Origin of the sequence: Eubacterium sp. BIOML-A2, from assembly GCF_009680135.1 — a bacterium.
Classification (GTDB): domain Bacteria; phylum Bacillota; class Clostridia; order Lachnospirales; family Lachnospiraceae; genus Faecalicatena; species Faecalicatena contortus_B.
Window position 1 is genome coordinate 1 of sequence record NZ_WKZK01000020.1, and the last position, 57671, is coordinate 57671.

The 57671-nt window shown below is 44.6% G+C and carries 56 protein-coding genes and 2 tRNA genes (1 of these 58 running past the window's edge); 15 read left to right on the plus strand and 43 right to left on the minus strand.

The features are described from left to right. Nucleotides 1-164 precede the first annotated feature (164 nt). Together GKG43_RS09060 and GKG43_RS09070 are read right to left on the minus strand one after the other, a co-directional pair. On the minus strand, nucleotides 165-893 hold the full coding sequence (locus GKG43_RS09060; RefSeq protein ID WP_154266202.1) for a FoF1 ATP synthase subunit a: 729 nt from the start codon (nucleotides 891-893) through the stop codon (nucleotides 165-167). Between the two features lie 181 nt (nucleotides 894-1074). Then, nucleotides 1075-1431, minus strand: a complete 357-nt coding sequence (locus tag GKG43_RS09070; protein ID WP_117440578.1) for a hypothetical protein — start codon at nucleotides 1429-1431, stop codon at nucleotides 1075-1077. Between the two features lie 1014 nt (nucleotides 1432-2445). Between GKG43_RS09070 and GKG43_RS09075 the strand changes: the two genes are divergently transcribed. Further along, on the plus strand, nucleotides 2446-3351 hold the full coding sequence (locus tag GKG43_RS09075) for a LysR family transcriptional regulator (protein ID WP_025653598.1): 906 nt from the start codon (nucleotides 2446-2448) through the stop codon (nucleotides 3349-3351). 244 nt (nucleotides 3352-3595) lie between these two features. Here the strand turns inward: GKG43_RS09075 and GKG43_RS09080 are convergent, their stop codons facing one another. The 4 genes from GKG43_RS09080 to GKG43_RS09095 all read right to left on the minus strand — a co-directional run bounded on the left by GKG43_RS09080 (nucleotide 3596) and on the right by GKG43_RS09095 (nucleotide 7347). Continuing rightward, nucleotides 3596-3961 (minus strand): hypothetical protein, encoded by a 366-nt coding sequence (locus GKG43_RS09080; RefSeq protein WP_044925896.1) that lies wholly within the window; start codon nucleotides 3959-3961, stop codon nucleotides 3596-3598. Then, nucleotides 3955-4527, minus strand: a complete 573-nt coding sequence (locus GKG43_RS09085; RefSeq protein ID WP_117440576.1) for a UbiX family flavin prenyltransferase — start codon at nucleotides 4525-4527, stop codon at nucleotides 3955-3957. Before GKG43_RS09085 ends, GKG43_RS09080 begins: the two co-directional genes overlap by 7 nt. Beyond that, nucleotides 4524-5753 (minus strand): benzoate/H(+) symporter BenE family transporter, encoded by a 1230-nt coding sequence (locus GKG43_RS09090; protein WP_025653600.1) that lies wholly within the window; start codon nucleotides 5751-5753, stop codon nucleotides 4524-4526. Before GKG43_RS09090 ends, GKG43_RS09085 begins: the two co-directional genes overlap by 4 nt. Nucleotides 5754-5877: 124 nt before the next feature. Further along, nucleotides 5878-7347, minus strand: a complete 1470-nt coding sequence (locus tag GKG43_RS09095; RefSeq protein WP_055153995.1) for a UbiD family decarboxylase — start codon at nucleotides 7345-7347, stop codon at nucleotides 5878-5880. A gap of 443 nt (nucleotides 7348-7790) precedes the next feature. Between GKG43_RS09095 and GKG43_RS09100 the strand changes: the two genes are divergently transcribed. Continuing rightward, the gene (locus GKG43_RS09100; RefSeq protein WP_025653602.1) at nucleotides 7791-8705 is read left to right on the plus strand and encodes a LysR family transcriptional regulator; all 915 of its coding nucleotides are present in this window, start codon (nucleotides 7791-7793) and stop codon (nucleotides 8703-8705) included. Nucleotides 8706-8738: 33 nt separating this feature from the next. Further along, entirely contained in the window at nucleotides 8739-10289 is a 1551-nt protein-coding gene (locus GKG43_RS09105; RefSeq protein ID WP_025653603.1) for a CoA-transferase, read from the plus strand. A gap of 2 nt (nucleotides 10290-10291) precedes the next feature. On the opposite strand, the gene GKG43_RS09110 is transcribed toward GKG43_RS09105, so the two are convergent. The 5 genes from GKG43_RS09110 to GKG43_RS09130 all read right to left on the minus strand — a co-directional run bounded on the left by GKG43_RS09110 (nucleotide 10292) and on the right by GKG43_RS09130 (nucleotide 13652). Continuing rightward, nucleotides 10292-10906 carry a TetR/AcrR family transcriptional regulator gene (locus tag GKG43_RS09110; RefSeq protein WP_025653604.1) on the minus strand — a complete coding sequence of 205 codons (615 nt, stop codon included), beginning with the start codon at nucleotides 10904-10906 and terminating at the stop codon, nucleotides 10292-10294. A gap of 114 nt (nucleotides 10907-11020) precedes the next feature. After that, a complete protein-coding gene (locus GKG43_RS09115; protein WP_129879028.1) occupies nucleotides 11021-11485 on the minus strand; it encodes a 2-keto-3-deoxygluconate permease in 465 nt (154 codons plus the stop codon). Next, nucleotides 11461-12009: a 2-keto-3-deoxygluconate permease gene (locus GKG43_RS09120; RefSeq protein WP_173020093.1), complete on the minus strand. Its 549-nt coding sequence runs from the start codon at nucleotides 12007-12009 to the stop codon at nucleotides 11461-11463. The genes GKG43_RS09115 and GKG43_RS09120 overlap by 25 nt, the downstream gene beginning before the upstream one ends. A 97-nt stretch (nucleotides 12010-12106) precedes the next feature. Continuing rightward, entirely contained in the window at nucleotides 12107-13159 is a 1053-nt protein-coding gene (locus GKG43_RS09125; protein WP_240285560.1) for an amidohydrolase family protein, read from the minus strand. A gap of 340 nt (nucleotides 13160-13499) precedes the next feature. Then, nucleotides 13500-13652, minus strand: a complete 153-nt coding sequence (locus GKG43_RS09130; RefSeq protein WP_153920760.1) for a hypothetical protein — start codon at nucleotides 13650-13652, stop codon at nucleotides 13500-13502. 187 nt (nucleotides 13653-13839) lie between these two features. Here GKG43_RS09130 and GKG43_RS09135 point away from each other — a divergent pair, with 187 nt between their 5' ends. Further along, complete coding sequence (locus tag GKG43_RS09135; protein WP_025653607.1) at nucleotides 13840-14730, plus strand: AraC family transcriptional regulator; 891 nt, start codon at nucleotides 13840-13842, stop codon at nucleotides 14728-14730. A gap of 63 nt (nucleotides 14731-14793) precedes the next feature. Here the strand turns inward: GKG43_RS09135 and GKG43_RS09140 are convergent, their stop codons facing one another. The 8 genes from GKG43_RS09140 to GKG43_RS09175 all read right to left on the minus strand — a co-directional run bounded on the left by GKG43_RS09140 (nucleotide 14794) and on the right by GKG43_RS09175 (nucleotide 22848). After that, nucleotides 14794-15927, minus strand: coding sequence for a glycerol dehydrogenase (locus GKG43_RS09140; protein WP_055153997.1), 1134 nt, complete (start codon nucleotides 15925-15927; stop codon nucleotides 14794-14796). Between the two features lie 35 nt (nucleotides 15928-15962). Continuing rightward, nucleotides 15963-16658: a transaldolase family protein gene (locus GKG43_RS09145; protein WP_050638977.1), complete on the minus strand. Its 696-nt coding sequence runs from the start codon at nucleotides 16656-16658 to the stop codon at nucleotides 15963-15965. Nucleotides 16659-16682: 24 nt separating this feature from the next. After that, a complete protein-coding gene (locus tag GKG43_RS09150; protein WP_081732957.1) occupies nucleotides 16683-17504 on the minus strand; it encodes a PTS system mannose/fructose/sorbose family transporter subunit IID in 822 nt (273 codons plus the stop codon). Then, complete coding sequence (locus tag GKG43_RS09155; RefSeq protein ID WP_025653611.1) at nucleotides 17485-18261, minus strand: PTS sugar transporter subunit IIC; 777 nt, start codon at nucleotides 18259-18261, stop codon at nucleotides 17485-17487. The genes GKG43_RS09150 and GKG43_RS09155 overlap by 20 nt, the downstream gene beginning before the upstream one ends. A gap of 17 nt (nucleotides 18262-18278) precedes the next feature. Further along, the gene (locus tag GKG43_RS09160) at nucleotides 18279-18755 is read right to left on the minus strand and encodes a PTS sugar transporter subunit IIB (RefSeq protein ID WP_050638978.1); all 477 of its coding nucleotides are present in this window, start codon (nucleotides 18753-18755) and stop codon (nucleotides 18279-18281) included. Then, complete coding sequence (locus GKG43_RS09165) at nucleotides 18748-19602, minus strand: sugar phosphate isomerase/epimerase family protein (protein WP_129879030.1); 855 nt, start codon at nucleotides 19600-19602, stop codon at nucleotides 18748-18750. The genes GKG43_RS09160 and GKG43_RS09165 overlap by 8 nt, the downstream gene beginning before the upstream one ends. 4 nt (nucleotides 19603-19606) lie before the next feature. Next, nucleotides 19607-20026 (minus strand): hypothetical protein, encoded by a 420-nt coding sequence (locus tag GKG43_RS09170; RefSeq protein ID WP_050638980.1) that lies wholly within the window; start codon nucleotides 20024-20026, stop codon nucleotides 19607-19609. Nucleotides 20027-20109: 83 nt separating this feature from the next. Continuing rightward, nucleotides 20110-22848, minus strand: coding sequence for a sigma 54-interacting transcriptional regulator (locus tag GKG43_RS09175; protein ID WP_055153999.1), 2739 nt, complete (start codon nucleotides 22846-22848; stop codon nucleotides 20110-20112). Between the two features lie 312 nt (nucleotides 22849-23160). On the opposite strand from GKG43_RS09175, the gene moaC reads away from it, so the two are divergent. The 4 genes from moaC to GKG43_RS09195 all read left to right on the plus strand — a co-directional run bounded on the left by moaC (nucleotide 23161) and on the right by GKG43_RS09195 (nucleotide 25054). After that, a complete protein-coding gene (gene moaC / locus GKG43_RS09180) occupies nucleotides 23161-23649 on the plus strand; it encodes a cyclic pyranopterin monophosphate synthase MoaC (protein WP_055154001.1) in 489 nt (162 codons plus the stop codon). Nucleotide 23650: 1 nt separating this feature from the next. Further along, the gene (locus tag GKG43_RS09185; protein ID WP_055154003.1) at nucleotides 23651-24700 is read left to right on the plus strand and encodes an ATP-binding cassette domain-containing protein; all 1050 of its coding nucleotides are present in this window, start codon (nucleotides 23651-23653) and stop codon (nucleotides 24698-24700) included. A 166-nt stretch (nucleotides 24701-24866) separates the two neighbouring features. Further along, a tRNA-Ala gene (locus GKG43_RS09190) sits at nucleotides 24867-24939 on the plus strand. Between the two features lie 43 nt (nucleotides 24940-24982). Next, nucleotides 24983-25054 (plus strand) — tRNA-Asn (locus GKG43_RS09195). Nucleotides 25055-25137: 83 nt separating this feature from the next. Here GKG43_RS09195 and GKG43_RS09200 read toward each other — a convergent pair. Genes GKG43_RS09200 through GKG43_RS09210 form a run of 3 tightly spaced genes read right to left on the minus strand, consistent with a single transcriptional unit; the run spans nucleotide 25138 to nucleotide 29549 of the window. Continuing rightward, nucleotides 25138-27141 (minus strand): hypothetical protein, encoded by a 2004-nt coding sequence (locus tag GKG43_RS09200; RefSeq protein ID WP_055154005.1) that lies wholly within the window; start codon nucleotides 27139-27141, stop codon nucleotides 25138-25140. A gap of 24 nt (nucleotides 27142-27165) precedes the next feature. Beyond that, entirely contained in the window at nucleotides 27166-29238 is a 2073-nt protein-coding gene (locus GKG43_RS09205; RefSeq protein WP_055154007.1) for an efflux RND transporter permease subunit, read from the minus strand. Then, entirely contained in the window at nucleotides 29235-29549 is a 315-nt protein-coding gene (locus tag GKG43_RS09210; protein WP_055154009.1) for a hypothetical protein, read from the minus strand. Before GKG43_RS09210 ends, GKG43_RS09205 begins: the two co-directional genes overlap by 4 nt. Nucleotides 29550-29751: 202 nt before the next feature. Between GKG43_RS09210 and GKG43_RS09215 the strand changes: the two genes are divergently transcribed. After that, on the plus strand, nucleotides 29752-30324 hold the full coding sequence (locus tag GKG43_RS09215; protein ID WP_055154011.1) for a TetR/AcrR family transcriptional regulator C-terminal domain-containing protein: 573 nt from the start codon (nucleotides 29752-29754) through the stop codon (nucleotides 30322-30324). Between the two features lie 6 nt (nucleotides 30325-30330). Here the strand turns inward: GKG43_RS09215 and GKG43_RS09220 are convergent, their stop codons facing one another. Then, on the minus strand, nucleotides 30331-30924 hold the full coding sequence (locus GKG43_RS09220) for a TetR/AcrR family transcriptional regulator C-terminal domain-containing protein (protein WP_055154013.1): 594 nt from the start codon (nucleotides 30922-30924) through the stop codon (nucleotides 30331-30333). A 279-nt stretch (nucleotides 30925-31203) separates the two neighbouring features. On the opposite strand from GKG43_RS09220, the gene GKG43_RS09225 reads away from it, so the two are divergent. The 3 genes from GKG43_RS09225 to GKG43_RS09235 all read left to right on the plus strand — a co-directional run bounded on the left by GKG43_RS09225 (nucleotide 31204) and on the right by GKG43_RS09235 (nucleotide 34081). Then, nucleotides 31204-32193 (plus strand): 2-keto-3-deoxygluconate permease, encoded by a 990-nt coding sequence (locus GKG43_RS09225; RefSeq protein ID WP_055154015.1) that lies wholly within the window; start codon nucleotides 31204-31206, stop codon nucleotides 32191-32193. Nucleotides 32194-32250: 57 nt separating this feature from the next. Continuing rightward, a complete protein-coding gene (locus GKG43_RS09230) occupies nucleotides 32251-33231 on the plus strand; it encodes an amidohydrolase family protein (RefSeq protein ID WP_055154017.1) in 981 nt (326 codons plus the stop codon). Between the two features lie 370 nt (nucleotides 33232-33601). Continuing rightward, entirely contained in the window at nucleotides 33602-34081 is a 480-nt protein-coding gene (locus tag GKG43_RS09235; protein WP_050638984.1) for a GNAT family N-acetyltransferase, read from the plus strand. A 59-nt stretch (nucleotides 34082-34140) separates the two neighbouring features. Here the strand turns inward: GKG43_RS09235 and GKG43_RS09240 are convergent, their stop codons facing one another. From GKG43_RS09240 to GKG43_RS09260, 5 genes are all read right to left on the minus strand, one after another. Beyond that, complete coding sequence (locus GKG43_RS09240; protein ID WP_055154019.1) at nucleotides 34141-34758, minus strand: class I SAM-dependent methyltransferase; 618 nt, start codon at nucleotides 34756-34758, stop codon at nucleotides 34141-34143. A 294-nt stretch (nucleotides 34759-35052) separates the two neighbouring features. Continuing rightward, nucleotides 35053-35871, minus strand: coding sequence for a CvpA family protein (locus tag GKG43_RS09245; RefSeq protein WP_050638986.1), 819 nt, complete (start codon nucleotides 35869-35871; stop codon nucleotides 35053-35055). Between the two features lie 8 nt (nucleotides 35872-35879). After that, entirely contained in the window at nucleotides 35880-37073 is a 1194-nt protein-coding gene (locus GKG43_RS09250; protein ID WP_050638987.1) for a DUF5711 family protein, read from the minus strand. Between the two features lie 52 nt (nucleotides 37074-37125). Then, nucleotides 37126-38283 carry a LysM peptidoglycan-binding domain-containing protein gene (locus GKG43_RS09255; protein WP_050638988.1) on the minus strand — a complete coding sequence of 386 codons (1158 nt, stop codon included), beginning with the start codon at nucleotides 38281-38283 and terminating at the stop codon, nucleotides 37126-37128. A gap of 69 nt (nucleotides 38284-38352) precedes the next feature. Then, nucleotides 38353-39144 carry a transposase gene (locus tag GKG43_RS09260; RefSeq protein ID WP_050638989.1) on the minus strand — a complete coding sequence of 264 codons (792 nt, stop codon included), beginning with the start codon at nucleotides 39142-39144 and terminating at the stop codon, nucleotides 38353-38355. Between the two features lie 315 nt (nucleotides 39145-39459). Between GKG43_RS09260 and GKG43_RS09265 the strand changes: the two genes are divergently transcribed. After that, entirely contained in the window at nucleotides 39460-39972 is a 513-nt protein-coding gene (locus GKG43_RS09265) for a hypothetical protein (protein ID WP_055154021.1), read from the plus strand. A gap of 66 nt (nucleotides 39973-40038) precedes the next feature. Here the strand turns inward: GKG43_RS09265 and GKG43_RS09270 are convergent, their stop codons facing one another. The 8 genes from GKG43_RS09270 to GKG43_RS09305 all read right to left on the minus strand — a co-directional run bounded on the left by GKG43_RS09270 (nucleotide 40039) and on the right by GKG43_RS09305 (nucleotide 47690). Beyond that, a complete protein-coding gene (locus GKG43_RS09270) occupies nucleotides 40039-40977 on the minus strand; it encodes a transketolase family protein (protein WP_055154023.1) in 939 nt (312 codons plus the stop codon). Continuing rightward, nucleotides 40965-41801, minus strand: coding sequence for a transketolase (locus tag GKG43_RS09275; RefSeq protein WP_055154025.1), 837 nt, complete (start codon nucleotides 41799-41801; stop codon nucleotides 40965-40967). Before GKG43_RS09275 ends, GKG43_RS09270 begins: the two co-directional genes overlap by 13 nt. A 54-nt stretch (nucleotides 41802-41855) precedes the next feature. Beyond that, nucleotides 41856-42509 (minus strand): fructose-6-phosphate aldolase, encoded by a 654-nt coding sequence (gene fsa, locus GKG43_RS09280; RefSeq protein ID WP_055154028.1) that lies wholly within the window; start codon nucleotides 42507-42509, stop codon nucleotides 41856-41858. 264 nt (nucleotides 42510-42773) lie between these two features. After that, nucleotides 42774-43874 (minus strand): LacI family DNA-binding transcriptional regulator, encoded by a 1101-nt coding sequence (locus tag GKG43_RS09285; RefSeq protein WP_050638994.1) that lies wholly within the window; start codon nucleotides 43872-43874, stop codon nucleotides 42774-42776. Between the two features lie 32 nt (nucleotides 43875-43906). Then, nucleotides 43907-44503, minus strand: a complete 597-nt coding sequence (gene recR, locus GKG43_RS09290) for a recombination mediator RecR (protein ID WP_055154030.1) — start codon at nucleotides 44501-44503, stop codon at nucleotides 43907-43909. Nucleotides 44504-44609: 106 nt separating this feature from the next. Then, complete coding sequence (locus GKG43_RS09295; RefSeq protein WP_050638996.1) at nucleotides 44610-44963, minus strand: YbaB/EbfC family nucleoid-associated protein; 354 nt, start codon at nucleotides 44961-44963, stop codon at nucleotides 44610-44612. A 2-nt stretch (nucleotides 44964-44965) separates the two neighbouring features. Beyond that, nucleotides 44966-46543, minus strand: coding sequence for a DNA polymerase III subunit gamma/tau (dnaX, locus tag GKG43_RS09300; RefSeq protein WP_050638997.1), 1578 nt, complete (start codon nucleotides 46541-46543; stop codon nucleotides 44966-44968). 61 nt (nucleotides 46544-46604) lie between these two features. Next, complete coding sequence (locus GKG43_RS09305; RefSeq protein ID WP_050638998.1) at nucleotides 46605-47690, minus strand: ATP-dependent 6-phosphofructokinase; 1086 nt, start codon at nucleotides 47688-47690, stop codon at nucleotides 46605-46607. Between the two features lie 378 nt (nucleotides 47691-48068). Between GKG43_RS09305 and GKG43_RS09310 the strand changes: the two genes are divergently transcribed. Next, entirely contained in the window at nucleotides 48069-49208 is a 1140-nt protein-coding gene (locus GKG43_RS09310; RefSeq protein ID WP_129879031.1) for a glucose-1-phosphate adenylyltransferase, read from the plus strand. A 1-nt stretch (nucleotide 49209) separates the two neighbouring features. Beyond that, nucleotides 49210-50325: a glucose-1-phosphate adenylyltransferase subunit GlgD gene (gene glgD, locus GKG43_RS09315; RefSeq protein ID WP_055154032.1), complete on the plus strand. Its 1116-nt coding sequence runs from the start codon at nucleotides 49210-49212 to the stop codon at nucleotides 50323-50325. Between the two features lie 166 nt (nucleotides 50326-50491). On the opposite strand, the gene GKG43_RS09320 is transcribed toward glgD, so the two are convergent. The 7 genes from GKG43_RS09320 to GKG43_RS09350 all read right to left on the minus strand — a co-directional run. After that, nucleotides 50492-51847 carry an SPFH domain-containing protein gene (locus GKG43_RS09320; protein WP_055154034.1) on the minus strand — a complete coding sequence of 452 codons (1356 nt, stop codon included), beginning with the start codon at nucleotides 51845-51847 and terminating at the stop codon, nucleotides 50492-50494. Between the two features lie 55 nt (nucleotides 51848-51902). After that, a complete protein-coding gene (locus GKG43_RS09325) occupies nucleotides 51903-52910 on the minus strand; it encodes a TPM domain-containing protein (protein WP_050639002.1) in 1008 nt (335 codons plus the stop codon). Nucleotides 52911-52971: 61 nt separating this feature from the next. After that, nucleotides 52972-54069, minus strand: a complete 1098-nt coding sequence (locus GKG43_RS09330; protein ID WP_050639003.1) for a hypothetical protein — start codon at nucleotides 54067-54069, stop codon at nucleotides 52972-52974. A gap of 99 nt (nucleotides 54070-54168) precedes the next feature. Next, nucleotides 54169-54963, minus strand: a complete 795-nt coding sequence (locus tag GKG43_RS09335) for a TPM domain-containing protein (RefSeq protein WP_055154036.1) — start codon at nucleotides 54961-54963, stop codon at nucleotides 54169-54171. 62 nt (nucleotides 54964-55025) lie between these two features. Further along, nucleotides 55026-56126 carry a hypothetical protein gene (locus GKG43_RS09340; RefSeq protein WP_055154038.1) on the minus strand — a complete coding sequence of 367 codons (1101 nt, stop codon included), beginning with the start codon at nucleotides 56124-56126 and terminating at the stop codon, nucleotides 55026-55028. Nucleotides 56127-56338: 212 nt separating this feature from the next. Beyond that, on the minus strand, nucleotides 56339-57256 hold the full coding sequence (locus GKG43_RS09345; protein WP_129879032.1) for an ABC transporter permease: 918 nt from the start codon (nucleotides 57254-57256) through the stop codon (nucleotides 56339-56341). 113 nt (nucleotides 57257-57369) lie between these two features. Next, nucleotides 57370-57671, minus strand: the final stretch of a protein-coding gene (locus GKG43_RS09350) for a hypothetical protein (protein WP_050639007.1). It continues 1138 nt past the right edge of the window; only the last 302 of its 1440 coding nucleotides appear in the window; the start codon falls outside the window, past its right edge; it ends in the stop codon at nucleotides 57370-57372.

The window sequence follows — 57671 nt, forward strand, 5'->3', positions numbered from 1 at the left end:
AGTGCTGCTAATCCCATACACATCCCGATTCCCAGTGCAACCATTCCCATATCTATTTCCTCCTGTAATCAATTCCTATTATTTTTTTCTTTCTCTGCTCCCTGCCCTTTTCTTCCGCAGGTGCCCTGTATGCCCTTCTATGCCGCACTCTGCAGCCGGGCCTGTTACTCGCTGTGTCCCACAGACATTATTTTGACTGCTGCACCGAGGTTTATCACGGTCAGCGTGGTAAATATGTACGTTTGGATTAACGGTTCCCCGATATCAAAGATCGCATTCAGCGGCAGTACTGTAACCGCACGCAGAAATGGCACCGTCGTGATCATGTTGCTCAAAAACGTCATCAGGTGCATCCACAGTTCGATGACAATATACCCGCCCAGAATATTTCCGAAAAGCCGGAGCCCCAGGGAGATCGGTAATGTACACTCCTCCAGGATCTTCAGCGGGAACATGAACGGATACGGGTCACACATTTCTTTGAGTTTCCCCTTTACTCCATGCACCCGGATGGAGTTACACAGGATCATCAGGAACGTCAGTCCTGACAGTGCAAACGCCACATTTAAGTCCGCCGTAATCGGGCGGATTCCGAACATCCCAAGGCAGCTCGCACAGAATACGAACCCAAGGATACTCCCCACATAGGGCGCATAGGACTTGTTCTCCTTCCCCATGTTGTTCTCCGTAAACTTATACACCCAGCCCACGATGAATTCCGCCAATATCTGTTTCCCTTTCGGCACCGTCTTCAGCCCGCTTCCGAGCCAGATCCCCAGCACCGCCAGTATCACGGCGATCACGAGTCCAAACAATGTACTCTCTGTGATAAACAGCTTTCCCTCTCCGAAGCCCAATATAATCCGGGCGCCGAGTTCTTCCACGTTTATCATTGTTTTTTTACTCCTCCTATTCCATATACGATGAAAATAGCCAGCGATAAGCCTAAGATTCCTGCTGCATACATCAGCACCGCCGNGGCGATCACGAGTCCAAACAATGTACTCTCTGTGATAAACAGCTTTCCCTCTCCGAAGCCCAATATAATCCGGGCGCCGAGTTCTTCCACGTTTATCATTGTTTTTTTACTCCTCCTATTCCATATACGATGAAAATAGCCAGCGATAAGCCTAAGATTCCTGCTGCATACATCAGCACTGCCGCCCTCCCGGCCCTCATGGACACGTACGCGGCTGCGATATAAAGCAGGTAACGGAAAAGAAATATCTGGACAACAAAAATATTCCTGACACCCAGCAGCCGGCCTACCGCCAATTTTAATAAGAAGTAATTAGCGAAGGCGGCTGCGGATCCCAGAAGCAGCCCAATCATGGCCTTGTATCCGGTTCCACATAGGATACCGATCATTCCGGCCACTATAATATAAAGAATATAGATAGCTGCTAACTTCCCGCTCTTATTGTCTTTCATTTTTCTCGTCCCTTTCTAAAGCCTATATGCAGTTATCTTTCAAATATAAGATTCCTCACCCTCTCCCATTTTATACTTTTTAGACGTCTATATTAATATGATCATATTCTAACATTTTCAATATGCAGTAAATAGTAAATTATGCTCACTTCATATCGAAGAAATTTGTTTAAAATTAGGACATCACGCCTTTTCGAGTGTGATATTCTTGTTAAAATGTAACAACGCTCGCAAAGTATAACTTCTTATTATATAGTAAACATTATATAATACTCTGCTTACTTCGGTCACCTTGTTGGTAATTTTATTTTAGTACATTTTATCTGATAGATCAATTCAATTTATAATAAAAATCATTCCATAATAGAATGATTGTTACTGTTCAGACCGTGCCATGCACCCCGCTGCACGACATCGGAGCCGATGATGTGATGGTCTCAGGGTAGGTGCCGTTACTGTGCAAGCCCACAGGGTGTGAACAGTAACGTATGATTTATAAGGAGTATTCCATACCACGCCCTATCTGATCCACAGGCAAAACAGCCCAATCCTCACTCACTGCTTAGGCAGGCATGTTTCATACTTCCAAGTTAAATATATGGCTTGATAGAAATAGGTCGGAGACTTTACTTTAAGTTCCGGCCTATTACATATTCTATAATAATCTATCCTGTATGAACCTGCCGGTTTATCTAAAAATAGGCACGGTTCAAGACCCTGCGCATATATAACGGCCCGTCCACATTTCATTGTGCATTTTGTTTAATAAACAGCAAGAGCTCTATTAATTATTATATATTTTTCCATGCATTCGGCGCAATTCTCATTTGTACATAGTATTATTCCATAATCGAATTGCATGCATAATGGCACTTTTATATAATACTTAATATATGAAGAACTTTCTACTGTCTGATTTTATTCTATTTGCTTAAGTATTATTTAGGAATATCACATCATATAATTTAGTATACACAGGAAACTTATCACGCATGAATCACGGAGGTACGGTCTATGACCCTTTCGCAGATAATGTATTTTTTAGCGGTTGTAAAATACAAAACCTTTACACAGGCAAGTGATGAACTGTACATATCTCAATCTTCTTTATCCAAACAAATTAAAGCACTAGAACTTGAACTTGGACATACTCTTTTTAACAGAGAAGCGAAAGAAAATACTTTAACTGCTGAAGGTGAGCGTTTTTTAGTCTATGCAAACAAGTTTTCCAAAGATTATGCCGCTATGATGTCCGACTTAAACCAAATGAATGGTGATTCCTACAAAAGCCCATTGGTTTTAGGTGTGCTGCCCATTATCAATGAGTATAATCTAAACGATGATATTGTTTTATTTCAAAAGTTAATTGCTTCTTCCAACAGCTATGTGAACCTGCTCGAAAGAGAGCAGGAAGAACTGGTAAATATGCTCCAGTTCAGACAGATCGATGCCGCTATCATCCGCATGGATTCACTGGATTTGTCCAAATATGAATATATTACATACATGGAGGAACCGTTGGTGATTATATATCCCGACCAGATGGAAGAACTGAATAAAGAATATGTCACGCTGGAGGAACTCGCCGATTATCCAATTATATGCTTTGACAAATCCTCCTCACTTCACAGAACCATTAAACATCTTTTCCACGAAAGAGGACTGTATCCAAAGTTCTCTTATATTTTTAAACATCATGAGCAGATTCTGTCCATGGTAAATGCAAATTTTGGCGTTGCTGTTATTCCCGGCAATTTAGTATCCACCTCAATGTTTCCCAATATCAGGGTTACACACTTTAAGAAGCCTGTCACATCAAAGATCTGTCTGGTGCGACCCAAAAATGTACCTATTACAGAGCCTTTGAATCTGCTCTTTCAGTATTTCGAGTCAACTTATCATGAGGCGAACAAAGAATAATGCCGTGGTTCTTATGATCACATTATAGCAGAGGATTTCTAGGATTTCCAACATTAAAATCTGCAAATTTGTATGAAATCCTGCACTTTCGGGAGATTTGTCTGGGAGTGTCGGGAAAACATACAGAATTAAAATATTTGATTGGAGCTTTTTCCCCATTTTTTATGATTCTCTATAACAGGGTGTGACCTGCATTACTTTCACACCCTTCCGCCTTTCTCTCCCGGTACTTAGCTAAAGATATCTATTCGCTTTCCTCCCCGAGCAGCCTCTGCAGTAGATCTCCGCACTTCTCAAGGACGATCTCGAGCTGCTCTGGCCTAAGCTTTTCCACATGGATTCCGCACGAACATACTACCGTACAATTTTGGGCCTTCGCCAACGCTTCCGAAAACAGCCGGGCGATGATATCATCTTTATGTCCTGCCCCAGTAAGTACTGAGGTAGTAACCCCGATGCCTTCACCTGTAAGGCTCGGCCTGGCAACCGTCATCACAACACTGCCTGCGTGCGGTGTGTCCCCGCCATATACAGCCAAAGTATAATCTTTGCCCATCCGTATGGCTTCACAAATAATAGAAAGGCCGTCAAATAATTCTTCTTTTAACACTCTTCTCCCGCCCCCATCCACGGCACGAATTTGTCATAGGTGATCCCGAACTGCATCAGCACTTTTCCAACAATATGGTTTATCTGATCCGCAATCGTCCCAGGCCGGTTATAAAATGTCAGCAGCGGCGGAACAATCACACACCCCATGTCTGCCGCCTCCTTTAGATTTCTGATATGGATCTTGCCCAATGGCATCTCTCTGGGAACAAGAACGACTTTGCGCCCCTCCTTCATACAGACATCAGCTGCGCGGAGAATCAGATTCTCCGCATATCCCGCCGCAATTCCGGCAAGCGTCTTCATACTGCACGGCATGATAATCATGCCGTCAGTCACAAAAGAGCCGCTGGATATACAGGCCGCCATATTATGCTCATCATGAATATGATCTGCTATTTTCACTAACTCTTCTATCGGAATGCTGCTCTCCAGTTCCCAGGTAATCCTTGCCGCCTCACTCAAAATTAAGTGCACTTCACAGTCTTCTATACTTTTCAACGCCTTTAACAGGTAGCAGCTCATCTCCACACCTGTGGCCCCGCATACTCCTACTGTTATTCTCATGCTGCCACCACTGCCTTTTTAAAGTCTTTACGGTCGCAAATCAATGAAACAAGCACGCCGAACACCAGCGCCCAGAATGCGCTTCCGATATTTAAAATGCTTACGCCGGACACACCAATGATCAGGGAAAAGAAGGCGCCGGTTTTGTACCGCCCGCTTTTAAAGCCATCCCGGAATGCACCGATCAGGACATTAATCATGGCAAGGCCTGCAACCGTATACACAAGGCTTAACGGAATCAGATTGATAAATGCCATGGCAAAAGAACTAAGTACGCCAAACACGATAAAGATTGCGCCATTGACAACCGACGCCGCATATCTGCCCTCCTTTGGACCGGATTCTTCCGAAGCACAGATTGCCGTCATGGGCCCTGCAATATTGGCATTATGTCCACCAAACAGACCTGTGCAGATTCCTCCGATACCACTTAAAATTGTCATACTGTTGGCTGGCACCTTATAGCCCTTTGCCTCCATAACGCCCATTGCCTGTGCCCCTTCCGCACCGATTACCAAAGCTGCAATCGGAACCGCACATGACAGGATCAGAGATGGCTCGAAGGAAGGTTTTACAATGTGGGGGGCAATATATGTGATTTCATTCATAGAGCCGCTGAATCCGCCAGTTACAACCACTGTAACAATACCGACAATCAATGCTGCCAGTACACCCGGAAACTTCTTAATAAAACATGGTACAATAAAAAATGCCAGCACTGCCAGACCGCATATTAACGTATCTGACTGTGTATATGTAACGATATTCACGCCAAACTTCAGCATACACCCTGCCACCATCGCCATTACGATTTCCATCGGCAATATTTTAATAATCTTCCCGACCAGGCCAGTCAGACCCAATATTAAAACGATGATACCAGCCAGAATGAACGCCCCTGCAGCCTGCGGGAACGTATATCCTGCAAGAGCCGTAGCCATCAATGTCGCCGCCGAAATTGCATAGGCGCCGCAGATCGGCATTTTATAATACAGCGACAAAAAACAGCCGATCAATCCGCCGAACACATAGATGCCAAACAGCCAGCTTGCCGTGTCCCTGGCAGAGAAGCCAACAGTAGTTGCTGCGCTGATAACAACCATTGCAGGTCCTGTACACCCGAAAATGGACGCAATCAGTCCGCTGCCAATTGTGCCCGCATTTAAACTTTTCGGCAAATCTTTAAGGCCCGCCCTTAGTCCAGGCCCTTCTTCTATAAATTTCATGATTACCCTCCTAAATAAGTATTGATTTCTTTCCTCTTTTTTCTGCGGAGTATACGGCAGGCTTTTATAACCTAAGCCTGCAATATTCCCCGCGGTCTCTTAAAATTTTTATCCCTTTATAATCTTAAAATCCATATTTTTTCCAGTTCTCAAGTACATGCTTCTGCAGTTCCTCTGGATATCCTCTGAAGGATGCTTCTACAGGCTGCTGCTCTTTCGGCCACTTGTGGAAAGGTGTCAGGCAGTTATAAATAACCCGGGTAGAAACGGATTTGCTCTTCTCATCCGCACTTAAATATGCAACAAGCGGGAAGATGTACTGATCCGGTATCACAATCCTTCTGTCCGGATGATGTCTGGTAGCTATTGCCCATACAAGCTGTTTCAGATCACTTGGATCAATGTCGTCATCCACAACCACGACCTTTGGCATATAGGACCCACCTTTTGATGCAAATACAGCCTTTCCGATCTCCAGAGCCAGCTGCTCATCGTCTTCTGTCTGTCGGTTTCTGTCTACGGAAACAACGAACCAGTGGGTTGCGGTCTCCATAGGAATGAAGCATTCCTTTATCGGGAATCCCTGTTTCTGCAGTACATTCTGAATGCTTGCCGCAATACTGATTCCCCAGTTGGTGTGATTTTCTTCAGTAGGAACGCCTGCCACACACAGCGGCATAATCGGATTATCCCGGTATGTCATAGCGGACGCCTTAAAGCACGGAACTGTCTTGCTGCGGCCTGACCATACATATCCGCCATACTCACCCATCGGGCCTTCCGGAACCATCTCATCCAGAGATGCAAAGCCTTCAATTATAATCTCAGAAGAAGCAGGTACAAGTAAATCATTTGTCTCACACTTGACCACATCAACAGCTTCACCATACCAGCCGCCGATCATTTCACCCTCATTCACTCCGGAAGGAAGCGGATATCCTGCGATCATAGCAATGGCAGGATCTACGCCCAGACAAAGTGCATATGGCATTTCCTTGCCAATCTTTTTCCACTCGGCATAAATCTTACCAAAATCCTGTGTCGGAATTACCACACCGGCAATGGTCTGCGGTCCGTCAAGCATTGCACGTGATATAGCCCAGTTAACCCATGAGCCATCTGGTGTCTGAGCAATGAAAATTCCATAAGTATTGATGTAACGCCCTCCGTCTCCATAATGAATGTGAGGCACCGGAAGCTTTGTCAGGTCAATCTCTTCGCCAAACAGCTTGTTTTGCTTACATGCGCCTGTTTCAACAAGACGCGGGGCAATGGGCTCTACATCCGGAAGTTGTGACCATTTTTCAACAAGTGCAGGGCCAGAAGTATCAGCAGGCAATCCAAGAGAAAGTGCCACACGTTTAAATGGATGTTCCTTATCAGGGCTCAACCCCACCGGCGCTCCCAGTACCTCAAATCCTGGTGTGCATTCCTTAATATTCTTAAAAAGAGGAGCCGGTGACGGCAGGTCATAGGCATATCTGGTAATAGCGCTCATTTCCATATTCCAGTCCACTTCCTGCTCTACTGTAACAATTTCCCCACACTCCCTCAGCTTTTCCACATATTCCCGGAAACTTTTAATTGGCTGCATAAAATTTGTCCTCCTTTAAAATTGAATTTGTTTGTTGATTAAATAGTATCATCCACACAGACAAATGAACACTTTACATATTTTATCGTTTCATAACCAAAATCAATAGTTCATAAATTTTATGGAAGCATAACTAAAATTTATACCTTTTTTACTGCAGCGTATCTGCAGTTCTGCCCGCAAAGCGCCAGTCTATGAGGAATTGCTGGGAATCTCCTATTCTGACCGCTGCTGCCGGGCCGTCCCCTGAACACTGATCTGGGAACGTTCCCCATCTGCACCGCAATGATCACTCTGGAAAAAACAGTTCTGGTATGCTATCCTAAATTCGTAAGAAATAGCAGCAGTATACGATTCTAAGTTCTTAAGAAACACACACCATGTACGATATTTAATTCGCAGGGAACAAAATCACCAGATACAAAGGACGAGGGGGAAATAGAATGAACAGCAACCAATTGTACCATTTTAAGACGATTGCGGAATGCGGCAACATCACCAAAGCGGCTGAAGTGCTCTACATCACACAGCCAGCCTTAAGCACATCCTTAAGGAAGCTGGAGGAAGAGGTTGCAAGACCGCTGTTCATACGAGAGGGCCGGAATCTCAGATTAACAGAGAATGGCAAGGTTCTGCTAAACTATGCCCAGATCGTCACAGACGCCATTGAGCGTGCGGAGGAATACTTTAGTGTACACGAGGATTCCCAATCGGTGAACCTGTACCGCATAGGCGGTGTGGCGGGAAACCTGCTGACCGAAGAATGTTTTACCATGGAAGGTTTCCGTCTGAACTGTCTGCTTGTCTCCAACCAGGATCTCGTCAGAATTGCTTCGTCCGGTGTTGCAGATATTATAATCGCAGATGACAGGTACTTAAAAAATGCCGCACATAAGTATTCAGAAAAAGAACTGCTTTATCACCAGCACCTAATTCTTTCCGTATTGAAAGATGATCCGCTGGTAAGATTAAACGAGGTAAATGTAAAGGATCTGAACGGACTGTCGATGCTAGGACATGTGAATCCGCTGGGATTTGCAGCCTGGATAGATGAGATAAAGCGCGATAACCGCTGTGACTTTGTGAATGAAATTGCACTGGACAATATGACATATTTTGCAGAAAGGGATAAACTTCCCTGGCCTGTTTTTATAAGTTCTTTTGGAATCGGAACCGAAAGAGGCAAGGATTATTTTTCAAAAAGAAAGAGTATTAAAGTAACCGGCAGATATACAGAGCGGGATATTTTCATCTGGTATAACAAAAAAAGCCTGAAACGGCTGAAGCCGCTCATAGAAAAAATTAAGTCTAATGCTCAAAAAACGCTGGAACTGGATAACGCCTCAGGTTATTTATAGATTCAACCGGTAAATGGAATGCGGGGATAAGAGATGAGTATAAGAATCATGACTGCAAAAGAGGCTGTAAAGCTGGTGGAGTCTAATCGGACATTATGTACGGAAGGGTTTGTAGGCGCTGCCCTTGCGGAAGAGCTGCTTCTGGAACTGCAGAATCGTTACAGAGAAACGGGAAGCCCACGGGATCTGACTCTGATTTATGCCGCAGGTCAGGGAGACGGCGATGAGCGGGGGCTCAATCATCTAGGGGAAGAAGGGCTGCTCTCCAGAACCATCGGCGGTCACTGGAACCTGTCGGGCAGATTGCAGAAACTGGCTCTGGAAAATAAGATGGAGGCCTATAACCTGCCCCAGGGCGTCATATCCCAAATGTACAGGGATATTGCAGCGGGCAGGCCCACCATTTCCCATGTAGGTCTTGATACCTTTGTGGATCCAAGGCTGGACGGAGGAAAACTGAATACAGTCACCACAAAAGAAATGGTGAGCCTGATAGAAATTAACGGAAACGAATACTTAAACTATGACCAGCTTCCCCTGGACTACGCCTTTATCCGGGGAACCTTTGCAGATGAGCGCGGAAATATTTCTATGGAAAAAGAATGTACTAATCTGGGTGTTCTTGCAATTGCAGAAGCGGTGAAAAACTGCAGCGGAATGGTTATCGTCCAAGTGGAAAATGTAGTCAAAGCAGGGACACTGGATCCCCGTTATGTGAGAATTCCCGGCGCATTGGTCGATGTAGTGGTTCCGGTATCTGACAGGAAATACCATATGCAGACCTTTGGGACACAGTTTGATCCGGCTTTATCAGAAACTTCTGCGCTGTCCAGGAGATCCAAGCCGCTTAAAATGGACATCCGCAAACTGATCGGACGGCGGTGCGTCCTGGAGCTGACGGATGGAACCATTGTGAACCTGGGCATCGGCCTGTCGGAGATTGTAGCCGCGGTCGCTTATGAAGAAAGGATTGGAGAGACTGTGACTTTCACAATTGAGGGCGGGGTGACCGGCGGCATGGTCTTATCCGGCATGGACTTCGGCGCTGCGGCGGCCCCGGAATGTATAATGGATCAGGCATCTATGTTTGATTTCTATGACGGCGGCGGGCTGGATGAAGCGTTTTTGGGGCTGGCCCAATGTGACAGACTGGGAAATATTAATGTCAGTAGATTTGGTTCCAGAATTGCGGGCTGCGGCGGCTTTATCGATATCAGCCAGAACGCGAAAAAAGTGGTGTTCTGCGGTACCTTTACAGCAAAAAATCTGGAGGTAAAGGCAGTAGACGGAAAGCTTGTTATAGTCAGGGAAGGCGAGATTAACAAATTTGTAAATGAACTAGTGCAGGTCACTTTCAGCAGTGGGCGGGCGCGCAGATCAGGGCAGGAGATTCTCTATATCACGGAGCGTGCCGTGTTTGAGATGACAGCAGACGGAATTATACTTACTGAAATCGCTCCCGGAATAGACTTACAAAAGGATGTGCTTGACCACATGGAATTCCAATGTGCCGTCAGCAAGGACTTAAAATGGATGGATGCGCGTATTTTCCGGGAAGGAAAAATGGGGCTTGCGCCCCATTAATCTCATTTAGGAAGTTCGATAATCTTATCCAGTTCCAGTCCATGGAACACTCCTTGAAATGTAAGATGTGTCAACAGCTCTGCAAGATAAGAGGGGCTATACTTCATACCGTCTTCCAGCCATTTGCCTGTGATTCCGATATGGGCTGAAATAATGTACTGGATAAGGTATTCTTTAGGAATGGACAGACTATCGTCGCTGAACCTGCTCAGGATCTCAGTATAGGTAATCCGGGCGCTTTCCTCCATCTTCTGGCGGAAGGAAGAAAGACCGTTACTTCCAAGCATTACCCTAAAAAAGTCTGCGTTTTTTGCAATATATTCAAAGTGCTTTACATAGTATTTACAGCTTTTTTGGGAATTTAAGCCGGACTCCCTGGCATAGGAATCCGGCTTTGTTTCTTTCCGTAGCTGATAAAACATCTCCTCCACTATCGTGTCTAAAAAATCCTGTTTATCTTCAAATTGCGAATAAAATGTACTTCTGGCAACCTGTGCCTCTTCTACCAGGTCATGGACGGTAATCTCATCTATTGTTTTCTGGTTCATCAGATGAATTAGAGCCTCAACCAGATACTGGCGGCTGCGTCTTTTTCTGCGGTCTCCACACTCTTTCATTGATACCCCTCCTTGGCAGATTGATTTATATATATTATAAATCCAGTCAAGCCGTTTGTAAATGGGGTGCGTTTGTCACTGTTTACAGTCTCACCCGTAAACAGTGACGCGCGCTTAGGAAATTGAGGGTGCGTTCTTTACCGCACGGTGGGATTTTGCACCGGATGAGGCAGTGCCAAATCTGCCGGCGGCAAATCTGGTCAAGAAGGGTGTAATAACCGTAGTAAGTATCATAACCAGCGCAATCTGCGCGGTTGCCGTCTGCAGATAAGGCGCATGTTCGGGAACTGCCTGAGCGATCTGCGCAGGAGCACCGATTGCAAGCCCTGCTACGCAGCAGGTTGCTATAGAACCATACCCCGGACGGCGTAAAATCCACCGGTCTGTGAAAAATGACGGAATTACGCTTATGATGTAAAATATAAGAGTCAGAACCAGCCCCTGCAGGCCCGACCGGAATGCGGTTACAAGGTCTACAGATATTCCAAAGCAGAAGCCTAAAAATGGAAGCATAATCATGGATCCGGGCGCCATAAGTTTTCGGATATCTGCATCTAAATTCCCAAGCAGAATTCCCAGGAGAAACGGTACAAAAGTGCTATGAGCGCCATATAATCAAAGGCTGCACCGCTGGCTGCTCCCAGAATCAGCAGGGGAATGGTGGGCATACAGGCCACATTCCAGAGTCCGAAGGCCGCATGATCAATTTCATCTCCATAAATTTTCGTGAGTGCAAGAAATACTCCGGGATTATTACTGGAAAGCACGGATACAAAGGCCATGGTTGATATGCCAAAAAATCCTTTAGCCCCAAAGTTGTGCATCAGCAGCATGCCCACGGCAAACGCAGCCGCCAGCTTTATAACCAGCAGAGTGCCATGGCGCTTTAAAACCGCTCCGACCTGCCGGACGGGTAGCTGGCTCCCTATGATAAAGAGCAGCAGCCCGGCAAGACACATGGTCCCGGCTGATGAGAAAAGCGCCGTGGTTGGTCCCCCGATTTCAACGATTCCCGGGGCCCATGTATGTATGACCGCTGCGATCAGCAGGGGACCGACCATGAGTCCCCCAGGAAACTTTTCCACCGTTTTTAAGATCTTCAAGATATCCCTCCTATCTTGAATTTTACACATCCAGCCTCTGCCTCAGTTAGCCGGCTTTTTCTGCCGGATAACTGATTACAGGCGGACGGCACAACGATCAGATATCTAATTTAAGAAGTTCAGCGGCATTTGTCCTTCCAATCCGAATCCTGTCTGCATAGCTGAGCGGTACGTTGTCAAACCAGGTGGCAGCCTCATCAAGACTCTCATACGGAGTATCTGAGGAGAACATAACATGCGTGTTGTCGCATTCCATCAGGGTATCAATAAATGCTCGTGTGTGGAAATGGCCGCTTGTTGTCATATAAACGTTCTTTTCCATGTATTCGGTTAACGGCTTTTTATGGGCGCCGCAGGCTTTCTGATTATTCAGGCGGTGCTGGAGACGCGGAAGCCCGAATGGAAGTCCCTCACCCAGATGTCCCAGAATCAGTTTTGCCGTTGGAAGCTCATCAAAGATACCGCTGCATAACAAGCGGATCGCGTGGAGGGCCGTCTCGGCGCCGAATCCCCATGCTGAGCCTAACAGTCCCTCATAGCCCTGGTATGCCCGCTGCTGGTTCGGTACCGGATCACGGGGATGCAGATAGAGCGGAACATCCAGTTCCACAAGTTTCTTCCAGAAAACAAAATTCTGTTTTTCATCCAGATATTCTACGTTATTCTTGTCATTCTTCATAGTATAGCCGTTAATCAGTGCCCCCACGAATCCCAGTTCTTTAACACAGAATTCCAGCTCTTTGCAGGCAGCTTCGGGATCCTGCATTGCTACTGCTGCAAAAGCGTTAAAACGTTTGGGATATTTCTGTATGTAATTTTCATAAATCCAGATATTCATCTCATGGGCGCGTTTTACCGCTTCTTTTGTATCCAGGACTTCCTGGATACCTGGCTGTGTCAGGGACATGATAAACATTTCAACTCCGTTACGGTCCATATCCGCAATGCGGATATCTGCAGAGTGTAATCTTGCCTTAACGGCCTCGAAATAATCCTCTTTATTTCTGGCGGTCTCATTTTGCGGATCGCCTGTGGCTTCCCACTGAGGGGACTCGTAGTGTTCTTCCAGAGCAATCTTGCCATGCATGATTTCCTGCCCGTAAGGAGCAACATAGTCTTTTATATATTCTTTTCTGAATTCAAAACTCATATTAAATACCTCCTGAAAGTTTTTTGGGAAATCTTTTGCGCGCCAGATTTCTGTTGTTTATGGGTATATTATAGCAATGGATTTTTTGAATTGCCAGCCTCAGAAACCTCGTTTTTGTAGGGATTCCTCCATTTTCAGAAGGAATGTTCGGGAAGATTGTGATAACAAACATTTTTGATGAAATTGTCCGATGCATGGGTGCTCTGCCGTATGTAATTAAAGCAAAAAAGGCCTTACACCACGTAGTTCATAAAAAACGCTGTAAGGCCCTGGAAATATTCCTGTCCAAAATTTACTTTTTCTCTTAATCGTCCCTGTATTCTTCCACAATTAACCTCTTCTAAGCCTTCTTCGGAAGGAAAATTCTCTGTTTAAAATCTTCCTCATATATTCTCACAGCCTCTTCTTCCGTCAGTTGAGGCAGCTGTTCGCAAAACTCATTTCCGCTGTTCTGCTCAATATACCTCAGCATTTCAAATATTGTATTCTGCATATCAGTACCTCCTCTCACATTCAGGTCCGGCTTTGCTCTGCTTCTATTATAATTTTACCGCACATAACGCATAAAATATATTTCCTTAACGACTGTTTTATGGTAAAATATCGCCATAATGAAAGATGCACTCTTAAACCCGTCACTGTAAAGCGGCTGCCGGGATTAAACCATAAGGAGAAACCGGATGTTTCCTGAAGACTTAATGTTCGCTTCGAATAAACAAGAAAAGATATTTGAAATGAGGCCAGAATACCCTTTTATTATCAGACATGTCTATCCGCAGCGCGGAAAATCCATGATCGCTCCGTGGCACTGGCACGAGGAACTGGAGTTGATTTATGTCCAAAAGGGAGCCGTGACTTATCATACTCCGCAGGTGAGTCTGCGGATCGAAGAAAAAAACGGCCTTTTCACAAACAGCAACGTATTGCACCAGGTTCTTTCCTCTGAACCCGATTCAGAAATCTTTTATAAAGTATTTATGTTTCGTAAAAATTTTCTTGCAGAAGAAGGAAGTTATCTCGATAAAAAGTATGTCAGCCCTCTGCTCCAGGCGAATGCCGCATCTTCCCTTTTGTTGTCCCAGTCTGATCCTGCCCGGAAAAAGATTCTGGAACAGCTGCTCGAGCTATCCGAATTGAATCAGATCAGGCCCTTTGGATATGATATGAAATCCAGAAATCTCATGTCCGACATCTGGCTGCACATAGCGGAGATTAGTAATATACCGCCCGATCCGGTTCCTGCATCCTCCTCACTCCGGGAAAACCGGCTAAAAAAAATGCTCCTGTATATACAGGAGCATTACATGCACGATCTTACATTAAAAGACATCGCTAATGCGGCGAACATTAGTGAGCGTGAGGCACTGCGCTGTTTTCAAGAAGGCCTCCATACATCCCCGTTTGTTTACTTGGGAGAATACAGAGTTCAAACAGCATGCGGCCTGCTGCGCAATACCTCAGACAATATAACAGATATTGCGCTCAGATGTGGCTTTGCTTCCAGCAGTTATTTTGGGAAAGTCTTCCGGAGACATATGGGCTGTACGCCTTATGAATACCGGAATCGTTAACCGCAGTGAGTTTTTAAAATACTGCATGCCAGGCAGACCTGCTGCTTTTTGCTCTCTTCAATTTCATTTTACGGCGTGCTTCTTTTTATAATCGCACCCAAATGCATCCGCAATCTTCATTATTTGAACAATATCCTCTTTTTGGCATGTCCTGCTGCATGCCTGCCATGAGTCTGCTTCCAGAGACTCTTCTGCAATCTGCTGTAAATTTTCTTCCGTAAGTTCAATTGACATATCCTCAAAGCAGACTGGTATTCCAATCATAATGCAAAAGTTAAGAACTTCTTCCAGCGTTTTAGTGTCATAATGCTCGGCAGCCAACTGGCATATTACACCGAATCCTACACGTTCTCCATGCATCAGGTTTTCTCCCTCCGGAAGCACGGTGATGGCATTTCCTATCGCGTGGGCAATCGAACATCCTACATTCTCAAATCCCAGCCCGCTCATTAGAATATTACATTCGATGATATTTTCCAAGGCGGGAACGCACAAATGTCTTTCACATGCCAGTTTAGCCGCATATCCATCCTGAATCAGTGTTTCATAGCAGCATTTTGCAATGGCCCGGCCGCTTACTGTTGAAACAAACGGCTTTTTATCACACCATACATAATTTTCATGTCCGCTCTGTATATTTGACAAACCTTCAAAATAGGTTGACAGCGCATCGCCCATTCCCGCAGTCAGGAACCTTGCCGGAGCCTGTGCAATTATCCTGCTGTCTGCAAGCACCAGATCTGGATTCCTTTTATGAAGCATTATCTCATTCATTTTACCGTCTTCACTGTAAAGAATCGACATCGCACTGGTTGGCGCATCTGTGGATGCAATTGTCGGGCAGATCAGAAGCGCACAGTCCATCCGGGCCGCGGTCACCTTTGCAGCATCGATGGATTTACCGCCTCCGATTGCAATCACTGTATCAATTTCAGTTCCCACTGCCTGTTTCTGAAATTCTGAAATTTTGCGGTGTGTTATCTCTCCTTCATACGCCCCGCAGCTGAACGTACTTTTACTGTTCCGGTACAAAGCTTTCAGTTTTTCTTTCCACTCATCATAAAAAAATACATCAATAATATAAAAGTGTGCTTGTCCAAATTCACTCGCGTAACTTTCAATCTCTTCCAAAAGGCCGGGGCCCTGTATGTAATGTCCTACGGACCCCCATGCCCGGTAATTTGTATTTCTTCTCATTCTTTTTTTATCCTGCCATTTCTACCGGCCGCGTCCTATTTCTCCATATTTGCTACCCGGATTCCTTTTCCAAATAACCCTTCCCAGTCTTCTTTAAAAGTATCAAGCGTCTTTTGTGTCATAGGATGAACCGCCATTGTATCCAGCATTTCCAGAGTAACCGTAACATTATCTGCACCGGCCAAAGCTGCTTTTTCCAAATAAACTGCACTTTTCAGAGATGCAGCCGACACCTTGCATTCCAGTCCCTCCAGCACAAAGGCATCTTTTATTTTTTTCACGACTCCGATTCCATCTCCTCCGGCATTGTCAATACGGCTGACATATACTGCGACGCAGTAAGCGCCCGCTTCTGCCGCAAGCATTGCCTGGTTAAAATCATAAATAGCAGTACAGGAACATAAGATCCCCTCTTCTTTTAACAGGCGGATCGCCTTATACCCCTGCGGGCATGCCGGAATCTTTATGAACGTATTTCCCTTGATTTCTTCCCGGATTCTATGCGCATCCTCTATCATTTCCTCCGCCGTATCCCCCATCGCTTCGAGATAAAAGGGATACTCCTCTCCGATGACTTCGCGTATCATTCTGGCATTTTCCAGAAATGTTCTCCCCGTCCCTTTCAGGCAGCGGACAGCAATACTCGGATTCATACTGAAACACCGGACCGGGTATAGATCCACCACCTTTTTTACCATTTCCAAATCACCCGTATCTAAACAATATTCCATGTCTTGTCTCCCTCCACTATTATGTTATCCTAAAATTTTTAGAGCGCCCAATATAACTGCCAATATCATAATTCCAATCACCTGCACTAAAACATTCACATGTTTTCTATTCAGCTTGTACAAGCCAAGCGTGACGGCAAGCGGGAGCAAACTCGGGAAAATACTGTCCAATGTCTCCTGCAGCGAAAAATTTGTATCGCTGATATTAAATGCAATGGGAGTTGTCACCGCCACTGTGGAAGCCACCATGGCTCCAATCACCATCAACCCTACAATGGACATTGACAGGGTCAGCTTATTCATTAAATCGGATTCTGACAATTTGCTGATAATCTTATTTCCAAGACCATACCCGAACTTTATACCAAAATAACGCAATGCAATTGTCGGAATGTTATAGATAAGCAGGAACAAAATCGGTCCCAGAATACTCCCGCTCATACATAGCCCTGCCGCAATTCCTGTTGCAATAATACGCAGAGTCCCGGCGATCAGGGAGTCTCCGATACCTGCCAGCGGCCCCATTAAAGATACTTTCATCGCGCTGATAGAAGAGGTATCAAAATTTTCGTTATTTGCATTCTCTTCTTCCATGGCGGCAGTGATACCAAAGATAAAAGGCTGCATTGTGGTCTGGCAATTATAAAATTCCATATGCCTCTCATATGCCGCAATCCTGTCCTCTTCCTTGTCATACAGTTTATTGATTACAGGAATCATGGCATACTCAAATGCCATGTGCTGCTGCCTTTCATAATGCCATGCGTGAGAAGTGGTAAATGTTCGAAAGAACCCCTTTTTCAGTTCTTTCTTTGTCAATGTTTTTCTAGAATTCGTTGTCATCATCTATCCCTCCTTGTACTGCTGATTTCTGAGCCGGCATAAAATCTTTTGCAATCAGTAAAATACCTACTATTACAACTGAAAAGCATACAATACCTACCGTAGACACACCCAAATATGCGCTTAATAAAAATCCAAACAGGAAGAATACCGCAACCTTTCTGGACATGATCATGCTGATCAGCTGTGCAAAACCAAGTGCAGGAAGAATTCCTGCTGCAATGGTAATTCCAGATGTCAGCCAGCCCGGAATCGCAGATACTACTGCCTGTACAGCATCCCCTCCGAACAAAAATGCAACAAACGCAATCACTGCAAATGTAAGATCAAAGAGGAAACCATTGGACAGGAAAATTGCTTCTATTTTCTTATACTTTCCCTCTTCTGCAAACCGGTCTGCCGCCCTTGCCATTATCGGTGTAATGACTCCGTAAAACAGATTGACAACAAATGCGGATAAAATTGCTGCCGGCATGGCAATCGTAATTGCAGTCTCCATTCCATTCCCTGTTGTAATTGCAAAAGCAGTACCCAGTACAGAACCAACGATCATATCCGGAGGAATGGAAGCCCCAATGGCATACATTCCCATAAATACCAGTTCCAACTGGAAGCCGATCATGACGCCGGTCTTGACATCTCCCAGGATAATTCCAACCAGCGCCCCCAGTACCAGAGGCCTGCCAAGCATCGCGGTCCCCACAAAATAATCCGCTTTTCCGATAAATACTACAAGACCAACCAAAAGTGCCTGTAACATTTGTTTTTCCCTCCTTATTAGCCCAACATTTCTTTTGTAACCATTTTCTTCTTATCTTCCGGCACCTGCCGGATTTCAAGCTCGACCGAATCATCCAGCATTTCTCTCAGCAGCGTGCATTCTTCTTTTGTCACATAAAAGGCAACATCTAATTTTTTCGAATCTTCCTTGATTTTACTGCCGCCTAAATTGACTGATTTCACGGCCTCACATTGTTTTGCCAGGCAGTGTGCATCCCGCACGCTCTCTACAACAACCAGCAGTTTATACTTATCTGTTACTCCACTGTTAATCGCTTTAATAGAATCTTCCACACTTTTAATGACAAGCTTTATTCCTGACGGCTTTGCAAGCCGCATTGTTGCCATCCGCATTTCATCCTTAGCGGCTGCGTCTGACACAATTAATATCGCATCTGCGTCCAGCGAACGGCACCAGACGTAGGCTACCTGTCCATGCAGCAGACGATGGTCCACCCTGCATAATTTAATCATCTGCATAACCTCCCATTCTTTCTGTACACTCTTCAAACTTTTTCAGCGTCTGATCATCCCATTTTTCCGGCTCTTTAAAACTCCTGGAATCCACATATTCCATTGAAAAGCCTCCCTTGTATTTATTTTTATCAAAGCTCTTCAGAACCGACCTCATATCTCTTTGCCCCAGTCCCCATGGCATATGTCCGGTCGGGTTTCCATCTGTAAAATGACAATGAATGATGTCCTTTCCAAACAGATCAAACCACTCCTGCACGGATTCTCCCACAGCTCCCAATGCTCCAAGATCAATGGTCAGCTTCAGATTGTTTCGATTTACCGCTTCCTTCAGTACCTGAATCTTCTCCCTTGTATTAGCAATTTCCGAAGACTTATTCCAGATACTTTCCAACGCCAGTTCTATCCCCAGATCCGCAGCGTAATCACACAGCCGCCGCAGCATTTTTACAGATCTGGCCCTTGCTGTTTCTGCCTCTTCGTCATGATAATTCCACCCAGGCGTCACCAGCACTTTTCTGCAGCCGATTTCACCGGCCAGACTGATGACCTTTTTAAAATACATTTCCGTATTATGAACCAAAAGCTCTGATCTGGCTGCGATATTGTTTGGTTTTGGATTATTCTGCTCCGGACAGAGACAGGCAATTTTTACGCCATACTTTTCCATTAGTTTTTTCAGCTTATCAGAACTCTCACTCCAATAACTGTTTATGTAAAAATGTTGGGGGCACAACCATAATTCTGCATTCACAAACTGCATATTCTGGCATTTTTCAAAAAAATACTCCAAATCATAATACCGGTAATGAATATTCATGGCGTATAGTTGTTCCCTGTATATCACTCCTTTAAAATTCCTCCTTTTCCTTAGACATATCCTCCACCATTGGATTGCAGAAACAGGTCATTTCCTTTCCGCCTTCCACGGCCTCTTCTATTTTACTTTGGATATCATCCGTTTCTTTGATCATCGTCAGCTGTACAATCATTGGCAGGTTCATGCCGGATACAAGCCAAAAGTTTTGTTTCCGAATACGGGCAAGAAATTCATTATTTACACTCCCCCCAAAAATATCCGTCGCTACGATGATTTCATCCGTATCAGCAAATCTGCTGAATAATTCATCTATCTGACTCTCCAAAGTTACTTTATCTTCTAAATATGCACAGATTGTATATATCTCTGCCGTTTTACCGGCAATAAACTGCGCACTATTTTTCATCCCTTCAGCAAGTCTGCCGTGGGATGCCAGCACCAATCTAAGCATGTGAGCTCCTTTCCTTTATATTCAACATCTCTGGGGACAGGAACTTCATGAATCCGGCCTTTTCCTGCCTTATAGAGTTGTTATCAAAAATTATTGTCGTTTTCTTCCACTTCCACATCATTTTTTATATATTCAAACAGATACGCAATTTCACTGTCCGGCAGTTTCACATTATACTGTTCCAGAAGTGTCCGAAAACTTTCATTTACAATCCGGATGAACTCTTGTTGTTCTCCCTTAAATTTTTCAATTTCTTTGTATTTTTCTATCGGTGTCTTTGTCACAAGCCGTTCAATCAAAAAGCAGATATGCATATTGATCCCCACAACTGTCTTGCTCAGAAACTTTCGTTTCAGCATGTGCTGCAGCAGCATAGTGGCATCACTGACATAATCCAGTAACTTCTGGGCATTTAAGATTGTTAGATTTTCCATTACGGACTGCAGCGAAAAGTTTTTTAAAAGCGCCTGGTCAAACTTTTCAATCTCCTCCTGATTCAGATAGTCTGAAAGTACATGATCCACAATATGGATCTTTTTGAAGTTAATGATTTCCTCCAAAGAAACTGAATTGACCTCTTCTATCTTTAGGCTGAGTGTTTTTACAAGCAGCACTACTTCGTATTTTTCGAAAAGCAGGTCACTGCTTCCATTTTGCTCCAATTTGTCAAAATCATATGCTATCATTTCCAAAGGAATAGACTTGGGCAGGCTTCCGCGAAACATTCGAGTTAACTTTTCCGCAATATTCTTTCCTACTTCACTTGTGAAAACAATCGCCTTCTCCTTTTTTTCTCTGGAGATAATATTAAAGCGGCATTGATTTTCCCGGCAGGCTGTCTCCAGTATATCCTGCATATTGTCCCCTGCCAGAATCATATTTCCGATATTCAGGGCCAGGATCGTGGACACATTATTAATGACTCCTAAATTCACCGTTCTGTCTATCATATCGCCCAGCCCTTCGAGAGAGCCGGTATCTACCATCAGGATAATATTTTTAAAATATTTATTTTCATTAATAAATACGGATAATTTCTGAATCACTTCATCAATGGAGCTCTCCATCGGCATATCAATCGCCTCAAAAAGCTGCGCCTGGAGTGTTGTGTTCACCACATCGGCAATGGAACTTGCTGTGGTATACCCGTGACAGAGCACAATCCCTGTGGTATCCATGAGTTTTAATTTGTTATTGTACGAGTGAATATTAATCATAATAAATACCCGGTTCATGGGAGAGAGCACCATGTTAATATTTGATAAAATCTGCTTTTCAAGCAAATCAGCCAAATAATGGAGATCCGGCATATTTTCTACCAGAAATTGATACATCTTCTGAATTCTTTCCTGGTTCTCCCTCTCCCAGATTTTGATCTTTGAATTGTGATTCTGCTGGGCAATCAGCATTCTGGCAATCACATACGAACAATTGGCCGGAAAATTGATATGATATGTTCCTCTGATATTTGCAATCATACCTGCCACAATATTTTCCAACGGATGCAGCCGGGTATCCAGAAAGGACTCCTGAAAAATCAAAATATCGTAATAGTGTTTCAGCGTCCTTTTGCTTCGTTCTAAAAATTCTGAAAAAGAACCTTCCACTTCTATTGTCTCTTTATAATTGTCCGCAAGATTCTGCCACATTTCCAAAATCTTGTCCCCCGAAGAGTCTGCCTGAATCATATCCAGCCGGACCATAGCGGAATCTTTCTCATCCGGGCTTAATATTTCCAGCATACCGGCAGGAAGATGATACTGGTAGATGCTCATTTCCTGGGGTGAATTGCACTGTGCATATGCATTTGCCGAGATCATTTTGATACATTTTTTAAGTTCCGTAATATTATTTTCAAACCGGTAGTTGACAAGCTTGAAAATCAGCTTTTCAGAAATATAAATCATGCGGTTCAACCGGTCCTGCTCTTCCCTGAATGCGCGGACTATAAATTCTTTCCTCTCGTCCTCATTCCTTTCAATCCATGAGGGCACTTCACAAACCACGGGGATATTCACCAGGAGACCGGGCGACATCCGTCTGCCTGATTTGATGTCCATACTTAAAATCATCCGGACACCAACTCTCTTTGCACTCTTTTTTTCTCCGTCTCTGTTCTTCCCCCCTGTCGTAATATAATCCGCAAGCCTTTCCTGAAGCCGCTCATCCAGCTCCGGGATGTTTTCCAAGTACAAAATCCCTCCGTCCAGCTTCTCCAGCAGTCCGGCCTTAAGGCCGCCTTCCGTGTCTTCACTTCCAAAAAGTAATTCTTCATAATAAAGTGCATTTTCCCTGGAACTGAATTTGATTCTTTGAAAGTTTTGAGGATTTTTTAAAATCTTATGGTTGACGCAGTACTCCTGGATTAACTTCATCAGAAATGTTTTTCCGCTCCCCATTTCCCCTTTCAGAAGAATCGGAAGCCCGCCCGGATACAGCAGCGCAGACTTTATTTGTGCAATACAGTAACTAAGGCTCCCTTCGTTTCCAATTGCCTTGTCAAAATCACTTTCCTTTGAGACAAATTTTTCAATTTCTTTTGTAAGTTCTAAAATACTTAGATATTCATTTTTTTCAATCTGCATGTGGTACTTTTGTTCCAATACCAGACGGTTGAGATAATATACCGGTCTGGAATTCACTTTGATAACGGTTCCTTCCTTTACCATTTCATTCAAGTATAAGGAAACAAGAGACCTCGACATATGCAGTTGATTGCAGATATCTACCGTTGTATAGGATGATACATATTTCATATCAAATTTCTTTGTCTGTTTCTCAAGATATTCATAAACTTGTTCTTTTGAACTTACATGTACCATATTTATCACCTCCTTTACTTTCCTTATGGCACAATCATACTTCAAAACCTTTTTCACTTCTTTTCTTTTAAAAAATTATAACACTAAATACGAAACTTTTTCTGTTTTCGACACTCCCCAGGATAAAAAAAATTAGTGTGAAATGATTCTTAACACTAGCTAAATGCCTGGCGCGTATCTCAAAGAAAATCTGTAGACAGTAATACCGTCTGGACATTTTAAATAGAGTAAGGTATGATTTAACAAAGAAAAGCCGCACGGCTGATATAAGGGGCGGCAGGGCAGAATAAGGCGGGAAAGAAGGCGCAATATATGGGAGAGTTTACACATTTTGACACCCAGGGCAATGCCATCATGGTAAATGTCAGCAAAAAGCAGGATACTGAACGTGAGGCAGCTGCAAGCGGAATGATATGGATGTCCAGGGAATGCTACGAACTGGTAAAAACCGGAGATATTAAAAAGGGAGATGTCCTGGGAGTGGCCCGGATTGCTGGCATTATGGGCGCTAAAAGAACCTCCGAACTGATTCCTCTGTGCCATATGTTAAATCTGACAAATGCAGAGCTTCAGTTTGCATATCACGACCAGTGCTGTGCAATAGAGGCCATATGCACTGTGAAGACGGTTGGCAAGACCGGCGTGGAGATGGAGGCACTGACCGGGGTAAACGTCGCACTGCTCACCATTTATGACATGTGTAAGGCAGTTGATAAGGGCATGGAACTGGGCGAGATACGTTTACTGAGGAAAACTGGAGGAAAAAGCGGGCTTTGGGAAACGGACAGGGGAGAGCACTGACATGGCTGTTGAAATGACCTTTAAAAAGAAACTGGGAAGTTTCACACTGGACATGCACCTGAAAAGCAGCAACCGCCGCATCGGTATCTTGGGCGCCTCGGGGTGCGGAAAAAGCATGACGCTGAAAAGTATAGCCGGAATTGTCACGCCGGATGAAGGCAGAATTATCGTAGATCAAAAAGTAGTCTTTGACTCTGAAAAAAAAGTAAACTGGAAGCCCCAGAAAAGAAATGTGGGATACCTGTTTCAAAATTATGCCCTTTTTCCAAACATGACTGTAAAGGCTAACATTGCCGCCGGGTTAAAAGGGACGAAGGCTGAGCAGGACAAAAGAGTTGAGGAAATGCTCGGGAAGTTCCAGCTGAGCGGTCTGGGCAAGCGGCTGCCGGGGGAGCTGTCCGGCGGCCAGCAGCAGAGAGCCGCTCTGGCAAGAATCATGGCATACGAGCCGGATATGATCCTGCTGGATGAACCATTTTCCGCACTGGATGTGTTTTTAAAAGACAGGCTCCAGCAGGAAATGATCGAAATCCTGGCTGATTATGAGGGCACCGTTATTTTGGTATCCCACAGCAGGGATGAGATCTACCGGTTCAGCGAGGAGCTCCTGATTATGGACGACGGACAGGTCATTTGCTGCGGCAGGACAAAAGAAATATTTGCAAATCCACAGTGGAAAGAAGCAGCCAGGCTCACGGGCTGTAAAAATATCACGCAGGTCACCCACCTGGGGACAAACACCCTAATGGCGCCTGACTGGGGAGTAGCACTGGATTTACATCTGAAAATCCCCGGGGATATTCGGTATCTTGGAGTCCGTGCTCACGATTTTATTCCGCGGTGGGGCGCTGCGGCCAAAAACTGCATTCCCGTAAAGGTGAACAGCATGGCGGAACTGCAGTTCGAACGAAAATATTTTCTGAAAGGCGCTGAAGATGGCGCGGAGGAAATATGCTGGTTTGTACAGAGAAATGACTGGGGCATGCTGGACGAAAAGGGAATTCCTGATTATCTTCAGATCCCGGAGGATAAGATACTGCTGCTAAAATAAGAATGACTGCCGTTTGTTTTATGAAGACTAACGGCAGCCCTACTTCTATATTTAAAATTAAATTGAGAATTTTATGTATAAAATCAAGGAAATATCACAAAATATATTGACAGCTCCCATGGAATATGGTATTTTATAAAAGTTGTTGGGAACAATAACATTTCATGGGGGATTAGCTCAGTTGGGAGAGCGCCTGCCTTGCAAGCAGGAGGTCACGAGTTCGACTCTCGTATTCTCCACTATCACCCAGTGCAAAGGCACTGGGAGACAATCAAATCATAATCCTCGATAGCTCAGTGGTAGAGCATTCGGCTGTTAACCGAAGGGTCGTTGGTTCAAGCCCAACTCGGGGAGCTGTGAAAATCCTGTAAATTATTTTACAGGATTTTTTTATATCCCAGAGTGTGTTTCCGCGTGATGTTGACGCGGTTTGTTCTTTATTTCCCAAATAGATGAAGTAATTTCTGCCAGAAATTCAACTTTGTAGTTGTAGTATCTTCTGCTATAACTGCCTCTTCTTTTTCAATCGCTGATGTTTTGATCACAAATTGAACCGATTTCACATTCTTATTCTTATCAGACACAAATGAAACCGTCTCTGTTTCATCCCCGGAAATAGAAGCAATCATTTCCTCTATACTCTCCTCCACCTGAGTGTCCATATCTGATGTCTTCTCATAAAATTCACTGGTTCCATCATTTAAATCTGCTGCACCATCACCCAGAGAAATCATACCATCATATAAATCTGATGTCCCCTGCTTCAAGGTTCCTGTTCCTTCCAATAGTTCTTTGCTGCCGGCGGCTAACGTGCTGACACCATCCACAAGTTCTGAATAACCCGCTGCAATGGCTGCCGTACCATTCGTATATTCCGTGATACCAGAATCGAATGCTGCATAATTGGTAACCAACTGCTCAATTCCGTTTTTCAAGGAACTCATATTCACGGCCAGACCAGATAATGTATTCGCAAGTGCCACAATTGCAGCGTCATATGTCTCATATTTGTCCTTTAAATCCAACAGACCGCTGACAAGTGAATCCACACCAGATGAGACGGTATTCAGATAGGTTTCTGTACCTCCGATGGCTGCATTATTCCCGTTTAATAATCCGGCTATTTCAGAGAGGCTTGTAATCTGTGCTTCTAATTGTGCCGCCTGCGCTGCCAGCGTTTCATCCTCAGCATATTGTGGATATGCCGTTTGAATATCATTTAAAAGTGCCTGCAGCCCTGCCATCTGTTCGGAGAGGGTGGTAATTGCAGCACTGTTTCCATATTTTAAATCATCAATATTGAGCCCGTTCTGATTCATGGCGCCTCTATAGGCTTCGTAGGACAGATTTGTCTGTAAGGTAACCGCACCATCATACAGGTCACTGATTCCCTGACTGATAGCTGATGAGCTGTCCGTTAACTGTTTTAACTGTTCTGTTGAGACAGACACATCTGCAAGACTGGATTGCATTGTGGCAAGCGCCTCTTTAATCTGTGTTGAACCACTGGTCAGCGTAGAAGACTTGGCGTTTAATGTATCTAATCCCTCCTGCATAGTACGGGCGCCCTGACTTAAGGAACTGATTCCACTGTTTAATGTACTTGTAGCGTCATAGAGTAAGTCTGCACCACTGCTGAGATTTCCTCCTGCATCATTTAATTTTGCAGTTCCATCCGAAAGGGTTGCTGCACCATCGTTCAGCTTTGCAGATGCATCCATGATCTCTGTTACTTTGCCCATCAGCTCTGCATCATCAATTTCGATATTCAGATTCAGTTTTATTCCATTGATTGCAATGGCATCCATTTCAAAATCTGCCACCTCAGCGGTTATAACTGCATCCAGTCCTTTTCCCGGAAGAATGGTATAACTGATCTGTTTGTCTGCACCTGCATTTGCCAGGGTAGCTCCATCTGCCGTGATATTCTTACAACGCTTTGTATCAAGAGTTAATGCTGCCTGCAGCGCATAGTTGTTAAAAAAATCATTGCTGCATTTTGTATTTTCTGTAATCTGTATCTGAATCTTTAATGCACCCGACTGACCCGCAAGCTCCTCTGCTGACCGTACTTTTCCATCCAGTATATAGGTAATGGAGATATTCCATGGAATTTGTGCATCATTCATCGTACCCTGATAGTACACTTTATCTTTATTCGTGGAGAATGTGATGGTATCTCCATTCTGTGTGATCGTATCGGCTGCAGTCAACATCTTTACCGAACTATAATTTCCATAATCCATGATATCGCCTTTTCCAAATATATTGACCACATCTACTGTATCCGCCTTTCCATTGGCATCTGTCATAATATATACGACTTCTTCTTTCTGACCATTTGATGGTGTTGATGCATAAACGCTTGTGCCTGTCATTGCCATATTACCTATCATGACGGATGCAGCAAGCACTCCTGCAATTATTCTTTTTTTATTCATGATCTGATACCTCCCATATCTCAGTTATTTTTTTACTCTTTCGATACGTTTTTGTGTTTTTGCACCCCCATGTTTCACAAATGTCCTGTCAAAGATATAAAGTAAACCTGGAAGAACAAACAATACAACCACTAACGAACACAAGGTTCCTTTTCCCAGGAAGTAACCAAGCTGTGACAATAATCCATGAGTTGAAATAATCCCAAGCAGAAAGCCAACGACTGTCAGGACACTTCCTGATGTCAGTATGGATACAGTTACTGCTGAAATTGTATTTATAACTGCTTCTTTTTTCCGCATTGTCTCTCTGTATTCCTTATACCGGTCTGTAAAGAGAATTGCATAATCGACTGTAGCACCCAGCTGAATGGAACTGATAATTAGGTAAGCGATATAGAAAATCGTTGAATCTGCAAAATATGGAATGGAAAGGTTGATCCAGATTGCAGTCTCAATACTTAATACCAGAATTACTGGCAGTGCAGCCGAATGGAACGACAGTAATAGTACTAGGAATACCGCGCCGATTGCAACAAGATTTACCTTTACCATGTCCGCGGTAATCGTATCCATCAGGTCATAGGTAGAAACGCCTTCTCCTGCCAAATACCATTCTCCGGGATCATACTTCTCTGCCATATCTCTCACCTTCTCCACGAGTGAAAAGGTCTCTGCGCCTTCATAATCCGCATCCACAGAAATTACCATGCGGGCGTAGTTATCTGAGCAAAGTTTTTCATAAACAGAACGTTCCAGATAGCTTTCCGGAATCTCCATCCCAACGGTATCCACATAGGAAATGATGCCGCTTACCTGCGGAATGTCATGCAATGCATCTGACAAGTCTTTCTGAGCAGCCTTGCCTTCCTTAGGAACTAACAGCACATAGGTATCACTTTTTCCAAAGATATCTTCTATTGCCTCTGTATCTGCTCCTAACTGGGTGCCCGGTCCAAATATCTCAGACGCCCCATAGTAAAAACTGTTTGAATTAGAAGCCAGATATGCGGGTACCAGCACGATAAAGAACAGGATAACCATTGGTATCATCACTTTCTGCACCAATTTTCCGAACTTATTAAAAGATGGAAAAAGCGGCTTGTGTTCAAATCTGTCAATCCACTTATATGTTGCAAGGATCAGAACCGGCATGAATACAAATACGGTAAGCAGGCTGATTGCAATCCCTTTTGCAAGTGCTCTTCTAAGATCCGGCCCAATCTGAAACTTCATGAGGCATAATGCCAGAAATCCAATAACAGTTGTCAGACCACTGGAAAGTATGGAAGATGTTGACATGCACAGTGCTTCAATCATGGCTTCCTTTGTATTGCAGGTCTTCTTTCTGCATTCTGTAAAACGGTGCAGCAAAAACACAGAATAATCAAGCGAAACCGCGAGCTGTAAGATGTTTCCGGCCGCATTGGTTACAAATGAGATTTCTCCAAAAATGAGATTTGACCCTGCATTGATCATAATCGCAAGCCCCAGGCCAATCATAACAATTATAGGTTCCATCCATGATGTTGTTGTGACTGCCAGTACAAGCAAAACAAAAAGTACCGCTATTGCTGCTATTTTTGATATTTCTTTCACCGTACTCTGTGTTGCTGCGGCAGTGGAGACTGCACTGCCTGTCATGGCATTATCCTCTCCGATCAGGTCACGGATTGCATTGACTGCATCCATTCTTTTTTCACTGTCAATGGTAACGGAAAACAGTGCATTCCCATCTTTATAATAGTTCTTCACCATATCTGTATCCATGGTTTCTAATGGTTCTTCCATAGACGCAGCATCATCTAGCCAAGTGACCGCAGTTACACCATCTACTGCCTCGATTTCCGCCTTATATTCCAGGGCCTCCGGCACTGTCGTATTCTTTACCATGACTCTGGCATTGGGAATGCCGCCTCCAAATTCTGTATCCATGAGATCAAGTGCAACCGTGGATGGGCTGTTCTCCGGCAGATAATCATTCATATCATAATCTACAGATACCATTTGTTTGCACAATGCACAGATGATGAAGAGAACTGCAAATGTTGTAATAATAATTGAGGGATGATTTACAACCCATTGATAAAACTTCTTCATACTTTGTTTTCTCCTTTCCCGTCCGACAGATTTCCTGTCAGCTGGTAATCGGCTTCACCATGCACAAGCTTCATATGGATTGCGCCATCTTTCATGGTGCCTGTTCCTTTGAATGGAATGCACCGGATCGGAGATGCAAGATTTCCATTCAGACGAATAGTTCCGTTCTTCGATAGAACCCCTTCTACTTTTTCAACTGAACCAAGTAATTCCAATTCTCCTGCAATGATTCCATTGTTTATTTGCAGCCGCATTTTGCCGTGCCGAATTCCAAGCGGAACTTTTACTTGAACCGTATAGGTCATTTCCATACAATTTCACCTCCGATTGAGCTAATTATAGGAAAATAGCGGTTGTCATTCCACGGTCAAACCAGCCTTATCTGTGTAAATACGGACAAATGGCACTCATTTGACGGTCAAATCATAATGCAGAACCCTTGCTATTTTGATGGTCAGTTGTATAATAAATATATGATTTTTTTATGGATATCTGTGAAAGGAGATTCGAAAAATGACGCACGAAGAAACTTCGTTACGAACAAAAAAGGCTATATGTGACGCCTTAAAAGAATTAATGAGGCATAAGACATTTTCTAAGATCACGATCAGCGAATTAATTCGTGAATGTAACATTAACCGCAAGACATTCTATTATCATTTTGAAGATATTTATGGATTATTGAAGTGGATGCTGGAACAAGAAGCGATTGAAGTAGTAAAAAAATTTGATCTTCTTATTGATTATCAGGATGCCTTTCTTTTTGTAATTAATTATGTTGAAGAAAATTCATATTTTCTGAACTGTATCTACGACTCTGTCGGAAGGGATGAATTAAAACGTTTTTTCTATCAGGATTTTATTGGTATTATCGAAACAATTATTAGAACTACTGAAACAAAAATGGAAACCACCATTTCTGATGATTTCCGGATTTTTTTATGCGATCTTTATGCCGAAGGTATTGCTGGTATGCTGATTAACTTATTCCGGCATCCAGAAAAATATGATAAAGAACGTTTAATTGAATATTTTAGTATTGTGGTGCACAATTCTGTTCCATCCGTAATTAAAGCATATAAATAGCAGACTTTATTCATTCAGTATCCCCAGCATCGGTATAATTCCGGTAAAAGTCAGATTGACCATTTTTTCGGTCATATATTCTGCACTATACTTAAAATTACTTTTTATATAAAACTTTAGAAGCCCATAGTGCGCACCGATAATATAATTCGTCAAAACATCCAGCGGAATGATATCCTCGAATTTATGGGCAATGGGGCGCAGCATCGTAGTATACCAGTCGATTCCCTGCTCCAGAATTAATGCATCAAATTCTAAAGAACCGTTCGGACCTAATAGTAAAGAAAATAGTTCACCATGATCCCGAACATGACAGAACCAGTTGTAGTAGCATTCGTATGCCTCGCCTTTTTTCATCAGCTTATTTGGATTTTCAAAGGAGTCTGAAACCGCTTTTGTTAATCCCTGCGCAACTTCTGTCATCGTCTGTTCCAAAAAAATATTAATATCTTCATAGTGGCTGTAAAATGTGGAGCGGTTAATCTGGGCTTTCGCACATATATCTGTAATTGTAATGCAATGAATACTCTTCTCTTTTAACAACTCGATTAATGCATTTTGAATTAGTGCTTTGGTCTTTTTTTTCCTCAAATCTGCCATAGAAATCTCCCTTCCACTTCTCTGCTTTTCTTTCTCATCAACCTTACCAGCTCTATAAATTATAGCATAATACCTTATCTTTTATAATAATCAATTTCGCTTACTTTGTGGGTTTTCTTCCGGTTACTCACCACAAAAAAGAGGGGTGACGGTTAACCAACAAAACTTATTTTTTTAATGGTCGAAATCTGTGTTTTTAACTGTTAATATTAAGAAAAAGCAAAGGCCGATGCAATAGATGTTAACCATGTTTAGTTATTGAAAGGAGAGAAAAATACAGTGATAGATATTTATGGAATTTTTAAGAAGATACCAGGTGGATCATTGCTTTTCCCGATGTTTACTGTGGCATTAATTAATACCATCTTTCCCGACTTACTGACCTCTTTCGGAGGAATGACAACCGCAATGTATAAAACAGGTACATTGACCGTTGCGGGGATCATCTTGTTTGCTACCGGTGCAGGTATTAATGTTAAGACTTTAGGAACTGTTCTCAAAAGATGCGGTGCTCTCACGATAGCCAAATTTGCAATTGCTTTTGGATTCGGCACTCTCTTCGTAAAAATGTTTGGTGTTGACGGTATCTGGGGAATCAGTGCAGTTGCATTTGTTACGGTTATCTGCAGTACAAACCCCGGAGTATTCATGGGATTAGCAGCAGACTATGGCGAGCCTGCGGATTTAGGAAACTTTGCAGTAATGAATCTGGCTTCCATGCCTTGTTTCCCTATCATGATTTTAGCAACAGCAACGGGCGGAGCTTTTGATATTATGAGTGTAATCACCATATTAGTTCCTTTCTTTTTAGGAATGCTGCTTGGAAATATTGACCCGAATTTTGCTAAAATGATGAAGCCTGCCACCCCGATCCTGATTCCATTTATGGGAGCCTGCTTCGGCTCGTCAATCAACCTTGTCAGTGCTTTAAAAGCAGGTTTATCAGGTGTTCTCTTAGCCGTTGTATTCCTGATTATCAACGTTGTAATTATGCTTTTTGTAGACAAAGTTATCAATCGTCGTCCGGGTTACTGTGGTACAGCCTGGTGCAGCGTAGCCGGTATCGCAATGACAGTACCCGCAATGCTGGCTGCCGACCCGACTTATGAGGCATATATCGGCACAGCAGGTTCACAGATTGCATTGGCCATTGTTATTACGGGCCTTGTAAGTCCATTTATTACAAAATGGGTTGTGGGGATGTGGGGATCACCAAAAGTTCCATCCAATAAAGAGAAAGCAGTTGTTAGTAAAGCAGCCGCTAATTAAACTTAATGCAGCATTAATATCAATAAAAAAATATTATATTAAAAAGGAGAATGATTTATGAAGATTATCGCAGCAGAAGAACATTTTGTTATGCCGCCAAAGCCTGGTGCACCTGCACCGAAAGGATTACCGCCGCTGGAACAGGGCACGATGCTCGGAGCCCCCTGGTTAACCAATCCAGCGTGTGCAACAGATCTTGACGATGTGCGTATTGGAATTATGGATCAGGATGACGTGACAATGCAGGTACTATCCACTCCATTCGGCCAGGTTTGGACAGCTGAAGTAGCTGTGCAGAACTGTAAGGAAGCCAATGATTTTCTGGCAGCGGCTATAAAACGCCACCCGGATCGTTTTGCAGGCTTTGCGGCAATTCCAACGGCAGTTCCGGAGGCGTGCGCCCCTGAGCTGGAACGTGCAGTGAAAGAATTAGGATTTGTCGGCTGCCTGATCGGGAACCGTGTAAACGGAACGAAATTCCTTGATGATCCTGAATTTGAAGATCTTCTCGCAGCCTGCGAGAAACTTGATGTACCTATTTACCTCCATCCAGGAGCTCCGCCGGCAGAGATCACAGCGCTGTGCTATTCCGGATTTAATGACGAAATGGTCTCTGCATACTCCCGCTATGGTATGGGATGGCATACAGATGTAGGCCTTCATATGCTGCATATGGTTATGTCAGGTGTATTTGACCGTCACCCGGATCTTCAGATGATCCTTGGTCACTGGGGAGAATTACTGCCTTATTACGTTGATCGTTTTGATACCGCTATGCCGAAAGAATTTGCAGGACTTAAGCATGACCCAAGCTATTATCTGCGCAATAACATGTATGTTACATCCAGTGGTATTCAGTCACCGGAATGCTTCGAGTTCTGTGTAAAAGTCCTTGGTGCTGACCGCATTATATACTCTGCAGATTATCCGTTTGCTTCTGTTGAAGGAGCTGATAAGCTCTTCAATTGTCCGAGTATCAGCGAAGAGGACCGGGAAAAATTTGCGCATGGCAATGCAGAACGTCTGTTCAAACTCTAAAAGACCATTATGTTTTTGCTGGTAGTGAAAAGACGTACTGTATGTTAAAATCATTAGAATCCCCGAGCTATTCCAGCCCGGGGATTTTTATATACCCTGCCTATATTCGATTTCCTATGCTCCATCCCTTATGTATCGCATCGCCTATTATCTGTTTTTCCATACATCCTGGCTCTATGTATTAGATGTTCCCATATTATGTTTTACATAGATACGTTTTAGTTTCTATATGTTTATCCAACTTTCTTTTCTTTTTTATTATAATCATGCTATACTGGATTTAATGGAGAAATAGATATGTTAAGATAAATAATTGTATAGATTATCCCACTAAACAGATGCAATGAATTCACTAATCAGGAGGATGGATATGAATTACCAGATACGTGAAATAACTGATTCAGAATACCCTTTATTAGATACTTTTTTGTACGAAGCAATCTTTATTCCGGATGGAACAGAAGCGCCGCCAAGATCCGTTACAGCATCGCCTGATCTCCAGGTTTATGTCTCTGGCTTCGGCACACAGGAGGCTGATAAATGCCTGATGGCAGAAGCCGGCGGTAGAATCGTGGGGGCAGTCTGGGTACGTATTATGAACGACTATGGGCATATAGATGATGAAACTCCGTCATTAGCCGTCTCTGTTTATAAAGAGTACCGGGGTATTGGAATCGGAACCGCTCTGATGAAAAGCATGTGTTCTCTACTAAAAGAAAATAATTACAGACAGGTTTCCCTGTCTGTTCAGAAGGCCAATTATGCCGCAAAAATGTATCTTGATCTAGGTTTTCAGGTTGTACGTGAGAATCAGGAGGAATATATTATGGTAAAATATCTGGAGTGTTGACCGCACACTCCGGATCCCCCCTATTCCCCAACAGAGGCCGCAGATACGTCCGCGATAACCTATCTGCTGTTTTTCTCTCCAACTGCACAGAGCCAGCCCTTATCATTTGTATCTATTTTGATGTTTGCAAATCCAGCCTGCTGCAATAAAATCTGAATCTGCTCAGAATTATATACCGTCATCCCTTCAATGATTTCCGCCCATTGTTCCCCTTCTTCATCTTCACCGTTGGACTCATTACAGATCATAAAAATTCCACTCTCTTTTAGAACCCTATATACCTGTGCAAAGGCTTTGGAAAGGTCAGGCCAGTAATATATCGTCTCAAATGCGGTTACCACATGAAACGATGCGTCCGTAAACGGAAGGTCCATCACGTCTCCATGCAGTATTTCACATCGTCCGGATCTAACTGCCTCTTCATTCATCTTCCTGGACTCTTCTACACTGACTTCCGAGTAATCAATCCCTTTTGCTTTGCCATAAACGCTTTTTTCAAGCAGCGTTTTTATATTTACCCCGCCGCCGCAGCCAATATCTAAAGCTGCGTCACCTTCGTGTATTGTAATATGGCTGAAGCCCCACTCTGCCATAGCGATGTGGCGGCTGTTCATCTGATGAATCATCTTTTTCCCGTCTAATCCTTCGGGCTTACATGCATTTTGATAAAATCCCATCTTATTTCTCCCAATAATTTATTATGCTCTAAGTTGTATCATAATCAGCAAAATATTTGAAACAGGCTGACACTTTGTAACAATTCAGGCTTGGCTGAACTGTTACGACAATTTTCATTATATCCATTTTTTTCAAGTTTGTAAATGAATCTTCTTATATATTTTATATCAGATATAGTAACCTTAGCTGTTACAATTCAGTTCCAATAAAAGGGCGCCATAAAACAACTGGTTCCCCAGTTATTTTACAGCACCCCATATATTAAAACACCAAAAAACTTTGTTGCATCTATATTAAAACTTCAGTAATTTCTGAAGCAGGATATTTTTATCATACAAGAACGTCAGTATTGCACTGTCCTCGATCAGGTCAAAACACATTTTACCGACTGCCGTCGTATATACGAGAGTCAGGATAAGGAACGCAATCCACACAATCAGGAGCGCCACAAAAATTCCTGCCAGTGCACCCGCAAAACGGTTGAGCAGGCCCACGACCGGAAGTTCTCCGATGATATCCACAGCGGCCATCAATGCCCTTACGATGATGATGGCAAGCAGGAATGTCACCAGAAATGATACTATTTTTATAACCATTCTGGATATATAGGAGGCCACGTATTCCGGAAAGCTGGATACATTGAGCTCGCTGTATATCTCTGAGTTATTATTTTCCAGAATGATGTTTTTCATAAAGGATGGCAGCGCCGAATTCTCGATCTGCTTTATCTGTGCGTCTTTTGGAATCTCCCCCACTACCTTAAGGACATCCTCTGCAGTAATCCCCAGCCGTTCCCAGTCCAGCTCTTTCAGGTTCGCCAGATCGTCTCCGCTCAGCCCGGCAAGGGGGGTACCGCTTAAATCCACTTTTGACAGTTCATCTGCCGAGATCTCAGGCATGAATGCCTCAGTGCATTTTGTTTCTATCATTTCAGAAATCGGTGTATATTTGGTCAGTGCGTGTGCTACGTAAGGGTTCAGTACAATCATAAGTACGATTGTAAGCACAACGGATAACAAAGAAAGCGCTATTCTGAAAAAGCCTCTCAGATATCCCACTGCCATGCAGATTATAAATATAACGCCGACCATGATTAATAACCAGTTATTCATATCTTCTCCTATTTCACCAGATAAACGATTCTCAGTTCATCGGCGCTCATCACCAGGTATCTGTTTATTCCCCTCGCAGGGATGACTTCCAATGCATTGGTCTGCAGGTCGCCTTTGAACCGCATGATTCCGTTCTTTGTAATAATACAGCACTTGGTTCCCTCAAACATGATGATCTCATCCTCATGCATTCTGACGTTGCTGTACTCTCCGGTAAATGCTTTGTTCATGACCTGTTTGCCTGACTTATTATACAGGCGGGCCTCGTAGCCCGACTTATTCTTATTCAATAGCACAAAGCCTATGTATTTGTCTGTATGAAATACACTTTTTATTTCCTGATTAATCTCCACTTCCTTTTTCTTCTGCGGCGTTTCCTTTCCCTCATATATGATAAAGGAACTGTCACTGACCGCAACAGATGTGGTATCGTCCATAAAATATACCTCCGGGATGATACTCCCGTCGTACTCCTCCATGCTCACTTCATAATCGGTCCTGGATTTGCCTTCCTCGCCGAAATTGTAGTAGGCAACTCTGGACTTCACAGTTCCGTCCTTCGTTGACAAGTAGGAAACGGCTAGTGTCATGCCGTCCCGTGACAGGTCCAGAGCAAGCGGATACCCCGTGCTGTTCAATGTGGCCTGATGTTCTACGAGAATATTTCCCGTGGCATCGTATGATACAATCATTGGGGCGCCTTCATTTTTCAGGATTGCACTTACAATTCCCTGGCTGGATACCGACATTTTTTCAATTGGGAGCGTCGTCTCCATCTCGCCTTTCAGGCCCGTTTCCGTGAATACCAATATGGCGTTGCCTCCACTGTCTGCCACGGCAAATGTTTCTTCATTGACATCGATCACCGGATTCTTCATCTGGCATGGCTGAATCCACTGCTCTTCATTCTTTCTGTTCAAATATACGATACCATCCCGGCTGTAACGCACGATTCCGTCGCCGAACTGGGCATACCGGTTGGTGTCCGAGGTTTCTTCTTCGTATGATGCAGCCGTACGTACACTGGTGTAGGACCGGTTTTTTACCAGCAGGTACGATCCGCTTACGATCATGATGATCAGCAGAGCGGCTATGCTCCATCGCTTTACCGCATCTTTTCTGTGCCGCTTTGCCGACTGTTTTATTTTCTCCAAATCCACCGGGCCGGCCAGTTTCAAATATGGATTTTTCTTTTGCGTCATGTCTGTCCCCTTAATGCATTCTTTCGTCTTACCAAAAGATTATAACATCATTTTATGGTAATAGCAATTTCTGCCCGACGTAAATCAGATTTCCATCCGTCAGACCGTTCATTTTGCAGATCGCATCCACATGGGTGACATCTCCATATGTTTTCCGGCTTATTATTGCCAGTGTATCGCCCTGTTCCACGATATATACGCCATCGCTGCCGTTGACACCCGCGTCTGTTTTCGCCGCATCGGCATCCTGACCGCCTTCGTCAGTATCCTGCGGCTGATCCGAATCGGCGGGAGCCTGTCCTTCATCGTCTTTCTGCCCGGTATCCTCCTGAGCATCCTTTTGCCCGGCCTCCTGCTGCAGTGGTTCACCCGACGGTTCATTGGTAACTGCTGTTACATTCCCACTGGTCTCCTTCGCCTCCACAGGCTGCTTGTCCGAAGACGTGGTACTCGTGAGATTGTTCAAAGCGGTCTGCACCGATTTCATTTTGTCAAAATTGTTGATCGTGGTGACACCCATGATAATGACGATCAGCACCAGGCACGCACTGACAGCGTACATCAGGTGGTTGCTTCTTTTCTGCTGCTGTTGTTCCTCGCGGGTTCTAACCAGACTGCGAAAGTCCTTTGCAGCTCTATCCTCAACAGTTTCCGAGGGACACACCCCATTCTTCTTTCTAGTCGAGATCATATAGTTCTGCATACATGGATTTTTTTCATAATATGTATAGTGTCCGCCTATTTCCATCAGATCATTGAACTTCAGTGCAAAGTACACCTCGTCCTTCTCCACAGGATCTTTCATGATAAACACCGTGTTTTTCTTCGGGAACGATTTTCTGTGGAGCTTCACCGTACTGTGTTCCGGCGTCAGCGGTACCCCCTGATGCGCAACAAACCAGCCCAGCATCTCTCCGTCTTCAAAATATTGTTTGCAGTCTTCGTAGGCTGTTTTCCATGTATCCTCGTCTATTACATAATCGCTGCCCGATAATTTTAAATCGTGCATTTGGATCGCTCCATATATGTATACATACTCCTCATCATCTGTTTTCTGGATATCTCCTACCAGGAATGCACCGATCGGTCCCTCCCCCGCTTTTTCGCACAACTGGGCGAAAAATGTATCTACATAATCTTCTACATAAATCTTCGGGCTGTCACTGACATTCCCGATTTGACGCACATTTTTAGGAATTTGTCTCTCCATTACACTCACCTCTGAATAAAATTTTTCATAAGCATAGCATAACGAAAAGGCTGAATTTATCGCTTGGTGTCAGGTGCGTTCGACAAAAATACTGTGAAGGGGTCTGACCCCTTTGCACTCCGTTTTCAGAATATTCTCAATTTTCCGCTCTGAAAGTCCTGTATCCAGCATGCATGTTTCAAGGAATTCCCGCCTTATCTTCCTGACTGTTAATACAATCTGAATATCTTCAATTTGTTTTTCGAACATGTATTTCTGAACTAAAATTCTAACTCGTTCATAGTTATGAATCCTCTCATCTTCAACGGTGTCGAGAAATGATTTTTCTTCAAACAGGCGATGGAATCCCCAGAAGTCCTCCGGGTTGGGAAATCGGGTTCTTAACATGTTGTATGAGCCCTCATCTATGAGCTCTGCAGTTCCCGCGCGATATTCCGCTGCACTACTGAATTCATAGTCAAAAGGGTGTGCTGCCAGGTTAATTTTGACCGGATTATTGTGGATATAACGCAGGCAGCACCAGTAATATTCTTCTGTTTCTACGCAGTCACTGTAATAACGTCCCTGGAATACGTGTCCAGTTCTGTCGTATTTGGCATTATAGTACTCAGCATATGTCGAATTGATGCGCTGCATGAACCTGGGCAGGATGTCATACCTGGCTTTCATCATGATATGTATGTGATTAGACATAACGCAGTAGGCATATATTTCAGTTAAATAGTCTGCCTGCCTTTTTTTCAAAATATTCATAAATGCTATTTTGTCACTGTTCTTTTCAAATATTTTTTCTTTGTTGTTGCCGCGGGCTATAATATGGTAGACTTCTGTTCTGCTCTCTCTTCTGTTCTTTCTCGGCATATAACTCCTCCTCTGTCTTTGCCTGAAACAATTGTCTAAAGTAAATTTTTAAAAATGCTTACTGTGAATTGTTGTTCCGAAATGGAATTGAAAATAATGGGAATGGCTTTCGCCGCTGATGATCGGATATTCTCCCGAACGGTTTATTTTTTTTGCATTAAAGAATAGAATCAGATTAATAATAGAATATCATATTTTTCTTAAATTTTCTATGAAAAATTGAAACTGAATATATGAAGTGTTATTATGGATATAAATTTGGATATAAATTATAGATAATGTTTACACATAAATAAATACTTAGAGGTGTCTGTCATGAGATTTAAAAATAAATTATTGCATAACCTCCGCCGTGAGGCTTCCTATAAGAAGGAAGACCTGCGCCGGGACTGGGGGGATGAATTTTATGAATGCATTAAGGATATTGCTGAGCATCCCGTTGTATTACGTATGAAGCTGTATCCTCACCATGGCCATACCAGCTGCTATCAGCACTGCCTTCATGTCGCTTATTACAACTATGTCTGGTGCAGATTTTTTCAGCTTGATGCGCGGTCGGCCGCCCGTGGAGGTATGCTTCACGACTTGTTTCTATATGATTGGCATACACATGCCGCCCGGACCGGAGATCACTTTCACGGAATGACACATCCAAAATGTGCTTTTAAGCATGCGAAAAAGTTTTTTGAGCTTAACCACAAGGAGGAAGATATTATCCTGAGCCACATGTGGCCGGTAACGCTTTTTCGTGTTCCCCGGACAAAAGAGGGGTGGATCACTACCTTTACAGATAAGTACTGCGGGACTCTGGAGACAAGCCAGCGGTAGTTCAAAATTCAAAGGGGTCATACCCTCCTGCGGAGAGGGTATGACCCCTTTCATATTCTTTAGGACCTAAAGGAAACTTTTTACTTTCTTATATATACTTTCAGCATCGAGTCCATATTTCTTAACCAGTTCTACTGCCGGCCCTGACTCTCCAAAAGTGTCATAAATGCCGATCTTCATAACTTTTGTGGGCGCCTTCTCTGAGAGTACATCACACACAGCACTGCCCAGTCCCCCAATTACGGAATGTTCCTCAACTGTAACGACTTTGCCGGTTTCCTGCGCAGCTACAACTACCAAATCCTCGTCTAAAGGTTTAATGGTATGAATGTTAATCACTTTTGCATCGACTCCATCTGCCGACAGCATTTCCGCTGCTTCCAGGCAGTTTGCTACAGGAAGGCCCGTTGCGATAATTGTGAGGTCTTTTCCCTCACGAAGCACAACCCCTTTTCCGATCTCAAATTTATAGTCCGGATTATCGTTGATCACCGGCACGGCCAGTCTTCCGAAACGCATGTATACCGGCCCAACGTGTTCATATGCTGCCTTCACGGCTGCCTTTGCTTCTATATCGTCGGACGGATTAATCACAACCATACCCGGTATCGTCCTCATCAGGGCAATATCTTCGTTGCACTGGTGCGTCGCACCGTCTTCTCCTACGGAAATCCCTGCATGTGTAGCGCCGATCTTTACATTCAGCTTCGGATATCCGATGGAATTGCGCACCTGCTCGAAAGCACGCCCTGCCGCAAACATGGCAAATGAGCTGGCAAACGGCACTTTCCCGGCTGCTGCCAGCCCCGCTGCAACTCCCATCATATTGCTCTCGGCAATGCCACAGTCGATATGCCTTTCAGGAAATGCCTTTTTGAATACACCTGTCTTTGTCGCTGCTGCAAGGTCTGCATCCAGTACTACCACATCTTCATGTTCTTTTCCAAGTTCAGTCAAAGCATTGCCATAACTTTCTCTTGTTGCAATCTTCTTTACTTCTGACATAATGCTTCACCCACTTTCTCTAAATCTTTCATGGCAACCTCATACTGCTCGTCATTAGGAGCCGTTCCATGCCAGGAAGCCTGATTTTCCATAAAGGAAACGCCCTTTCCTTTTACCGTCTTCGCGATGATTGCAGTCGGCTGCCCTTTTACAGTTCTCGCTTCTTTAAATGCAGCATCAATCTGATCGAAATCATTTCCATCAATGTTAATTACATGGAAATTAAAAGCCTCAAACTTTTTATCGATCGGGTATGGTGAGTTAACTTCATCAATTGCTCCGTCAATCTGCAAGTTATTATTGTCCACGATTACAACCAGATTGTCCAGCTTTCTGTGTGCTGCAAGCATAGAAGCCTCCCATACCTGTCCTTCCTGGATCTCGCCGTCACCGACAAGGGTATATACCCTGTAATCATCTCCTGAAAGCTTGGCTGTGATTGCCATACCTACTGCTGCCGAGATTCCCTGTCCCAAAGAACCGGATGACATATCAACACCCGGAATGTGCTTCATATCCGGATGTCCCTGAAGATAAGAGCCGGTGTGGCGCAGTGTCTTCAGATCTTCAACCGGAAAATATCCTCTGTTAGCCAGTGCGGAATATAATCCGGGAGCCGTATGCCCTTTAGACAATACAAAACGGTCACGATCCGCCTTCTTAGGATCCTTCGGATCAATATTCATTTCTTCAAAATACAGATATGTGAAAATATCGGCTGCGGATAAAGAACCGCCTGGATGGCCTGATTTTGCACTGTGGACTGCTGTTACAACGCCCTTGCGGACCTCATTTGCAGTCTTCATCAATTCTAACTTATTCATTGAAATTCCTCCTGCTTCATAAGGGGTCTGACCCCTTTGCCCCTGTTTGTTAAATTATTCACCAAATACTGCTCTGTAATCTGCCTGGAACTTTGCGATTCCTGCGTCTGTCAATGGGTGATGTGTCATCTGCTCGATCACGCTGTATGGAACGGTTGCAATATCTGCTCCTGCAAGTGCACAGTCTGTTACATGGATCGGATTACGCACGCTTGCTGCGATGATCTCTGATTTGATGCCTGCAACTTCAAATATCTGTGCGATCTCTGCTATCAGATCTGTTCCACGTACCGAAATATCATCCAGGCGTCCCAGGAACGGAGATACGTATGTGGCTCCGGCTCTCGCCGCAAGAAGAGCCTGATTTGCGGAGAAGATTAATGTTACATTTGTCTTAATCCCTTCAGAAGAAAGGACTTTACATGCCTTCAGGCCTTCTACTGTCATCGGAATCTTAACGACCATGTTCTTGTGAATCTTCGCAATCTCTCTGCCTTCTGCAATCATGCCTTCTGCATCTGTTGTGGTAGCCTTAACTTCGCCGCTGATCGGTCCGTCTACGATCGAGGCGATTTCTGCGATTACTTCCTCAAAAACTCGTCCTTCTTTTGCGATCAGTGAAGGGTTCGTTGTTACTCCGCAGATAACGCCCATATCGTTAGCTTTCTTAATATCCTCTACTTTTGCTGTGTCGATAAAAAATTTCATGATTTGTTCCTCCTTGAACGAAAATCCCTTAGTTTCTATATTATAATTATAAGCGCTCGTATAGGGCGGGTCAATAGCCCGAAAATTATTAATAATTTCATTCTATTAATATAATCAAAATATTAATTATCTTCAAGTGGTTATTGTTCCTCTATAATACCCCTGTAAAATTCATACACGCCTTTTACAGTTGTTTATAAGGCGAACTTTTATGAACACGATTGTTTTTTAATTGAATTATTAATAATAATTTTTTCCACCGCATTAATTTTTCTTTTTTCTGCTTCGGGGATATGAGGTCGTCCCTCTTGTAACGATCCGGGGTTCATACTCTACATGATAAATGCTGACAGGTTCCATCTCGGAATACTGCTTGTCCCGCGTCTTTATTTTCTTCATAATAATATCACAGGCATCCCGGCCTTTATAAATTACAAAGTGCTCTATCGTCGTTAGGGATATGTTATGCATTCTTGCAAACAGTGTATTGTCACAGCCCATTACGGACATATCGCCGGGTACTCTGTACTTTTCATCATATAGAGCATCCAGGATGCCGAAGGCAATCATGTCGTTCAGCCCTACAATGGCCGTCAGATTATGATATTCCGCCAGCAGCTCCTTAGTCAGGTCATACCCGATTCTGTACTCAGAATCAATTCCCGGAATATCCTTATCAATCTGCTCATTGGCAGCCTTGATAATCACGTTTTCCCCCAGGCCCGCATCTTTAAATTCTTTAAGAAATCCTTCCACCCGCTTTGAGCGCTGCTTCTGCCTTACTGTTAAAGGCGGCGCTATATATGCCACATGCCTGTGCCCCAGTTCCAACAGGTGCCGGGCCATAATTCTGCCGAGCTTGGAATTGTCAAGCTCTACGGCGTCCACATCCAGCTTTTCATTTTGATTATTAATGATGGCAAATGGAATCCGCTCCGACATTTCCTCCACAATGGGCATAAAACATCTGCTTGGGTTGCAGGTATAGATCACGCCCTGTGGGTTCAGCGACGGCATCATTTTCAAATAACGCTCTTCCAGCTCAAGGTTCCTCTGTGTATTGCAGACAAACAGCCCGAATCCCTGCTCTGTCGCGCGGGATTCGATTCCCTGCAGCAGCATCACATAATAGGGGTTTGTCAGATTAGGACAGAGCACAACCAGCAGCTTTTCCCGCTTATTTTCCTTTTTCCGTTTTCTCTTAGGCAGTTCATATCCCAGCTCCCGGGCCGCTTCCTCGACCTTGTGCACCACGTCCTTTGAAAAGGAAACGTTATACTTCTTATTAAGGACCATGGAGACGGTGGATTGTGATACCCCCGCTTTGCGCGCCACATCTGAAGATGTCACCTTTTTCTTATACATCATCCCACTTCCTTCGTACCTGATTCATCTGCTTACAGTTCAGTTCTGCCTTCCAAAGCCCGAAGGAGGGTCACTTCATCTATATACTCCAGATCGCCGCCCACCGGAACACCACTGGCGATCCTGCTGACCTTAATCCCTGTAGGCTTAATCAGCTTGCTGATATACATAGCCGTCGTCTCCCCCTCGAGACTGGAGTTGGTGGCTATAATCACCTCATCGACATCCCCCTGCAGACGCTCCATAAGCTCCTTAAGCCGGATATCTCCCGGCCCGATACCAAGCATGGGGGATATTGCTCCATGAAGGACATGATAAACGCCGTTGTATTTTCCTGTCTTCTCATAGGCCGCCAGATCCCGGGGCGTCTCCACCACCATAATTGTCTTCTGATCCCGATCCGGGTTATTGCAGATCGGACAGAGTTCCCGGTCCGTCAGCGTGCAGCACTGTGCGCAGTACCGCACATTATTGCGCGCATCAACTAGCGATTTAGCCAGATTATCCACCTGTTCCTTTGGCATATTAATAATATGAAAAGCCAGGCGCTGCGCAGACTTAGTCCCGATCCCGGGCAGGCGGGAAAACTCTTCGATTAGCCGGCTGATTTGGTTACTGTAATAATCCATTTCGTATCACTCCTGTTTCTTTGTTACATCCTTAACAAAGTAGTCCAAAAGGGTCAGACCCTTCTGCAAAGGGGTCTGACCCTTTTGAGCACCATTGTCAGAATATTTAGAACATTCCCGGCATTCCGCCGCCAAGTCCTCCCGTCAGCTTGCTCATTGCTGAATTGGACTCTTCATCCACTTTTCTCAGGGCTTCGTTGGTTGCCGCTACGATCAGATCCTGAAGCATCTCGATGTCTTCCGGATCCACTACTTCTTCCTCCAGTTTCACGCGCAGTACCTCACGCTTACCGTTCATCGTTACCTCTACTGCGCCGCCACCGGCTGTTGCCGTGTATTCTTTTGTCTCAAGCTCTTTTGCCTGCTCCTCCATCTGGCGCTGCATCTTCTGCGCCTGCTTCATTAAGTTTGCCATATTGCCAGGCATTCCGCCGCCTGGAAATCCACCTCTTTTTGCCATGACTAATCCTCCACTATGATTTCCATATTAATTTTCTTTTCGATGTCTACAAATGTATCCTCAAAGTGCCGCCCTTCTTCTACATGACGGACCTCCACTTCCACTTTCTTTCCGATCCGGTTCTCAATCAGCTCTTCCAGCTCCTTACGGTGCCCTTCTGTGCCAACCACCTCTGCCTCCAGTGTTCCCGGCATCACAATCATCAGCCGGTTGTCTCCCCCCAGGCTCAGCCTGGCCTTCTTGAGAAAGGTGCGGAGCATTCCGGAGGCCTCATCTGCAATAGGTCTGAAGTTCTTCACAACTTCCTGGATATCTTCAGGAATTGCGTTGGGCAGCTCCGGTTCTGCCTGCTTTTCAGGCCGGCCAGCCGTACCGCCGTCGCCGCTGACATAAACAACCTTTTCCGTAACTGCGCCTGCTGGAATTCCCTTCTCCAACTTTTCTTCCACAGCGCGGATGCGGTCCAGCAACGTATCCTGCTCCACTTCCATGGCTGGTGTACACAGCTTAATCAGCGCAACTTCCAGCATAACCCTCTTCTGCGTTGCATATTTGAGCTGCCCGGACAGCTCGGAAAAAATACGGATATAGCGGAGCAGCATATCGGGCTCAATCATCTGAGCCTCCTCCTTCAGCTGCAGCATATTCTCCGTAGATACATCAATCACATCCTCTATATTATCAGATGTTTTCACCAGAAGCAAGTTCCTGAGATACCATGTGAAATCTGAAGAAAGCTGGGTCAGTTCCCGCCCCTGCATCACAAGGTCTTCCACCGTGTCCAATACCCTTGGTATATCCCGCTTTATGATATTGCGCAGCAGCTGGCTGAACACATCCGTGTCCACTGCCCCCAGTACTTCCAGCACATTGTCATAGGTCAGTTTCTGCCCCAGATAGAATGCAATACACTGGTCCAGGAGGCTCAGCGCGTCACGCATGGAACCGTCCGCAGCTTTGGCCACATACCGGATCGCCTTATCTTCCACATCCACCTGCTCTGTCACCATCAGCTCCTGGAGTCTGGCCGATATCGTCTCGATGCTGATCCTCTTAAAGTCATAATGCTGGCACCTCGAAAGGATCGTAATGGGTATCTTATGCACCTCTGTCGTTGCCAGTATAAAGATGACATACTCCGGCGGCTCCTCCAGCGTCTTCAAGAGCGCATTAAAAGCGCCTATGGAAAGCATATGCACCTCGTCTATGATGTAGACCTTATACCGGCCCTCCGTGGGGCGGTAGGCCACCTCCTCCCGGATCTCCCGGATGTTATCCACACCATTGTTGGAAGCAGCGTCAATCTCAATCACATTCATCGACGTTCCCGCCGCTATTGATCGGCACATCGCGCATTCCCCGCAGGGACTGCCATCCACCGGGTTCTCGCAGTTAACTGCTTTGGCAAATATCTTCGCCACCGTAGTCTTCCCGGTTCCCCGGGTTCCGCAGAACAAATAGGCATGGCCGATCCGGTTTGCCTTAATCTGGTTCTGCAATGTTGTAATAATATGGTCCTGTCCCTTTACATCCTCAAATGAGGTGGGACGGAACTTTCTGTAAAGCGCCGTATACGACATGAATCACACCTCTGTCTAATCTTATTTATCCCGCAGCTTACCAGTTACCCCGGTTCACCAGTTACCGGAACACTTCATCCCCGAAACTGATCCCCGTCATCTTCGCCTCTTTAATCAGGCTGCAATTCGGATCCACTGTCTTAAGCTTCCCTGCCACATCCTGAAGCGGCACCTTAGTCGTCTCTCCATTTTTCATGGCGATCATATAGCCAAACTCTTCTTTCAGAATCAGTTCTGCTGCCGCGGCACCCACTCTTGTGGAAAATACACGGTCGTACGCGCATGGAGAACCACCCCTCTGGGTATGTCCCGGAACCGTAATGCGCACTTCTTTATCTGTCTTCTGCTGAATCTGCTCGGCCAGTTCATAGGCAATAGACGGGTACTTTCTCTTAGCCAGCTTTTCCTTATAATCCTTCTTTTTCAGCTGAGCATCCTTCTTAGAAATCGCTCCCTCGGCAACCGCCAGTATGGTAAATGGCTTGCCCGCCGCAGAACGCTTCTGAATCACATCAGCAATGACGTCAATATCATAAGGAATCTCCGGAAGCAGAATAATATCCGCGCCCCCCGCAACCCCCGCATGCAGTGTTACATGACCCACCTTATGTCCCATTACTTCTATAATAAATACACGGCTGTGTGAGGTAGCCGTTGTGTGGATTCTGTCAATTGTATCTGTAGCAATATCCACTGCGCTCTGGAATCCGAAGGTCATATCCGTTCCCCAGAGATCATTGTCAATCGTCTTGGGAAGGGTGATCACGTTCAGCCCCTCTTCCCTCAGCATATTGGCCGTCTTATGCGTACCATTGCCGCCCAATATCACAAGACAGTCCAGGCTCAGCTTATGGTATGTATGCTTCATAGCCGCAACCTTATCCAACCCGTTCTCATCCGGTACCCGCATCAGCTTAAACGGCTGTCTGGATGTCCCCAGGATCGTACCGCCCCGGGTCAGAATTCCCGAAAAGTCTTTGGAAGTCAGCATCTCAAAATTTGCATAGATTAAACCTTTATAGCCATCTTTAAATCCATATATCTCTACATCATCACGTTTGGAACATACGCCCTTCACCACACCGCGCATTGCGGCATTCAATGCCTGGCAGTCTCCGCCGCTCGTCAGCATACCAATCCTCAACATAATCGATTCCTCCTTATTTAAGCTTCTGCCGCTTCCGCTGCAGATCTTATAAACTACAATCAGCTCCACCGTAAGGTGAAGCTGCTCTTACTCTTATGATTATACCCCATTTTGGATACCGTAACAAGAAAATATTCATTTCACGGGTTCGATTCGACTCGTCCAAATGCACACTGGCTGTACAAAAATTCAGCCCCGGACCTAAGAAGTCCCTGGAGACTGGATGCTATCCCTTCATTATGCGCTCCATTCGCCGACAAACCTAAATTATCTCCAACAAAAAATGTCTATATTTATCTCATTTTTGCACAAAGGGATTGTAAAATCTTCCAAAAAATTGTACAATATGAACAAGTAATACGAAAGAGAGGACACACTATGAAACAGAATAATATGTTAGCGATGATTTTAGCCGGAGGCCGGGGTTCACGCCTGCACGAACTGACCAATAAGGTGGCAAAACCGGCAGTTTCATATGGCGGCAAATACCGCATTGTCGATTTTCCTTTGAGCAACTGTGCCAACAGCGGGATTGATGTCGTAGGGGTGTTGACACAGTACGAATCCATTTTATTAAACAGCTATGTTGCTGCCGGCCGCCGCTGGGGGCTGGATGCCCAGGACAGTGGAGTATATGTCCTTCCGCCGCGTGAAAAAGCAGATGCCAATCTGGACGTCTACCGCGGAACCGCAGATGCAATTTCCCAGAATATTGATTTTATCGACAGCTTCTCACCGGAATATGTCCTTATACTGTCAGGCGATCACATATACAAAATGAATTATGCCAAGATGCTGTCCTATCACAAGGAACACCAGGCAGACGCAACAATCGCGGTAATCGAGGTACCGATGAAAGAGGCCAGCCGTTTTGGGATCATGAATACGGACGAAAGCGGCCGTATTGTAGAGTTTGAGGAAAAACCGCCGCAGCCCAAGAGTAACCTGGCTTCCATGGGCATTTACATATTCAACTGGAAGCTGCTGCGCAGAATGCTTCTTGCAGACATAAAGAATCCGGATTCCAGCCATGACTTTGGAAAGGATATCATCCCAACGCTTCTGAACGACAGGAAAGAGCTGTTCGCATATAAATACAAGGGTTACTGGAAAGATGTGGGAACCATTGATTCTTTGTGGGAAGCCAATATGGATCTCCTGGACAAGAATAATGAGCTGGATCTCAATGATTCCACCTGGAAGATTTACACGGAAGACGGATATACCCTTCCTCATTATGTCGGGCCGGACGCCGATATCAACCGCGCTTTCATCACACAGGGCTGCAAGATCAACGGCGAGGTAAAGAATTCCGTCCTGTTCACAGGCGCCACGGTCAGAACCGGGGCAAAGGTCATAGACAGCGTGCTTATGCCGGGCGTTGATGTTGAGGAGGGCGCATGCATTACGAGGGCGCTCATCGCCGACGGCGTTAAGGTCGGTAAGAATGCTGTTGTAGGCAGCGCAGGAAGCGAGCATATCGAACTCGTTTCTAAAAATGTAAAGGGGGAAGAATAATATGGATAAAGCATTTGGAATCGTAAATCCTGCCGGAAACCACATCTCAGTAGAAGGGCTTCAGTCATACCGCACCATCGGGGCATTTTCATTCCTGGGCAGATACCGCGTTATCGACTTCCCAATCTCGAATATGAGCAACAGCGGAATCGACCAGATCCAGGTCTATGCCCGCAGTAAACCGCGTTCGCTTGTGGAACACCTGGGAACAGGGCGGCACTATAACATCAACTCCAAGCGGGGTAAGCTGCGTGTCCTTTTCTCTGAAAACAGCTCTGACAATGATATTTACAATACGGATATTGCCGCGTTCCTCGAGAACCTGGAGTGCATTGAGAGAATGCATTATCCGTATGTGGTGATTGTACCGAACTACATGGTGTATACGGAGAATTATGACAAGCTCTTGGATACGCACATAAATTCAGGCGCTGACATTACGCTCTTGTATCACGCCACAGACAATGCCAAGGAAACATTCCTGAACTGCGACCTGTTGAACCTGAACCGCCAGAAGGGCGTTCTTTCTATAGAGAAAAACCGCGGAACAGCAAAGAGCAGAAATATTTTTATGGATACCTATATCATGAAAAAGGAGCTGTTTATTGAGCTGATCCATAAGGCGAAAAGCCTTTCCTCCATGTATACGCTTGCACAGATTGTAAATAACCAGTGTAATGAACTGGATATCCGCGGGGTATCCCACAGAGGTTATTTTGCGTCAATTACTGACTTTAAGAGCTATTATGACGCAAATATGTCGCTGATAAATTATAAGAATGCCATGAATCTGTTTGACGAGGAATGGCCGATCTATACAAGGACGAACGACTCTTGTCCGACGCAGTATTTCGAGACGGCTGCCGTTAAGACCTCTGTTGTGTCTAACGGATGTCTGATAGAAGGAACTGTAGAGAATTCGGTGATCGGACGGGGATGCACCATCCAAAAGGGCGCTGTTGTTAAAAACTGTGTGATTCTGCCCGGGGCGGTGATTGGGAGGGATGTGCATATTGAAAATCAAGTTGTGGATAAGGGAGCGAACCTGATCCATGCAAAGGAACTGATTGCGCCGCCGGAGAGGCCGGGGTATATCAGACGGGGAGATACCATTTAGCGGAGTTAGTAAGAGAATGGGGCCGTCGGGAAATGATTGATTCATACTATATATTGCAGCCTGACTTCATAGTCCGCCTCAATATGTAGTTAGTAAATATCATTTCCCGACAGCCCCAGTTGTCTTATCTCTTGCCTGGTAAGCAGAAGATGTTCATATGATTTTTCTATATAAGATCCCCGTCATCAAAGGGGTCTCCACATTCGGGACAGAATTTCGGTGGATGGGCCATGTCTTCAGGCTCCCAGCCACATTTATCGCAGCGGTACTGGGGGACGCCCGCGGGTTTTTTCGCACCGCACTCTGTACAGAATTTGCCTTTGTTTATAGTACCGCAGGAACAATTCCAGCCTTCTGCCGGGACTTGCCTTGGGGCGCCGCACTCTGCGCAGAACTTCCCTTTATTGCCTGTACAGCCGCAGCTGCAGGTCCAGCCGTCTGCTGACGGAGCCTGGCTGACCGCCCCTGAAGGCTGGCCTGCCTGGTTTGTGTGCTGCTGGCTGGCTTTTTGCTGCTGTCCCATCTGGTAAAGGTTCTGGCTGTTCATTCCGCCCATATTGTTTGCCATCCCCATCCCCATAAATGCCATGGCTGAACCTGTGCCTTCGTTTTTGGCTGCGGACTGCATGGCAGCTGCCTGAGCTCCTGTCAGATACGCCGCTGCCATAGTCGGGTCTCTGAAGACTGCGGATCTCTGCAGTTCCTTTATGTATGCCTCATCTTTTTCGGATGCCCGGATGCTGCTGATGGCGATGGATACCATTTCGATTCCTCTTGTACCGTTCCACTTATCGGACAGGATGTCCTTTAATGCATTGGTGAGCTCCATTGTATGCCCGGGCAGTGAACTGTAGCGGATACCCATTTCTGATATCCGTGCAAATGCGGGCTGCAAGGCGTTCAGCAGCTCACTTTTCAGCTGGCTTTCCAGATCCCGAACGGTAAATTCGTATTCAAAGTTTGCACAGACATTTTTATAGAATAATATCGGATTGCTCAGGCGGTAAGAATATTCTCCAAAACAGCGGACTGAAATATCCATATCCAGGCCTATATTCTTATCTGTTACACGAAATGGCACAGGATTCGGTGTGCCGTATTTGTTTCCCATGAGTTCCTTTGTGTTGAAGAAATAGACTCGCTGATCCTTTCCTGTGTCTCCGCCCATTGTAAAACGCTTTTTAAAGGTATTAAATGCCTCTTCCACTCCCTGTTCAGATCCATCATAGAAAATAGAGGGTTCCGTGGAGTTCTCCCATACAAATTCTCCCGGTTCCGAAGAGAATGCGACAATCTCACCCTGATCAACGATCATCATGCATTGGCCTTCATTCACTGCTACGATTGAACCGTTGCTGATGATGTTATCCTCTCCGCGTTTATTAGAACTTCTCCTGGATGTGCGCTTCATCCCCTTTGCAGCAATGATGCCGTCCCCCAGGGATTCGCAGTAAAAATACTCTCTCCATTGATCCGCCAGCACTCCTGTTGCTGCTCCGATTCCTGCTTTTAATAAGCCCATAGTTAGATACCTCCTGATTTATATTTGAGTACGTCCCGACGTATATTTATTGAATCTAGAACTTACCGCTGGCGCCACCATGTGTTTCGCCGTTATCGCTTGTATGAACTGTCGTTGTTGTCCTGCTGTATCTCTGTGAATCAGAATCGCGCGGCGGATCCGGGCGTCTCGGTGGATCTGGATCCTTCTGCTTCACCGGAGTTTTCGTGATGCTGGTAGTTAGGAATACATCGCTTTTACGTATCTGCATTGATGCATCTCTACTCTGATATACATCTGCATTTTGCTGCTTACGTGCCTTTTTCATCCCTTTCTTCATTCTGATCATGTATATGATGGTTATAATTAATGCGCCTGCAAAGCCCGGATAGCCATTATTTTCAGATGACTCTGATGAGGTTTCCATCTCTGTCTGATCCTGGTTAGTACCTGCTGTCGCACTGTTTGATGACTGATTTTTCTCATCCTTATCTGCTGTCCCATTTGTTTCTCCATCTGTTGCCCCATTCGTTTCTGCAGCTGGTGCTCCATTTTCCTCTGTACTCTCATTTCCAGCACTTTGTCCGTTCCCTTGAACATTCATTTTTTTCTCACATATATTTACAATCCCAGCCACATAGCTCACAAATCCGTCTCGGTACCGGCCATTGGCAAAATAATTCTGTGCTGCAGTTTGGCCCAGCGAATTCAAATCGTAGTCAGAAAACAGCGTAATCGTATCTCCGTGTGTAGAAATCGCCCACTCCCTATTCCCCATATCCAATACAAACAGCACTCCATCTTTCTTTTCTCCTATGCCATATCCATTCGTGTCAAACAACATATCCGCTTCCGCTTGGATATCGGCTTCCTGTCTCTGGCTTTCAGTTATCAGGACTACATCAATCTGATATACTGTAGCAATATCGTTGACCAGCGATGTCAACTCCAATTCTTCTGCATCAGATAAAATTTCTGCATTATCAACCACTCTCGGCAGACTTGCTTCTTCAGTAGCTGAAACTGGTAATACATTTACCAGAAACATGCAAAGCAGTGCTGCCATAAATCGTATTTTTTTCATTGTCTATCCCTCTTCCATCTTATGTCGTCTCAATATCTAATCGCTCCATAATTGCATGAGCCTAACGAAAAATCAGCCAAAGTAAATTTAGAATCACACTGCTTCCTACAAATACTCCTATTGCATGTTTCCAAAACAGTCCCTTATCAACAGGCAGTTCACCTACCAGTTTTCCTGTCTGCCCATTCACTGCAAAGCGGTATGTCTTATCTTTATGCTCTACATTAAATGTCCATACCGGAAGCAAAGCATACCGGACTTTACCCCTATTGCAGGCAACTCTTGAACTTTTCTGCCTAATGCTATAATACTCCCCTCTGTTAATTGAACTGTTTATAACATCTATAAATGTACTTTTTATCCGTTCCTCTGCTCGCCGTCGACATTTTTCTTTAGGTACATCATACTTAAGAGCCTCATAACCAGACAGATAGCCTTCTTGGAACGGCACTGCCTTACTCATATCAAATGGTTCAAGAGACTCCATATAGGTGTCGTCAAGTTCAGCAGAACCATCTACCGGAATATTTTCGAAAAACATACTGCCTTCTCTGGTAACTAAATATAAGTCCTTTTGAGTGTACTCGTAGTAATCATCTCTCCATCTTTTCATCTTTTCCGCATCATAAACCAAAGTACCTTTTGTATGACAGCTGAACAGCCAGAACGGAACATAAACCCCTGTCATTTCCTTTATATTGTGCTCAGAATGGAACGCCCTCGGTATAAGTTTCTTTCCTTTACAGAAATCTTTATATACCTCTTTTGCATCGTTCTCATCCAGCTGAAACGGAATAACCAAATCTGGTTGGAATTGCCCCGATACTTGTCCAGGAAGTATTACAGGACTGTCACAATATGGACATTTCGTAGCTGCCGTAGTCTCTGCCGCATCCAACTCTCCGCCGCAGGACGGACAGGTATAGACTTTCCTGCCATCCTTTTGTTTTACCGTCCATTCTCCCTGTCTTCTCTTGGAACCTTCGTTCCAATCGTATGTATCCCCCTGCTCTTCCACTGACTCTACGGTCTCCGCATATTGCCGAACTGCGTCCATACTAATCATATTGCCGCAGGATGGGCACCGAAGCTTCTGGGTATCACTGCTGAACACCAGGCTCCCCCCACAACATGGGCACTTATAGCCTTTTGTACTCATCTTCCACACTCCTATTCTCATTCGTCTTATTTTAGTAGAAATATCGTTTTCGCTATATTGCTTTGCATTTATTATATCATAGCCATTGAGAATTTGATATTACCCTCTCTTCTTTTCTTCTCCGGACTGATCCTTTTCCTTTTCAATAGGTTTTTTCGTGATATCGCTTGTTAAGAATACCGCCGTTTTACGAGTATGAAACAACGCATCTGTGTTCCGGTATGCATCTGCATTACTCTGATCATACTCCGACTCAGGTTTTCTGTTCATAAATCCCCTCCAAATTAAGGTGATAATCCCTCCGCATATCATTGCGGGAATCAGGTAAATTAAGGGAGATTTTTTCTTCGGAGCAGTTTTCACATCCTCCTGAGTCTGGCTTGTATCTTTGGCCGCGCCTCCGTCTGCCGGCTGCTTTTTTCTATATAGTTCTGCAATCCCCTCCAGATAAATCTGAAAGCCCTCGCTGTACTGACCCGGGCTTAGATAATTGGCAGCCACATTCTTAAGCAGCTGCGTTAAATCACCACCGGACAGAAACGTATTTTCATTTCCAAATTGAACAACTCTACAATTGCCGCTGTTCAATTCAATTATGAGCATAATTGCGTTCTTGTCGTTCCCGATCCCATATCCATTCTGGTTATACAGATTTTTTGCCTCGGCATTTAAATCAGCTTCCTGTATCTGCCTTTTCATTACCAGAATTACATCTATTTGATATTCTTCACCAATGCCATAAATCTGTTCTGTCAGTGCTGCCTCTTCTGCCTCGGACAGAAGCTCCGCTTCATCAATCACTTTCGGCAGGCTGCTCTCCTCATTCGCAGAAACAGGCATTCCATTTACCAGAAACAGGATAAGCAGTACTGCCATAAATCGTATTTGTTTCATTCTCAGTCCCTCTTCCGTAATATGTAGTTTTCATATTCCTAATGTCGCTGCAAGTCTATGACTTAGAAAAATATAAGAAGCAAAAGAAGATATACAATCAGAGTACTTCCCGCAAACACTCCCAGCATATTTTTCCTGTACATCCCCTTATCAGTCGGCAGATCACCTGACAGTTTTCCGGTCTGTCCGTTCACTGCAAAGGGGTATATTTTGTCTTTATATTTCACATGAAACGTCCAGAGCGGCAGCAAGGCATACTGCACCTTCCCTTTCGTACAGGCAATGCTGGAGCTTTTTTGAAAGATAGAATAATACTCATTATGGTTGACTGACTTGCTCATAGCTCTTTGAAGTGAGCTCTTTATCCTTTCCTCTGCCACGCTACGGCACTCATCTTTAGACACATCGTACCGAATTGCTTCATAACCGGACAGGTAACCTTCCTCAAAAGGAACCGCTTTATCAATCCCATATGGTTCTATGGATTCCATATAACTTTCATCTTTCTCAGAGGAACCGCCTACAGGAAGGTATTCGAAGAACATATCTCCTTTTCTGGTCACCAGGTATAAATCTCTCTGGGTGTATTCGAAATCATCATCCTGCCATTTTTTTATCTTTTGAGCATCATAAATAAAAGTTCCCTTTGCCCGGCAGCTGAACAGCCAAAATGGAACATAACTACCGGTTACCTCCTGTATTTTACGCCCGGACCGGAAAGCTTTTGGCAAAAACTTCTTTCCTTTACAGTACTCTTTAAATATCTCTTTTACCCCCTCCTCATCCATCTGAAAAGGTATAATCAGATCCGGGTGGTATTCCCCCGATACTTGCCCCGGCAGTATTACGGGGCTGTCACAATAAAGACAGGTGGTAGATGCGGTGGTCTCGTCGGCATCCACCTCCGCGCCGCAGCAAGGACAGATATAAAGTTTCCTTCCCTCTTCTTCTTTCACTCCCCATTCAGTCTGGCTCTCCCCGGCATCATCACCCCACTCGAATGTATCCCCCTGCGCTTCTACTGACTCTACGATCTCCGCATATTGACGGACTGTTTCCATATCAATCTCATGATCGCAGGACGGGCATTGAAGCTTTTGGGTATCGCTGCTGAACACCAGGCTGCCGCCGCAACACGGGCACTTATAGCCTCTTGTACTCATAGTTCACACTCCTCTGCTCTCTTGTACACCGCCAATCAAACAGCGGCACCTTTCAATAGGCAGCATTTACGATGTACTCCTATCATTATAGTAAAAATGCCGCTTTCACTTTGCGTTTATTATATCATAGTATTTTTATATTTTATATGATAAAAACGCAAAACCGAGCAGTCATCCGAAAGGATTTCTGCCCGGTTGGAATATATTCTCTTTTATATCTGAGTCTGTCCAGTTCTATATTGGCGTAAGCCTACGATTCCATATAATGTTCCAATTGCAGCCACTGCCGTCATCGCTGCCCCGCCCCCCATAACCAACCTCCAATTATTGTACAGCTCCTGTTCCGGCCAGAACTGCTGAAAGGCTGCAAATTGTCTGACAGCCTCTGTTTTCGTTTTCCAAAGACTGCTGAAAAATTCGAAATCCGACCAGTAAGTGGGCAGATAGTCTCTTCCCAGGCCGGAGAACATGATTCCCAGAATTACAATTACCAGCAGCATGATCCAGCCTGCTGCCACCAGGCACCTGGACAGAACTGCCGGTCTCCTGGTTTTTTTTGCGTATACCCCAGCGGCAATACAGAGGGCGGCGCACAGCATAGCCTGACTGACTGCAAATATGATTTTTGCCGTGGCCGAGTAGAACTGCCCGTCTATGATTTCTTTATGGGATCCTCCCAGATATACTTCCATCATGCTGACAATACTCTGCACGGACTTGCTGTCCGTTTTTCTTTGGACAGAAATGCCGTCAAATGCGCTTCCCTTTTCCGCAGGGATCATACAGACAGCCTCTTCTCCTGATAATATTCCGGTTATGCGGTAGGTCTTCCCGCCTGTTTGAATTACATTTCCGGAGGCATCTTTGACGCCAAACAGGGCTATAGAAGTCTTTTGATCCAGCAGGCAGACATCGGTTTCACTGCTCAGAAAATACCTGCCGGACTGCAGTGTCTTTCCAAACACTGCCTCCGGCTGTCCCTTGATACTGTAACAGTCTGCCTGCTGCTTCCTGCCCGTCTGCTCTGCGGATATCTCCTTCCGGCCATGATTCTTCCACACCGCGGCTGAGGCAAGCTTTTTTGCTTCTTCACTGTCCATCAGCTGGTCAAAGGATTCCTCCGGGACCATCCCCTCCTGGTACCTCAGGGACAGATAACCGGAATACGTCTCCGCAGCCTGTGTGCGGCCGAGTAGCCACAGATCCGCCAGAATCAGCGCTGCGGCAAGCAATAGATAGAATGTCAGTTTGCGTTTTCTATTATCCGTACCTGGTCACCTTCTTCCACATATTTCTCCGATGAAACTATAATCTGATCTTCTCTGCTAAGCTCTGCTATAACAGCGGCGTTCTGGCTGTCCTTTTCCAGTACGCTTACAGGAACTCTTTTAGAGCTCTGTACCGTCCCCAGCATGCCTGAACTTTCGGTAAGGATCAGACAGTACGTACCGTCAGTGCCTTCGCGCAGTGCACTCAGCGGTATCATCTGCTCATATTCCTCCTGAGACTCGGTCTTTGCCGTCCAGGTAAATGCCTTGTTATATA

Bases quoted from the DNA above. Each gene is read 5' to 3' on its own strand.
- GKG43_RS09340 (WP_055154038.1), bottom strand. From the start codon at position 56,126: ATGAGTACAAGAGGCTATAAGTGCCCGTGTTGCGGCGGCAGCCTGGTG.
- GKG43_RS09320 (WP_055154034.1), bottom strand. From the start codon at position 51,847: ATGGGCTTATTAAAAGCAGGAATCGGAGCAGCAACAGGAGTGCTGGCG.
- GKG43_RS09285 (WP_050638994.1), bottom strand. From the start codon at position 43,874: ATGTATAAGAAAAAGGTGACATCTTCAGATGTGGCGCGCAAAGCGGGG.
- GKG43_RS09145 (WP_050638977.1), bottom strand. From the start codon at position 16,658: ATGGAATATTGTTTAGATACGGGTGATTTGGAAATGGTAAAAAAGGTG.
- GKG43_RS09235 (WP_050638984.1), top strand. From the start codon at position 33,602: ATGAATTACCAGATACGTGAAATAACTGATTCAGAATACCCTTTATTA.
- recR (WP_055154030.1), bottom strand. From the start codon at position 44,503: ATGGATTATTACAGTAACCAAATCAGCCGGCTAATCGAAGAGTTTTCC.
- GKG43_RS09150 (WP_081732957.1), bottom strand. From the start codon at position 17,504: ATGATGACAACGAATTCTAGAAAAACATTGACAAAGAAAGAACTGAAA.
- GKG43_RS09125 (WP_240285560.1), bottom strand. From the start codon at position 13,159: ATGAGTTTTGAATTCAGAAAAGAATATATAAAAGACTATGTTGCTCCT.
- GKG43_RS09305 (WP_050638998.1), bottom strand. From the start codon at position 47,690: ATGTTGAGGATTGGTATGCTGACGAGCGGCGGAGACTGCCAGGCATTG.
- GKG43_RS09250 (WP_050638987.1), bottom strand. From the start codon at position 37,073: ATGACGCAAAAGAAAAATCCATATTTGAAACTGGCCGGCCCGGTGGAT.
- GKG43_RS09140 (WP_055153997.1), bottom strand. From the start codon at position 15,927: ATGAGAAGAAATACAAATTACCGGGCATGGGGGTCCGTAGGACATTAC.
- GKG43_RS09160 (WP_050638978.1), bottom strand. From the start codon at position 18,755: ATGATTAAATTATGCAGGGTGGACCATCGTCTGCTGCATGGACAGGTA.
- GKG43_RS09345 (WP_129879032.1), bottom strand. From the start codon at position 57,256: ATGGTCCCGGAGGAATCCTTTGACCAGCTGATGGACAGTGAAGAAGCA.
- GKG43_RS09075 (WP_025653598.1), top strand. From the start codon at position 2,446: ATGACCCTTTCGCAGATAATGTATTTTTTAGCGGTTGTAAAATACAAA.
- GKG43_RS09275 (WP_055154025.1), bottom strand. From the start codon at position 41,801: ATGAATAAGTTAGAATTGATGAAGACTGCAAATGAGGTCCGCAAGGGC.
- dnaX (WP_050638997.1), bottom strand. From the start codon at position 46,543: ATGTCGTATACGGCGCTTTACAGAAAGTTCCGTCCCACCTCATTTGAG.
- fsa (WP_055154028.1), bottom strand. From the start codon at position 42,509: ATGAAATTTTTTATCGACACAGCAAAAGTAGAGGATATTAAGAAAGCT.
- GKG43_RS09085 (WP_117440576.1), bottom strand. From the start codon at position 4,527: ATGAGAATAACAGTAGGAGTATGCGGGGCCACAGGTGTGGAGATGAGC.
- GKG43_RS09170 (WP_050638980.1), bottom strand. From the start codon at position 20,026: ATGCTTAGATTGGTGCTGGCATCCCACGGCAGACTTGCTGAAGGGATG.
- GKG43_RS09230 (WP_055154017.1), top strand. From the start codon at position 32,251: ATGAAGATTATCGCAGCAGAAGAACATTTTGTTATGCCGCCAAAGCCT.
- GKG43_RS09215 (WP_055154011.1), top strand. From the start codon at position 29,752: ATGACGCACGAAGAAACTTCGTTACGAACAAAAAAGGCTATATGTGAC.
- GKG43_RS09100 (WP_025653602.1), top strand. From the start codon at position 7,791: ATGAACAGCAACCAATTGTACCATTTTAAGACGATTGCGGAATGCGGC.
- GKG43_RS09330 (WP_050639003.1), bottom strand. From the start codon at position 54,069: ATGAGTACAAAAGGCTATAAGTGCCCATGTTGTGGGGGGAGCCTGGTG.
- GKG43_RS09245 (WP_050638986.1), bottom strand. From the start codon at position 35,871: ATGAATAACTGGTTATTAATCATGGTCGGCGTTATATTTATAATCTGC.
- glgD (WP_055154032.1), top strand. From the start codon at position 49,210: ATGGATAAAGCATTTGGAATCGTAAATCCTGCCGGAAACCACATCTCA.
- GKG43_RS09130 (WP_153920760.1), bottom strand. From the start codon at position 13,652: ATGCAGAATACAATATTTGAAATGCTGAGGTATATTGAGCAGAACAGC.
- GKG43_RS09090 (WP_025653600.1), bottom strand. From the start codon at position 5,753: ATGAAATTTATAGAAGAAGGGCCTGGACTAAGGGCGGGCCTTAAAGAT.
- GKG43_RS09310 (WP_129879031.1), top strand. From the start codon at position 48,069: ATGAAACAGAATAATATGTTAGCGATGATTTTAGCCGGAGGCCGGGGT.
- GKG43_RS09220 (WP_055154013.1), bottom strand. From the start codon at position 30,924: ATGGCAGATTTGAGGAAAAAAAAGACCAAAGCACTAATTCAAAATGCA.
- GKG43_RS09060 (WP_154266202.1), bottom strand. From the start codon at position 893: ATGATAAACGTGGAAGAACTCGGCGCCCGGATTATATTGGGCTTCGGA.
- GKG43_RS09295 (WP_050638996.1), bottom strand. From the start codon at position 44,963: ATGGCAAAAAGAGGTGGATTTCCAGGCGGCGGAATGCCTGGCAATATG.
- GKG43_RS09265 (WP_055154021.1), top strand. From the start codon at position 39,460: ATGAGATTTAAAAATAAATTATTGCATAACCTCCGCCGTGAGGCTTCC.
- GKG43_RS09240 (WP_055154019.1), bottom strand. From the start codon at position 34,758: ATGGGATTTTATCAAAATGCATGTAAGCCCGAAGGATTAGACGGGAAA.
- GKG43_RS09210 (WP_055154009.1), bottom strand. From the start codon at position 29,549: ATGGAAATGACCTATACGGTTCAAGTAAAAGTTCCGCTTGGAATTCGG.
- GKG43_RS09325 (WP_050639002.1), bottom strand. From the start codon at position 52,910: ATGAAAAAAATACGATTTATGGCAGCACTGCTTTGCATGTTTCTGGTA.
- GKG43_RS09095 (WP_055153995.1), bottom strand. From the start codon at position 7,347: ATGCAGCCAATTAAAAGTTTCCGGGAATATGTGGAAAAGCTGAGGGAG.
- GKG43_RS09255 (WP_050638988.1), bottom strand. From the start codon at position 38,283: ATGGAGAGACAAATTCCTAAAAATGTGCGTCAAATCGGGAATGTCAGT.
- GKG43_RS09185 (WP_055154003.1), top strand. From the start codon at position 23,651: ATGGCTGTTGAAATGACCTTTAAAAAGAAACTGGGAAGTTTCACACTG.
- GKG43_RS09155 (WP_025653611.1), bottom strand. From the start codon at position 18,261: ATGTTACAGGCACTTTTGGTTGGTCTTGTAGTATTTATCGGAAAAGCG.
- moaC (WP_055154001.1), top strand. From the start codon at position 23,161: ATGGGAGAGTTTACACATTTTGACACCCAGGGCAATGCCATCATGGTA.
- GKG43_RS09110 (WP_025653604.1), bottom strand. From the start codon at position 10,906: ATGAAAGAGTGTGGAGACCGCAGAAAAAGACGCAGCCGCCAGTATCTG.
- GKG43_RS09205 (WP_055154007.1), bottom strand. From the start codon at position 29,238: ATGAAGAAGTTTTATCAATGGGTTGTAAATCATCCCTCAATTATTATT.
- GKG43_RS09335 (WP_055154036.1), bottom strand. From the start codon at position 54,963: ATGAAACAAATACGATTTATGGCAGTACTGCTTATCCTGTTTCTGGTA.
- GKG43_RS09135 (WP_025653607.1), top strand. From the start codon at position 13,840: ATGTTTCCTGAAGACTTAATGTTCGCTTCGAATAAACAAGAAAAGATA.
- GKG43_RS09270 (WP_055154023.1), bottom strand. From the start codon at position 40,977: ATGTCAGAAGTAAAGAAGATTGCAACAAGAGAAAGTTATGGCAATGCT.
- GKG43_RS09175 (WP_055153999.1), bottom strand. From the start codon at position 22,848: ATGGTACATGTAAGTTCAAAAGAACAAGTTTATGAATATCTTGAGAAA.
- GKG43_RS09260 (WP_050638989.1), bottom strand. From the start codon at position 39,144: ATGCCGAGAAAGAACAGAAGAGAGAGCAGAACAGAAGTCTACCATATT.
- GKG43_RS09105 (WP_025653603.1), top strand. From the start codon at position 8,739: ATGAGTATAAGAATCATGACTGCAAAAGAGGCTGTAAAGCTGGTGGAG.
- GKG43_RS09200 (WP_055154005.1), bottom strand. From the start codon at position 27,141: ATGAATAAAAAAAGAATAATTGCAGGAGTGCTTGCTGCATCCGTCATG.
- GKG43_RS09070 (WP_117440578.1), bottom strand. From the start codon at position 1,431: ATGAAAGACAATAAGAGCGGGAAGTTAGCAGCTATCTATATTCTTTAT.